Here is a 40,643-nt window from a genome sequence, read left to right as displayed (position 1 = left end):
CATACGCTTTAAATTCACCAAAATATTTCGTGATCGCTGCTGTCAACGAAGTCTTACCATGATCAACATGACCAATCGTACCTATATTAACATGCGGCTTCGTACGTTCAAATTTGCTCTTTGCCATTTTGAGCTCTCCATTTTTTGTCCAAACCAAGGACTAAGTTAAAAATTAATTACGTAACCCAAAATTACGCATATTTCTTTTGAATCTCCAAAGCAACAGCCGAAGGAACAGGCTCGTAATGATCAAACTGCATTGTATACTGAGCACGCCCCTGACTCATCGAACGAAGAGTATTAACATAACCAAACATATTTGCCAAAGGAACCATTGCATTAACTACTGTTGCAATACCACGCGCCTCAGTTCCAGAAATCTGACCTCGACGAGAATTTAAATCACCAATGACATCACCCACATAATCTTCTGGCGTAACAACCTCCACCTTCATAATGGGTTCAAGGAGTTGCGCACCAGCTTTTTTAGCACCATCACGAAAAGCGGCACGAGCAGCAATTTCAAAAGCTAAAACAGAAGAATCGACATCATGATAACCACCATCAATTAAAGTGGCTTTTACACCAAGCATGGGGAAACCAGCAAGAGGACCAGAGCCCATAACACTCTCAATCCCTTTTTGAACACCCGGAATATATTCTTTTGGAACAGCACCACCAACAATTTTCGACTCAAAGACAAAATCATCGCCATCATGAGGCTCAAAAACGATTTTCACACGAGCAAACTGACCAGCACCACCAGACTGTTTTTTATGAGTATAATCAATTTCCGCAATTTTTGTAATCGTCTCGCGATAAGCAACTTGAGGCTGGCCAATATTAGCTTCAACTTTAAACTCACGCCGCATACGATCAACAATAATATCAAGATGGAGCTCACCCATCCCAGCTATAATTGTCTGTCCAGATTCCTCATCCGATTTAACACGAAAAGATGGATCTTCCGCCGCTAAACGGTTGAGCGCAATACCCATTTTCTCCTGATCTGCCTTCGTTTTTGGCTCAATCGCAATCTCAATAACAGGATCAGGGAATTCCATCCGCTCTAAAATAACAGGATTCAAAGGATCACAAAGAGTATCACCCGTCGTTGTCTCCTTAAGGCCGGCGAGGGCAACAATATCACCTGCAAATGCCTCCTCAATATCCTCACGAGAATTTGAATGCATTTGAAGCATACGCCCCAAACGCTCCCTCTTTCTCTTTACTGTATTTTCAAGAGAAATACCCTTCTGAACTTTACCAGAATAAATACGACAAAAAGTCAATGACCCAACAAAAGGATCATTCATAATTTTAAAAGCAAGCATAGAAAGTGGCGCATTATCCGAAGATTCACGTGTCGTCTCAGCCTCAGTCTTAACATCTATACCACTAATCGCTGGAACATCTACTGGAGAAGGAAGATAAGAAACAACAGCATCTAAAAGCGGCTGAATTCCCTTATTTTTAAAAGCAGTACCACAAAAAACTGGATGAAATTGAACTTCTATCGTACCTCTGCGAATAAGAGAGATAAGCTCCTCATTCGTTGGCATCACACCATCTAAATAAGCCTCCGTCGAATCTTCATCAACTTCAACTGCCATCTCAATCAATTTTTCACGGTATTCCTCAGCTTTTTCCTTCAAGTCAGAAGGGATCTCACTTACCACCGCCGCAGCACCGATAGAACCATCCCACCTTAACGCTTTCATTTCAATAAGATCAACAACGCCCTCAAAATCATTTTCAGCACCAATTGGCAACTGCAAAACAAGCGCTTTGGCTCCCAACCGAGAACCAACCATTTCCACACTACGATAAAAATCAGCACCTATTTTATCCATTTTATTAACAAAAACCATACGCGGCACATGATACTTTTCAGCTTGCCGCCAAACAGTCTCCGTCTGAGGTTCTACACCAGCATTCGCATCTAACAATGCTATCGCACCATCAAGAACACGCAAAGAGCGCTCAACCTCGATAGTAAAATCAACGTGCCCAGGTGTATCAATAATATTGAAACGCCGCTTTTTACCATCACGACCTTCCCAAAATGTAGTCGTTGCAGCCGATGTAATCGTAATACCGCGCTCCTGCTCTTGCTCCATCCAATCCATTGTAGAAGCACCATCGTGAGTTTCACCAATTTTATGACTCTTTCCAGTATAAAATAAAATACGCTCAGTCATAGTGGTCTTACCAGCATCAATATGTGCCATAATACCAAAATTACGATAATCCTCAATTTTATATTCGCGAGCCATTATACTTGCCTTAACCTTTAATACCACTTACCAGCGATAGTGCGAAAATGCACGATTGGCCTCAGCCATACGATGAACATCCTCACGCTTCTTCACTGCAGAACCACGATTATTAGCCGCATCTACCAATTCACCAGAAAGACGATCAATCATCGTCGTCTCATTACGCCCACGCGCCGCCGCAATCAGCCAGCGAATAGCAAGAGCCTGACGGCGATCAGGACGAACATCAATGGGAACCTGATAAGTAGCACCACCAACGCGACGCGAACGAACTTCAATATGAGGAGCAACATTCTCCAGTGCCCGATGAAACAAAAGCACAGGGTCAGATTTTACTTTACTCTCCACAACATCAAGCGCACCGTAGACAATACGCTCAGCAACCGATTTTTTACCATCAAACATAATGGCATTCATAAATTTTGTAATGACCAAATCTCCAAATTTAGGATCTGGATTAATTTCACGCTTTTCTGCTCTATGACGACGGGACATGGATCTTGTCTCTCAATATTATTTTGGACGCTTCGCGCCATATTTCGAACGACGCTGTTTACGATTCTTGACACCCTGCGTATCAAGCAACCCTCGAATAATGTGGTAACGAACCCCTGGCAAATCTTTTACACGACCACCCCGAATCATCACAACAGAGTGCTCTTGAAGGTTATGCCCTTCTCCCGGAATATAACCAATTACCTCAAATCCATTTGTCAAACGAACCTTAGCAACTTTACGAAGTGCAGAGTTTGGCTTTTTCGGTGTCGTTGTATAGACACGGGTACAGACACCACGTTTCTGTGGATTCGCCTGAAGAGCAGGAACCTTATTACGCTTAACAGGCACCACACGTGGCTTACGAATCAACTGGTTTACGGTAGGCATGCAACCTTCCTCTTTATATATTCACCTTACCCATTCACTGGGCTTTTCACTTCCATCTACCCTGACATAAATCAGAATAAACACCTAAGCTCATACACAAAATCGGGCATGACTGCAGCAAACAGCTTACCCGACTATAAGCAGAGAAGGCAACAGCCTCTTGCACTGGCATTTGCTTTTATTTCTTCAACAAACCTCGTTAAAAATGACCATCAGGATAAATGCCCAACATTTCAACCACTTTTACACCGGCTGTGATAGCCTCTAATAACGAGAACGAATACATTCGTCAAGAACTAAACATCATAAAATTTATAAAAAATAAATTAACATTGTAATAGCTTAAATTTAGCTCTCACAGAAACTCTTGATAAATTAGATTGCTATAGTAATATCGCATATGAAAGAGCATACAAGGAGGACTCATATGCCACTTCAACGTAGTAACTCATCAAACGACATACGTGATGTCTGACGCAAACATCATGAGAATAGCAACATGGAATGTAGCTGGAATAAAAGCACGACATGAAACATTATATAAGTGGTTACAGCAAAATCAGCCTGATGTAGTCTGTCTACAAGAAATCAAAAGTACCGATGAAAATTTTCCGTACGATGCAATCGAAAACTTAGGCTACCACGTAGAAACGCATGGACAAAAGAGTTTCAATGGCGTTGCGATTCTCTCTAAAAAAACACCTGATGAGGTCACGCGTCAGCTACCAGGAAATAATGATGATAGGCAAGCACGTTACATCGAAGCTGTTTATTCAATAAATAAAAAAACCATCCGTATTGCTTCCCTGTATCTCCCTAACGGTAATCCCATCAATAGCGAAAAATATTTTTATAAAATGGAATGGATGGCAAGATTATACCAACATGCAAAATTGTTGCTGACATATGAAGAACCCCTTGTTTTAGCTGGAGATTATAATGTCATCCCTACTCCATTAGATGCAAAGAATCCTCAAGAATGGAATAATGATGCCTTATTCCTTTTACGAACAAGACAAGCATTCCAACACATTATTAATTTAGGTTTTTATGACGCTATTCGTAGTGCTACAGATAACCCCTCATTTAGCTTTTGGGATTTTCAAGCTGGAGCCTGGCCTAAAAATAACGGCATTCGTATTGATCATCTACTATTATCACCAGAGGCAGTTGATCAACTTATCTGTGCTTATAGTCAAACAGAAGTAAGAGGTTACCCAAAACCGTCAGATCATACGCCCGTTTGGATTGATCTCGATCTTAGTTAAGTAAAGTGTAATACATTAATATTAGAATAATAAAAATCTCACACTTAAAATAAATATGCTATACAGTACAGCATAAATATACAATAATAAGAAAAAATACAAATAAAGGAGGCAATAATGAAAATACAAATAAAGGAGGCAATAATGAAAAAATCATTATTAATATTTATTGCAGCAGCTGTTATAGGACTAGCAAATAATGCACAAGCTCAAAGTAGTACACTTGAAAAAATAAAAAAAACAGGAAAAATTACTTTAGGTGTTCGGGAATCGTCAGGTTTGGCTTATGCTCTTGGTAATGGTAAATATGTGGGTTTCCACACAGAAATGGCAAAACATATCGTTGACGACATTTCAAAAAAAATTGGTAAACCAATTAAAATTGAGTATCTAACTATCACATCACAAAATAGAATTCCTCTACTTCAAAACCATACCTATGATTTTGAGTGTGGCTCAACAACAAATGATGTTGCACGTAGTAAAGAAGCAGCATTTGCTTATACCACCTACGTCGAAGAAGTCCGGATTGCAGTCAAAAAAAGCTCCAACATTAAATCCCTTGATGATTTAAATGGAAAAACGATTGCAACTACCACCGGAACAACATCGGTTCAGCTTCTCCGTAAGAATCAACGTGCAAAAAATATTCACTTTAATGTCGTGAAAGGAAAAGATCACGGAGACAGCTTCTTAATGTTAGAATCCGGCCATGCAGATGCATTCATCATGGATGCTTCAATCCTTGCTGGACATATTGCTAAATCAAAAAATCCGTCAGATTATGTCATTCTTGATCCTGTACTTTCAGTAGAACCTATAGCCTGTATGCTTCGATTAAATGACAAAAGCTTAGAGAAAACAATCAACGACAGCATCATACGTCAAATTCAAGACGGATCACTCGAAAAGCTTTATAATAAATGGTTTATGGAGCCAATTCCGCCTGTAAATGTTGTGGTCAATCTTCCATTATCTAAATTAACAAAATACGCTTGGGAACATCCAAATAATAAGCCTCGCGAAGATTACAAAGAAAATAATTTGTAAAATTTTAAAAACATAACCAAACTCTTTGAAAATTGAGTAAGGTTATGTTTGAGTTTATCTTCTAATAAATTTTAGCATATGTAAGTAAATACGAATAATTTATTACATTATTTGTCAATGACTAAGTTTAGGAAACATTAATTGATGGATTTTTCTTTCCTTTGTACAGATGATCTTAATCAAACATTAATAGCTGGATGCCTTGGAACTCCTGGTATAAGCCATACATACTTAGATGCACTCCTAGAGAGCCTTAAAAATACAGTCATATTATCTATTTCTTCACTAATCTTGGCTGTATTTTTTGGTGTCGTTATAGGAACAATGCGCACTTTACCAAATACCTCGATGATCCATTGCTTATTTCGCACCCTTGGAAGTATTTGGGTGGAAATTATGCGTAATATCCCTTTGCTTATACAAGTATTTTTATGGTACTTTGTTATTCCTCAGATTTATCCACCAGCAATGAATTTTCCACCTATTTTATTAATAACATGTGCCTTAGGGTTCTTTACATCCGCACGTATCGCAGAACAAGTGCGTTCAGGGATTGAATCTATTCCTTCTGGACAGCGCTACGCAGCTATGGCACTGGGATTTACCACTTATCAAAGTTATCGCTATATTATACTACCGCGTGCCATCCGCACAATCATGCCTCCACTTACCTCAGAAGCAATGGGTATTGTAAAAAATTCATCTATCGCATTCGCGGTTTCAATAAACGAACTCATGCAATTCCAATACCAAACCATTGAAGAAGTAAGTCATGTTTATGAGAATTATCTGCTTATTACAATTCTTTACATTCTTATAGCCTTATTCGTATTCACCATTATGACAATAATTGAACGAATATTCAGAATTCCTAATTTTCAAACAGAGAGACGTTAAATATGATAAATTTCACAAATTTTCCGTTTGAATATTATTTTCATTTCAATTTTTTAAACTTCGACTTTTCATTCTTTACTTTTGATATATTTTATTCTTACATTTTATCAGGGTTGCTCTTTAGTATCTTTTTAACTGTCTTTGCCACAATACTGGGGTTTATTTTCGGCACGCTACTAGCAATGATGCGGCTTTCTTCTATCAAATTACTTTCTTTACCTGCAATAATTTACATAACTGCCATGCGCTCTATACCACTTGTTATGGTTATCTTATGGTTTTTTGTGCTTTTACCTCTTGTGACTGGCACATCCATCGGTGCAAATAAATCGGCATTAATTACCTTTACCACATTTGAAACCGCTTATTTTGCTGAAATTATGCGTGCTGGTATAAGTTCAGTTTCACAAGGACAAAAACAGGCAGGACAAGCTCTAGGCATGACATATTGGCAAAATATGTATCTTATAATTCTTCCCCAAGCCTTTAGAGACATGCTACCTGTCTTTTTAACACAAGTCATTATTCTCTTTCAGGATACAACTCTTGTTTATGCAATAAGCGGGAATAGTCTTTTAAATGGTTTTGATATCGTTGCTAACAATTTTGGTGTAAAGCAAGAAGCTTATATCTTAGCAGCTATTTTCTATTTTGTAATTTGTTTTACACTCTCGCAAATAGTTCTGTATATACAGAAAAAAATATCTATCATCCGATAACAGGAAAAAAAATGTCTACTCATATGATTGAAATAAAAAATGTTTCTAACTGGTATGGTGAAATTAATGTTCTAAAAAACTGCACAACTAATATTAATAAAGGAGAAGTTGTTGTAGTTTGCGGACCATCAGGATCAGGGAAGTCAACACTCATTAAAACTATTAACGCCTTAGTCCCTTTTCAAAAAGGTGAAATTTGGATTAATGGAATACCAGTTCATTCAAAAAAAACAAATTTATCTAAACTGCGCAGCCATGTAGGAATGGTATTTCAGAACTTTGAGCTTTTTCCACATTTATCCGTCACGGAAAATTTAACAATTGCACAAATTAAAGTATTAAAGCGCAACAAAAAAGAAGCTCTTGAACGCGGTTTATTATATCTTGAACGAGTTGGACTCATTGAACATAAGGATAAATACCCTACTCAGCTTTCTGGAGGTCAACAACAACGTGTTGCTATTGCGCGCGCCTTGACCATGGATCCACTTGTTATGCTTTTTGACGAGCCCACATCTGCTTTAGATCCTGAAATGGTAGGAGAGGTATTGGATGTCATGATCAGCTTGGCAGAAGAAGGTATGACTATGATTTGCGTAACCCATGAAATGGGATTTGCTCAAAAAGTATCAGAGCGCGTTATTTTTATGGATCAAGGAAAAATTCTTGAGGATTGTTCATCTAAAGATTTTTTTTCTAATCCACAAGCTAGAGCACCACGCACACAAGAGTTTTTATCTAAAATACTCGGTGATTAATCAATAGATTATTATCAATAAGACTGCTTTCATTAAACACTAAGATATAAGAATCAAAAACATGATTTAGAAATATTTAAAAAACGTTACCTCAAATATCTCAAATATTTTTTTAATACCGTTTGAGTTTGATCAGCTGTATATTGCACATCATTCAAGTGCTGCATACAAATAATAACAAAATAAAGTGCATATTTTTACAGGAAACGAATTAAATTTTAGTCTTTTGCTGTTACATAGAAAAAGTCAGATCTCACAGATAACTTGTGGAAGTCTTTTTCATATAATCAGTAAATTTAATCTTAGAAGAAATATAGCTCTCACTCTCTTAATCAAGCTTAATACATTTTCTAATAATATTTGAAAAAAATTTATGCACTATAATTATCATCTAATATATCATCATAGTAAATAAATATAGCTAAGTTGCTGACTTACACTAATATCTTCCATATAAGCTTACACAACAAAAGCTTTTTAAATAGCGTAAAATCTATTTGCCCACTTTTACATCACATTGCAAAATATCCAATAAACTATCAGAAATCTTCTATAAATTACTTACATCTGCTGCATAGAAAAAATAAATAGCACTGACAGCTTCTTCTGTCCGAAGCCTGTTTATCAGTTAAGACTTCCCATTTTTCATTGTTAGATTTGCTACAAATTTCCTTATGTACATTTACAATACATTACTGTTTATCAAAAAAACATTTCTAAATCAGAAACTTAACAACAGCTGAATAACTGAGAACTACCTAACATATCATACCAAAATAGTTTTCAACTTCAATGGGGAGAACACAATCAAAATTGCAATTAAAAAAACCTTTCTAAAGCAATAGATATTTTCTTTTTGGCAGCATGCAATTCTACAATCCTATTGCGTTCAGCCTCAATAATCTCTGGTTTTGCATTTGCTATAAATTTTGGATTATTTAATTTAACTGATATTTTTTCAATATCTTGTTCAATTTTATTCATGTTTTTTATTAAGCGGGCACTCTCAGCTTCTAAATTAATCAACTGCCCCAATGGCAAACAAAAAACTGCTTCTCCTAAAATTATTTGTGCGGATACGGCTGGAACTTTATCAGAAAAACTAATCGTCTCGATGCGTGCTAACTTCTTAATAATAGCATCATAACGCCGTACACGCTCTAGTACAACTTCTCCTCCTCCAACAATAACAAGAGGTGCTAAAGCAGTAGCAGAAATATTCATTTCAAAACGTACAGAGCGAATTTCAGTGATAACTGAAATAAGCCAATTAATATCAAAAGCGGCTTCCTCATCTGCGAACGTTACCTCTGGCCATTTTGTCAATGCCAGCATATCTTCACGCGCCATACCCGGTGTTTCTGTGAGAAGCCATAACTCCTCCGTTATATGAGGCATAAAAGGGTGAAGAAGCTTATAGACTTCATCTAGAATCCAAGCAGTACAGACTTGAGCTTCATTTTTGGCATCTTCATTTGAACCTTGAAATATAGGTTTGAGAAGCTCTAAATACCAATCACAAAATGTATGCCAAATGAAGTGATAAAGTGCATTTGCAGCCTCATTAAACCTATAGTTTTCAATACCTGTTGTCACAGCCGAAACAGTTCTAGATAACTCTGTTAAAATCCAACGGTTGAGCGCGACCTTTGTGTTTTCAGGATTAAAATCAGGGTTGTGCTTAACACCATTCATCCTTGCAAATCGGGTAGCGTTCCATAATTTCGTAGCAAAATTACGATAACCAGCAATACGGGAAGGGTCAAGTTTTACATCACGACCTTGCGCTGCCATAATAGCCAAAGTAAAACGGAGTGAGTCCGCACTATATTGATCAATAAGCTCCAATGGATCAATAATATTTCCCTTTGACTTTGACATCTTCGCACCCTTTTGATCCCTTACAAGAGCGTGCACATAAACAGTTGGAAAGGGCACTTCACCCATAAAGTGAAGCCCCATCATCATCATCCGAGCAACCCAGAAAAAAATAATATCAAACCCAGTAACCGATAAAGATGTAGGATAAAAAGCTGCTAACTCAGTTGTCTTATCTGGCCAACCTAACGTTGAAAAAGGCCAAAGAGCTGATGAAAACCAAGTATCTAAAACATCTTGATCACGCGTTAATTCAACGGTTTTACCATAATGAGACAAAGCCGAATTTAAAGCTTCTTCTTCACTTTTTTCCACAAAAACCGTACCGTCAGGACCATACCAAGCTGGAATCTGATGTCCCCACCATAATTGGCGAGAAATACACCAAGGTTGAATATTTTCCATCCAATTGAAATAGGTTTTTTTCCAACTATCCGGAACAAATTTCGTTTTTCCTTGATGAACAGCCTCTATCGCTGGCTTAGCCAATTCCATCGCATTAACATACCATTGATCTGTCAAGAATGGTTCAATAGGCACCCCACTACGATCCCCATGAGGAACAGTATGTAAATGATCCTCAATGGTTACTAAATAACCATTCTCATTCATCAAAGAAACGATCCGATTGCGTGCAATAAAACGATCAGATTTATCTAAACTTTCTACTAATATTTTTAATTCATCTGATAAAGTTAAACCATCAAAAAACTCTGCATTTTCCCGCAAAAAAATTTCCGCTTTTTGTGTAAAGACATTGATCAAGCGTAAATTGTTGCGCTGCCCAACTTCAAAGTCATTAAAATCATGTGCTGGCGTAATTTTTACAGCACCACTTCCTGCTTCAGGATCAGCATAAGCATCACCAACAATCAGTAATTTACGGCCAATAAGTGGTAAAATAGCATTTTTACCTATAAGATCTTTATAACGATCATCTTTTGGATTAACTGCAATTCCAGTATCACCAAGCATTGTTTCTGGCCGTGTTGTCGCTACCGTTATAAAGGTTGTAGCATCATTGGGATCAAAAACTTTACCTTCAAGTGGATACCTAAAATGCCATAAATGACCTTTGACTTCGTTTTGCTCGACTTCAAGATCAGAAATAGCCGTCAATAATTTAGGATCCCAATTAACTAAACGCTTATCCTTATATATCAGCCCTTGCTTATATAGTGTAACAAAAACCTCAAGAACAGCCTGAGACAAACCCTCGTCCATTGTAAACCGTTCACGTGACCAATCACATGAAACGCCAAGACGCTTTAATTGATTGACGATAACACCACCAGTTTTATGACGCCACTCCCAAACACGCTCAACGAATCTTTCCCTTCCCATTTCTTGACGCGTCGGTTCTCCCTGCTCTGCGAGTTGGCGCTCAACAACCATTTGCGTTGCAATTCCCGCATGATCCGTACCAGGTTGCCATAACACATTTCTTCCACACATTCGTTGAAATCGAACCACAATATCCTGAATTGTTGTGTTAAGTGCGTGTCCCATATGAAGCGAACCAGTAACATTCGGAGGTGGAAGCATAACACAAAAAGTATCAGCATCTGGCCGCCTTGCGCCCATTCCCGCTTTAAAAGCACCTCGAATTTCCCACTTTTCCGCAATTTTCTTTTCTACAGAAGCAGCATTATAGTTTTTTTCTAACATTCTCATCCATTCACCCCTATAATACTGCTAAAAATACAACGTATGATCTAATATTTAATCATACTAACCGCAAACCCCACTCCCGCAAAGTCGCTAATAAAATTTTTACAAAAATAAAATGGAAGATGCAAAAAACAGTGATAAAATTAAAAATTAAGGCAATTTCTTAAGTGCCTTGACGATTTCTTCACGTACAATATTTTCAACCAAAACAGGCAATTTACATTGCAACCATTCTGCTATAGCTGGACGCAAAACATCCTTTGCGACTTTTTCCGCAGAAGAAACACAATACGCAGACAAATCCACACCACCAGCAGCTATATTTTCTGACTGTGCAGCAAATAACTCATCGTTATATTCATTTGTCTTGTGAACGGAACGCTGTTCTTCCGAGGAAGATTTCATATTTTGCATATCTCTGCCCATTGTATTATTTTCTACTTCTGAGTTTTCGCGCACTTGTGAAGAAAAGTTTTGATTCTCAGAAGAAAGACCAATACGATCAGCCAAAGCCTTCATTGCGTCATCAACTGACAAGGTTGCGTCATAAACACCATCTGATTGTACTGCAGAACGATCCGTAGCAGTATTTGCCACAATACCCTCATTTGAAAGGTAATCAGGCTGAACCGTATTTTCTTCAATTATCTCACGGATAGATGTCAAAATCTCATCCATACTTGGCTCACGTAACACGCTTGAACTCTGTACCATACTTTTAAACCTCTCAAAGACGCAACAACAAACAGAATCACTGTTTTAGTGTAAGCAAAAGGATTCTAAGATCAACATACCTCTTTGTCAGGAAAATGGTGCTACACAGAATTTTCTTTATTTTCCAAATAATCCTCTAACCCTATATTCTCCAACATATTCAGCTATTGATTTATCGATTTTTAAAAGATTAAAATTATTGAAAAATAAAAAACCTTCCAAAACTCCTATTGAGCATAGTGAACAGTTTTCAAACCTAAATAATTCGCCGTTAATTTACCAATGGAAGATTGAACACTATAACTCGCGACAATAGCATTGCGCTCTGCCATAGCAAGAGCAATTTGAGCATTAATCAACTGAGTACGAGAATTTAAAACATCTAATGTCGTTGCTTGCCCTACACGATTTTCTTGTACACGGCCTTTGAGAGCAATTTCAGCAGCACGAACACTATCACGATAAGCAATTACAGATGCGCGCGCACCCTCTAACTGAAACCAAGCAGAAGTAAGCGCTTGTCTTGTGCTACTATGAGCTAAATCAAGCTGAAGACGAGCCTGCTCAAGTTGTTCCCTTGACCGACGAATCTCTGCAGACGTACGTCCACCTTCAAAAAAAGGAACACTAACCGATAATCCAATTGACTTAGAAACACCATCTTCCCCAGGACCACTATAAACCCGATTGTAGGATGTCGTTGCAAAAAAATCGACTTTAGGAAGTAAACTCCCTTCTTTCGCTTTAACGTTATAAGAACTAGCATCGACTAAATATTTTGCATAAAGAATTGCTGGATGCTTAGCGATACTAATTTGATAAGCCGCATCAAGATTTATCGGTAAATCTTTTGCTACTGATGGGAACTGTAATTTTTCAGGATTAGAACCAATAACCTGTCGATAAACTGCCTCCGCTGACTTGACATCAGCATATGCCAAACTGAGCTCTGAAACAGCAACAGAACGCGCAGCTTCTGCCTGAGAAAGATCAACACGCCCCCCTTCTCCAACATCAAGTTTTGCCTTATTTGAACGAACTTGCTCTTCAAGAGCAGCCAAATTTTCTCTACGAAGCTTCGCAATACGACGCGCTTGATACACGTTAGCATACGCCGTTACAGTCTCCAAAAACATATTTTGTTCAGCATTACGAAGATATTCACGCTGTGCCTGCAACTTAACCTGAGCTGAAGAAAACGTATTTTGAGTAATAAAACCATCAAATAACCTTTGATTTAATTTTATCCCTATAGAACCAGAAGTATTATAAGATCCTAAAACAGGTTTACTCCTCCCATAATTACCAATTCCTGTAATCTCCGGCAATAACCCCGAGCGCGCAATGATTACATCTTCACCTGATATGCGCACAGCGGCACGCTCACTATTCAACTTAATATTATATATATAAGCTTTAGCAAAAGCATCCATCAATGTCTCAGCATAAACAGACCTTGATATAAAGATATTAGGCATCAGCAACAAAAATACTTGAAACTTTTTGCTTACTTTGAACACAACGGAAACCCCCAAAATAATTATTATCTTTTATCTATAAAAAAGAACATTAAAATACAAAATCAGGCCTTTTTGAAAAATTATGAAGAGATTTTACAGCAAGATTAAAAGCACGGCGCACCGAAATAATCCCATCTTCTTTTACATAAATCTGTGCAATACCAGCATTACCATGGCCTTCAACCGCAATAAGACGCCCACCGTCTTTCATTTGGCCAAAGATATTTCCAGGAATAAAGTCAACAGCACCTTCTATAAAAACCACATCATAAGGCTTCTCAATAGCATACCCCTTCTCTAATGATCCATTAACCACAATAACATTATCACATTGATTACGCGCTAAAATACTGACTGCTTGTTCTGAAAGGTTTCTATTATCCTCTAACGCAATAACAGATCTTGCAAATTTTGAAAGCAACGCCGCACAATAACCACTATTTGCACCAATATCTAAGACACTATCAGATGATTTGATAGCCGCAATTTGTAGGAGTTTTGCCAAAGAAGCAGGCTTCATCAAATAGCGTGCGGGTTCTCCATTTTGGGCTGGATATACAGCAATATCGGTATCAATATAACTCAAAGCCTTCATACCTTCCGGTACAAAATCTTCACGTGGAACCGTTAAAAACGCTTCAAGAACTGATAAATCCGTCACATCTACTGTACGAATTTGATTGTCGACCATTTTGCGGCGAAGCTCTGCAAAATCCGGGATCATAACAAACCTTTTCTCTCACATAACAAAAAACCATACCAAAGTAGCAATAATTAAGATCTTAAATCTTCAGCCATCAGTCTTACAAAAAAATACGTTACAATCAACAATTAGATTTCAATCGCACCGTTTTCACATTCTATATAAAAGTGTTCTCACTAGGGGAAAAGCGATTTATTTAAACGTATCCTCCCCCCCCAAAGCCCTCATTTAATTAGAACTAGCTGGAGGCCTCGCCCGGAATCGAACCGGGATCCAAGGATTTGCAGTCCTCTGCGTAACCATTCTGCCACGAGGCCTCATTAATAAACATAGAACTTGTCAATAAGGGAAGGCAAGACCTCCGTCAAGGTATAGAAATGTCTTATGAACTTTTTATACAATTTTTGACATTTTTTAAAAAAAAGCAATTTTATCCTTTGCAAATCAATATTGCTTTGCTATAGCTTTCGTGGTTAGGTGTTGTGAGCACTGTTCCTCGGTAGCTCAGCGGTAGAGCAACCGGCTGTTAACCGGTTGGTCGCTGGTTCGAATCCGGCCCGGGGAGCCATCTGTGTTTTTACTTAATCTTCCAATCCCTTTTAGAATAGTGATATAATAAAATTTTAGTTTTGTTAAAAAAAGAATCACTCTGATTTCATTGCTACAGTTCAAACGAGCAACAATCGCAAACAGAAAAGACTCCTTTATAATCTGAAATTTTACTCAAGCCGCCTTCTTTACCGACTTGCGAAAACGGATAGGTTTTGCACGTTTTCTCTTTGTTTTTGCTGTTTCGCGTTTTTCATTTGAAGATGGAAAATCCCTACCCTGTGATTGCACAACATCATCCTTGCAACTCAAAAATCGTTTCTGATGTTTAGATTTTTTAAGATGAGATTTCTTATTATTGTCTTTTTCTTCATCATTTGAGACAAATGGCTTTTTTGGAAATGACGCCAATCGTACTGGAACAGCCTCACGCACCAATTTCATACCAATTAATCGCTCTACAGCACGTAACCGCATCCCCTCTACTGCCTCATCAAAAAGTGTAACAGCATCACCAGACGCACCATTGCGTCCTGTACGACCAATCCGATGCACATAATTTTCCGCTTCATCTGGTAAATCATAATTAATAACATGACTTATATCTGGTATATCAATACCACGAGCTGCAATATCTGTTGCAACAAGAATTCGCACCGATCTTTCGCGAAAAGCTTTCAATGCACACTGCCGAGCACTTTGTGATTTATTTCCATGGATCGTTGCAACAGAATACCCTATCTTTTGTAAACTACGTGTTACAGAATCTGCACCGTATTTAGTTCTGGTAAAGATAATAACCGAAGAACAAGCCGGATTTTTTAAAAAATGACCCAAGACATTCTTTTTTTCACGTGTAGCAACACAATATATTTTTTGAGTGATTTCTGTAGCAGTAGTTCCTGAAGAAACAACTTCCACTTTTACGGGATCATCAAGCAGACTATTCGTGAGTGCTATAATTTCTTTTGGCATTGTCGCTGAAAAAAGCGCTGTCTGACGTTCTTTATGCAAAAACTTCACAACTTGTCGTACATCATTAATAAACCCCATATCTAACATGCGATCTGCTTCATCCAGAACAAGAAAACGAGACTGAGAAAGATCAATATACTTTTCACGAATAAGATCTATTAAACGACCTGGCGTTGCTATTAAAACATCTACACCTGCTTGCATACGTTTAATTTGTTTCAGACGCGATACCCCACCAAAAATGAGACATGTTGAAAGGTGCGTCCCTTTTGCAACAATGCGAATTGTTTCATCAATTTGAACAGCAAGTTCACGCGTAGGAGCCAAAATCAAAGCCCGAGCAGTTCTAGGAACACGTTTATCACCCACAGACAAAACTTGGCTCAGAATAGGCAAGCTAAATGCCAAAGTTTTTCCAGAACCTGTCTGCGCAATACCTAAAATATCGCGCCCTTTCAGCATCATTGGTATAGCTTGTTCCTGAATAGGTTTAGGCTTACTAATACCGGCAGCAAGCAAATTTTTAACCAAAAGTGTAGGCAACCCCAATTTTTTAAAAATATTTTCTCTATTTACATCCAAAACGAAATCTTCCCTCAGCAAACAACTCTAAAAAAGTGGTAAGCTAAACTCCTTTATTCTAAAATATGCGAAATAAAAATCTTGATATATCAGATCACCAAATAAAGCTTAGAATAGCGATTTGCACATCCCATCAAATAGAGGACAAAATAAAGGTATAAACCGTATTTTACAAACAGCCGACCGTCCAGCCAAACATCTCCGCTTATACTATGTTCGATTCAAATAAAAAAGCAAGCATTTTGCAAAATATTTACCACATATACAAAATAATGCATTCCTCATTTATTAATTATTGTTTCCTTTGGCAAATGGATCTTACTAAAATCAGGATAAATTTCAAGAAAAACCGAATTTTGTATAGTTTTCTGACCTCCATAAATGAAATACCATTTCATTTTATCAAAAATTGCCAAAGTTTTATATTTGATGATGCGGTCTTTTATCTCAAGTGTAGTTGGAATTAAAGCATAAAACATACCGTTATCAGTTTGTAGATAATCTATATTTGTTTCATCTAAATGATAAGAACCAGCTGGTAAATTTTCACATTGAGCACGCAACCGTTTAAGAAAATTATTGCGTAAATTATCCTCTGTCGTATTCAATCGACGAGCCATTTCCCTATAAATCCGACTGGGCATATAAGCAGATATAGCTGTACAATTTTTATTTTTCATAGCATTATTAACATCAGAAACCAAACTCGAAAGTTCGGCTCTTTGTGCTGCTGTTAATTCAGATGCTAAACTCTGTGCATCAACATAAAAAAATAAAAACAGACTCAACCCAAAATAAAAAATAGGCTTCATTTTTATATCTCTTGTTTTTTCAAAATTATATTCTCTCAGACAACAAAATCAAATAGTGTTTGATCATCAGTAATATCACGATAGCGCCAACCTAATACTTTAAACTTTTTCTCCAATAAAGAAAAGTTATCATATTTTTTTGTTTCAATTGCAATCAGCACAGAGCCAAAACTTCTGGCTGTTTTTTTGAGATATTCAAAGCGTACAATATCGTCATCTGGAGATAATTGAGTAAGAAAACTACGCAGTGCACCAGGATGTTGTGGAAAACTAAAAATAAAATATTTTCTTAACCCCTGAAAACGTAAAGAGCGCTCTTTAATATCTGGTAAACGCTCAAAATCAAAATTACCTCCTGAAACTACAAGAAGAATCTTTTTTCCTTTCAATTCATGAGAGGGTACACTGTTAAGAGCATCAATCGACAAAGCACCAGCTGGTTCAAGAACCATACCTTCAACATTAAGCATTTCAACCATTGTAGAACACACACGATTTTCAGGAACTGTAATGACAGAATCTGGTGAAAATTTCTTTAAAATTGTGTAGTTTAATGCACCAATTTCAGCCACAGCAGCACCATCTACAAATGTATCGATGTTATCAAGTTTTATGCGTTTTCCACTCTTTAAACAAGCTAATAAACTTGCAGCTCCTTGCGGCTCAACAAAATTAAGTTTTGTCTTCCAACCATATTCATGTAAAAGCTTACTAACACCACTGGCCAAACCACCTCCACCTACAGGCAAAATTACCAAATCTGGCTCACTTTCCCCATTGAGTTTTTTCCATTGCGCTGCAGCCTCACATAAAACTGTTGCTTGCCCTGTAATAACGCGAATATCATCAAACGGTGGTGCCATCATACCACCGCTTTCGGCAGCAAAAGACTGTGCAACTGCATAACATTGATCAAATGTATTACCAATTAAACGGATATCAATAAACTCCCTACCAAAGATACGTACCTTATCAATTTTCTGTTGTGGAGTTGTCACAGGCATAAAAATTACACCTTTACGTTTAAAATGGCGGCAAACAAAAGAAACCCCTTGCGCATGATTGCCCGCTGACGCGCAAACAAACGCAACGTTCAGAGATATCTGATCAAGCATTTCAGAAACAAAATTAAATGCGCCGCGAATTTTATATGATCGCACCGGTGTCAAATCTTCGCGTTTCAAATAAATTTCTGCATCATATTTTTGACTAAGAAAGTCATTTTTTTGAAGTGGTGTTTCAGCAAACACATTATGCAAGGCAGTTGTAGCCTCAGTTACGTCTTGGATAAAATTATTCATAGCACCAGTCATTTCCCGCTTATTAATACTGTGCAAGTTTCTTCTAGCTATAAAAACAGTTGTTGTCAGTCAAAAGTTTACACAAGAATGAAAATTGTTTCTTTTATCATTAATCCTTGATTCAATAAAAAATATAGCTTATGAGGAGATCTCTGTCGCGGACGTGATGAAATCGGTAAACATAGCAGACTTAAAATCTGCCGGTCTAAGACCTTGCGGGTTCAAGTCCCGCCGTCCGCACCACCAGAAGTAAAACTTCCCTTATTTTACAAAGATTTAAAAAGTAAACTATCTTTAGTGATGCTGTTATTATCAGGTGGAACTGTAACTATGAATAAAGACTTCTTCTCCAAGAATTTAGACTTTTGATTCTAGATAAAAAAATCATAAGCCTTGTAGCTTTTCTGTTGTAATGCAAATAATACTGCATTTAAATTTTGTATTCGGGTGGATATTGAGCTGTACAATAGTTTATTTCTTCCACATTGTCATAAATAACTAACCAACATGCATTTATATGCTGAGAGAGAATCTTTTATCCTGATTATACTCAACTTTACCAACCTATGACATACATAGCTCTTTTTCTTTTCAAAAGACCGAGGGTTTATGTAAAAGGATATACTCTCATTCTCGCCGTTCCCATTGCAGAAAAATTTGTTTCCGTTTAACACCCCAGGGATACTTGAAAAAGCACCATTTTTTCGTACCATACGATAACAAGGAATGATCAGAACTGAGACTTGTTACACGCAGATGCATTAGCTACCTGCGTGATGCGTTTTTGGCATATCAGTATGCCGTGCTAACTCTTCGTAACAAATTGTTTTACCACATCGCACTTCGCGTAACGCATCCTATAGTTTTTTCTGAAAAACTGTACCACTAATATCTAATGTCATATCATACTGATAATGCCCTATCAATTTAGGCGTTTCCACCATCGCTGTAACGTGCGCTACTTCTTTACTAAATGTATTGTAATTAATATTTTGTTGTATATTAAGAAGATATCTCCTAAATTCCTGTAGTAGTTGTTCAGTAGTATCTCCTAAGGCCATATTACAAATACCCTTATAACACTTTGCAAAAAGAATCTCCTCTTATTGATGTATCTCCCATCATCGCAACAAGTAGATCATCCATGCTTTTGTTTTTAGGCTTCATCACGATATCTTAATATCATATCTTAAAATATGTATAATTAATTCTCTGACAACACTAAAATTCAATACGTAAATAACCCTATCTAATTTTCAAATCAGACCTTTTGAAGTAGAGAAAAGCCCAAGATGATTGAAACACTCAATATTAAGAGTGCAATTTTACTCTAGCGATAAAGAGCATTTCATTCATACTGGGAAAATCTTACTATATAACATCTCGTTACCAAAAAAAATTGAACTAAATCTTTCACAGTTTATAGGATGAAAGAAAACTTCTCTCTTTCCCATACTAATCATTTTTGACCAAGCATACAATTTTTGAAACTCTTGAGTAAATCGATCGGGAGCTTAATACATATCATGAGTAGCAGTAACGAGGTAAATATAACTTTTTTAGCTATCAGGTAAAATTTACTCTTAATGTAAACAAGGTATAAACTATTCGAAAAATACTATCTATCGCTTTGATGAAAACATACAAAATCAAAAATTAACAAAAATAATCAATACGATCTATTACACACAGCAAGAATCACTTTCAAACTTTAGTAAGTATGATCATTTCTTACAGCATTTTTTCTGCATTCGTAAATTCCGTATGCTTTTCAGTACTCCTTTTGACCATATTTTCACCTACAAAAACATTTCTCTTGCTTGTTATGCTTTCAAAGTACTTCTTTATAAACTTTAACTAATTACTGTAATATATTGCTTATAAAAAATAAATTATCACTCAATCAGCACAAGAAATACGTTCATTTGCTACACATCCACTCAGCAAGATCAACTTGCACATCAGCATCACTTTTTTAATTAATTTTATTTTCTACTTCAAGCAGTGTTGATGCTACTTCTAAAGCTTAATTTTTTTCTTTTGTTTCTCGGTACTCTTTCCAAAGATCAAAAGCTTCCGCTAAAGCTATAAAAAACAGCAAAGCTGCTATAATGGATCCAAAATTTTTCTTTATCCACCAGACCATAAGTATTACTTAGAAAATCTTTAGCGACAAACCCAATGCCAGAAAAAGCATTTATAACCATAATGGCTGCTGAGCCCATCGAATAGTATCATTAACCTGCAAGGCCAAAAAGTATGGCTCAGGATCTGAATAATCAATCTGAGAAATAATCACTTTCTTTCCAGGCTACTCACATTCAATGAAATACTTACATACCTGCGTTCCCTTTTCATTCTTTCCAACCGTGGAAGACTCTTTGGCCATATCTAAGGTGATATATTCCATGCAACTATATCCCCATTGGTTTCTCCATCACATACGTTGTGGAACAAAAAAGTTTTTCCTTTTTCCAAATTTATTTTGCTTTTTACCCAGGTAAAAAACTTTTCTTTCCAGAAATATGTACAATATTACGCACGTTTACTGTTTGAACAATTTCCCGATCAATAATTTATTTTGTAATTTCTATAATGATCTGCATTTCATTAAACTCAACTTTTAAAATAAGTTTTTGGACTGTATTACCTAAAAAATGAGAAAGAATAGCCTCTAAAATTTCAAATATTATAGACGTTGGTTTCTGCTATCAAATCACCAAGACCTGATCTGAAACCATAAAAAGTCTATAATCAATCCTTTCTTCCATAAACTTAGAAAGCATCACATCACATAGAAACTATCCAAAACTTCCAACAAGTAAGAAGCCATTACGTTTTACTTTTTCAATGACAGTAAATGCTTCAATTATAAGTGAGGCATGAAAATTAGAAACCTTGCCAATTACCCTCTTCATGTTTTTTTATGATCATCCATATTGATTTTATAATCTCTCCAGATCGAAGATATACCTGATCAACATCGAATAAACACCAATTCAAATGAGAATCTTTGAAGCTAAATTTGATGCAACTGAATTATTTAACAATCGATAAAACTCAGACGTTTCTTTCCATGGCACTGCTAGAATATTTTAAAATTTTGACTATATCTTCCGAATAAAGCTTTTTACTTTGGTATCAATTATATAGCAAAATCTATACTGTGCGCTGCTGCATATCTTATAGCAATATTCAAAACGAGACAAAACTTTGCCTGCTATTTCATCTTTTCTAAATTAGGAGACATACAATTCTTTTATATCAACCTAACTTAATTCATTATGTTATATTCCCAGATTTAGAAAATATGCAGCTAAGAGTTGTGTCATCTTCTTGCAGTTATTTATTCATCTTTCAATTCACTCTTTTTCGCTTCAAAAGAACTAAAGACAACTCTCGTAAGGAAACACCATCACCAGTCTGTAGTAATTTTTTCTCTAATTGGATCAATTCCTTAAGTTCAAAAATTTAAAGCAAGCCATAGCCTTAAGCCTTTCTTTTTTAAAGACACAACATCACAAAAACTTACACCCATTTCACAGCATCTTTTATCAAGATTAATCCCAAAATCCAACGCCCTTGCTCTGATACCACTGATAATTCATAAACTGCTCTATCAGCCTATTTACTTTAGACACACTTTTACTGCTAAAACAGATAGCCTAGTTACGTATTCTTACTCTTAAAACCGTCTTTAAATCGTTCTTGAAACTCTTTAATCTGATACTAAAACAACATATAAAAGACAGACAGCACTACTCTCTAATATTGTGGAGAACTCTAAGGAAAAAACAAATAGGTGCGGCTATCCGCACCATTATAAAAAATTTTCTAACCACAAAATCTCAAACTACAATCGGTAGAGCTATCATTTTATTGCTAGAGTGCTATCGTGATATACGCGACTATAATAAAATTTACAAATCACAGTTTCCTTGAACTAAGGCTTTAGTTTTCCCCACGATTCAAATTGTAAAGTGAGAATTTTAATATTACTCTTCTCACTTCATCAAAAATTTAAAATTAATAACTCCCGCTCCACCACAAAAGTTATAATACCAAAATAAAAATAAAGGCTCCATAAAAATGGAACCTCTGAGAATTTTCTTGCGAAAACTAAAATTTGTAAGCTACACCAACGCGAAAATCATTAGTTTTATAATCAAGCTCAATCGCGTCTCCAAACTTCTTCTTACCAAAGTCTGAATGACGATATTCCGCACGCGCAATAACATGATCGGTTATTGCAAAATCGACACCACCCCCAAGAGTATAACCAATCATGGTTTGTTTATCATCAAGTTTCGCATTAAAAACCTCCGCTCCGGTAACCGATACAGATAAGATATCTTGAAAATGTCCATAAGCAACACCTCCAGAGACATAAGGCATAACACAACCAGCAGCAAAGCCGACACGCACCCTTGTAGCACCAGTCCATTGTTGTTTTAAAGTATGTTTAAAGGTTATATGATCTTCTTCTGCTTCTCTTTGATTTTCCCTCAACAACTGAAAAGCTCTATTTTCCTCATTTTCCTTGACAAAGATAGTTTTTGTACCTTTTCGTTCAGACAAAATGACATCCGTATCAACCCCTAGAATAAAATTATTGCCAAGATCGACATTGGCTCCTGCATAAAAGCCACCTATAAAACCAGAAAGTTCAGGCAGATATTTTTTTTCAATTGAAATCCATTTTTTATGCTTATCTCTTTCATTAGGCGCGAGAGGAATATCACTATCAGGAGCAGTTGCAGAAATTTTACTCGAAAAAGCACCGATTTGTCCCCCAAAATAGAAACCTGTCCAAGAAAAAGTAGAAGGAGCAATAACTGGTGAAACCATGTGTTCTGATTGATAAGGAACTCTCACATCTGCTGCCTGTGCAACAGAAGATGAAACCATAGCAAAAACCGACACTGCCATTAGATATTTTGTATTCATAAAATTATACCTCAATGCTAGCATTTAAACAAAGTAAAAATATTGCACAAAACACTGTAAATTTTATGGCAAAATGAGATAGTATTATAATTATTAAAAAATAAATTTTAATCACTTTTAAGCTTTCACCTGCCAGCAATATTTTAAAATTTTAAACTTCATTAACAACATTTTAGTGTGTTTTTTTTGAAACAATTAGATTAAAATACATTGTTATCGAAATTATCACACCAAGTATAAAGCAAATTAGTTAAAATCATACCTACATAAGCCACTCCAGCAATACAGTAATATCAATTTTATAGATTGTTATTTAAAAAACACTAAATAAATATAATACTCGCTATTTCAATGACAATATTATAATTTTATAAATATTTAAACGTTACCTTATTTAAAAAATACTTTATCATTATTTATTTCTATATTATCATCTGCTTTTATTGCAAAATGATCCTTATTGGGAAAATTAATAAAACAACCTTTGTTACAAACTGTAACTGATTCATTAGTATTTACAGAAAGATTCGAAAGTGTACTTCCTTCAATAATAATAAGCGACTGCATCTTTAGATCAATATTTTTCACAGTTGCTGCAAAAGCCACCGTAGTAAAAACATCCAAAAACGTAAAAGCGACCAGCACACAAACATATTTCAGCATTACAAAATCCCTTCTTCAGAAAAGCGTTTATATAGTGAAAAGCGCAGAGCGTTAGCTATGTTAGAAGTAGAAGTAATGTTTGGAACACAAATAGCCAAAATAAATGAAAACTTTTTACTATCAAACGCAGTAAAATTTACCTGCGGTGCAGGGTTTTTTAGAACCCCCTCTGTCATAGAGGCAATCTCCAGTAAAATGTCAACAATGCGCTCTGGAGCAATATGGGATGAAACTGCAATAGGAACTTCAATCCGCCCCATTTTATTACGCCGTGTCCAATTAATTACATTATTATTAATAAGACTTGAATTAGGAATGATAACTGTCTTGCCTTGAAATGTTTCTAGCTCAGTTGCCCTCACATTAATACGTTTAACAATACCACCTACTGATCCAGACTCTACATAATCGCCCAACTGAAATGGTCTTCCAATCAAAATAATAAGACCTGATACAAAATTTTGAACAATATTTTGCAAACCAAAACCTATACCAAGAGAAAGTCCACCGGCAATGAGCGCAAAATTCCTAAGATCCAACCCTGCAGTTGATAACCCTACCAAAGCAGACAAAACGATACCGCCATAATTTATAACCGTTTTGATAGAATTACACATACCAGAATCAAATTCTCCACGCACCAACACCACATCATCCAACCAACTGACAAATCTGCGGATGCAGAAAAAGCATGCAGCAAAAATAAAGATTCCTGTTACAATAGAAATTAAGGAAATAGATATATTTCCAATTTGAAAACCTGTAACCAACTGCCATAATATTGCTCTCAAATCAGAATACGAAAATCCCAACTGTATAAGCAGAGGCATTGTACAAAATATAATAACAAAAAAATTGAAAAAAATACTAATAACAATTCCCAATTTATCCATGGTTTTATTTTCTAAATGCAACCATTGCATTAGTGCATGACCAATGCTTGTTTTCATAAATTGACCTTTAGCTCCAATAGCTTTAGCAGCTTGCACCCCTAAATACATTAAAACAAAACATGCAACACCAATCACAATTTGCTTCATAATAAAACGTGCTAAGCCAACATATCCGCCCAAATCTATGACAATGAGTAGTAATCCCAAAGCCACAAGGGGAATACGTATATACAATGGCCAAAATAACGGCTTTCTTTTTGCGCCTCGCAAACGCCTACGTCCAAATTGCAATGGAACAAATGAGATTGCAAACAACAACATTGCTACAAAGAAAGCAGCAATAAAACTTTTAACAATTGTCAAAGATAGAGAAGCTAAAACAACTTGATAAATACTATCAAGAATGGAATCAAAAGCTAACACTCCGCCTAAAAGAGTAAACAAAGTTACCAATTGATTTGCCACTGACGATGAAACATTTAAAAGACGTACATCTTCCATCTTCGATGATAAAAGAACAGCTGCTAAGCGATTAATAAAAAAAACCAAAATGATTTGATGCCCAACCGTATAAAATACTGTTGCGAGTTTTTTTGAATCTAAGCTAAAACTGTGGAATAAAAAAAGAACGAGATAAATACAAACAACGCATATAAGCGAAGGTAATAGAATTGAAATAAAAGCGATTAATAAACGCTGTAAATAAGATATTTCCTCATTACTCTTAATAACACGCGAGTATATATGCGTAAAAAATTTACGAGAAAAATAAGAAAGCCCAAGAGCCACAAGAATCGGAATCAAAAAAGAAAGAAAAAAATGTAAGAGCTTAAAATAAAATACAAATTTCCACCAAGAACTAAACAGAACAATAAAATCAGATGCAGATTCTTTGGTTTTTTCAACAAAGTGTTTGACCATTGGTATTGAAAATTCAAACCTATGTGTCAATGTACGTTTTAAAAATTCTCTTGACTGAAAAGCAGCCATTTCGGCTATTCTATTTGCAGCTAAAAACACTTCTTCAAACCGAAGCACTGTATCATTGATTGTGGCTTTTTGTCTTATCAGACTATCGCGCTCTTCACTTTGACCTTGCAATTTTTTTGCTTCATCATTAGGTTCTGTCAACGATCCTAAAAGTACATTAATGTCATTGAGAGGAGCACGCAAAACAAATGCCGCTTCAAGAGCATGCTTACTGATGTCTCGTGCTCGTAACCGCAGATCTGCCAAAGCACTGGCTTCTTCTGATTTACTTTCAAAGTCCTTTTTTAAAGTTTCTGTATCTTGTTCAAGAGTTTTAATAATTAACAGTTGTTGCTGAATAATTTCATCAATTGAATGGTTAACGATCGGCTGTCCGATTATAGCATTTTGTGATACAAAATTCCCCCATGCACAAGAGTTGAATACAAATATAAATCCGAAAATAAAGAAAAAAATGTGTAAAGCTTTTTTAAAAAATAAATACATATCTGCCTTAAATGAAAGTACGAGGAACCACCCTCTTTAAAATATGCAATCAGGCAAATATTTCCAACTTTTGTAGAATAATCTTATAAAAGCTTTTCCTTATCCTATACTATTGATAAGAACAATGATAATAATAAGAGCTAAAATCAATTAAAACAAAAAGGCGCTTGGCATGTTTTTTTTGTACCGATACCATAAAAACAGAAATTTTTTCTCTTTTACGGCTTGGTTTCTTTTGTATGGCTTTGGTATATTATTAACAAGTACTCTAGAAACACAAACTTATTTGATCAAGCAAGCATATGTCAGCAATATAATCACAACCAATGTACTTGATCAAAAAAATAAAAGTAATGACGTGAATATTACGACATCTATAAACAAGAACTTTTTAACCCTTTATATAGGCTGTGCTTCGGTTATCAATATTTTCAAAAATACTTTGAATCTATCTTTAATAACTGCAGTCACTCTGAGTGAACAGCTACGCAATTATCAAGCGCCATATTTTACAAGTAAACGTGCTCCTCCTATTGCTTGAAGTATAAACCCATTATCCTATATTATCTCTGCCTTTAACTTTAATAATCATTAGATTGCCTATTAGCGGAATATATCATGCGTACACCTGGTTGGCTAACTACCCTTTATTGTTTTATCCTTTTAAGCAGCATATATGTTGCCTTGCCTAATTTATTTTCGCAAGAACAGATTAATAACTCAAAAATTTTACCTAACACCCGTGTAACACTCGGATTAGACCTCCAAGGAGGCTCTTCTCTCCTGCTCGAGATTGATACTAAAACATTAAAGCGCGATCAACTACACACACTTTTAGGCAATGTACGTCATACACTACGTCAAAAACAAATCCGTACGTCAAGTGTTCGTATCACTGAAGATAACATAGTTGTTATTCTTTCTGATTTAACACAAAGCGAAAAAGCTATCTCGGCTTTAAAGGAATTAATTACCCCTATATATAGTGGTTTTGGTACGAAAACCAATGACATCGCTATCAGTACACATAATGAAGTTATCCGTGTAGCATTAACAGAAGCTAGTACTAAAGATCGTATCAACAATGCTATTGAACAAAGTTTAGAAATTATCCGACGCCGGATAGATCAGGTCGGTGTTACTGAACCAATCATCCAAAAGGTGGGAACCGATCGTATCATGGTGCAATTGCCTGGCCTACAAGACCCAAAGCAACTGCGCGACCTTTTAGGAACTACAGCTAAGATGACTTTTCATCTTGTGCCCACAAATATAGATATCAATCATCCACCCGCAAATGTTTCAATTCTCCCTGGATACACCGATGAAAAACAGCTCTATGCAATTTATAACCAAGTTGCTTTAGACGGCAACGCTCTTAAAGATGCACGTGCAGGTTTCGACCCTCAAATGCCAGGACGCCCCATCATATCGTTTACTATGAATTCTACTGGCTCAAAGATATTTGCAGAAATAACACGGAAAAACATCAACCGCCCTTTCGCAATTGTTCTTGATAATAAGGTTTTAACCGCGCCTGTTATTAATGGTGTCATTCCTAACGGACAAGGTCAAATTACAGGTAATTTTGATCCAAAAGAAGCATCAACCCTAGCTGCTCTCCTCCGAGCCGGTGCTCTACCTGCTCCATTAACCATAATTGAAGAGAGGACAGTCGGTCCAAATCTTGGTGCTGATGCCATTCAAATGGGACTTTACACAGGGGTTATAGGTTTTATTCTTGTTGCAGGTTTTATTCTTGCTTTATATGGAACTTGGGGCATTATTGCAAATCTAGCACTAACTTTACACACTATTTTAATATTTTCCGCTCTAAGTATTCTCGGTGCTACGCTTACATTGCCAGGCATTGCTGGTATTATTTTAGGCATAGGTATCTCAGTAGATGCTAATATTTTGATTAACGAACGTATACGAGAAGAAAGCAGAAAAAATATCAGCGCCTTCGCCGCCTTAGATCGTGGATTTAAACAGGCTTTTTCAACCATTATTGATGCAAATGTTACCGCAATTATTGCAACTATTTTACTTTTCTGGTTTGGCACTGGTCCTGTTCGCGGGTTTGCTGTGACAATGTTGCTTGGGATTATCATCTCTATGTTCACAAACATTGCCATTGTGCGCATCATGATGATTTGGGTTGTTCGTAAATGGAAAATTAAAACTTTACATTTTCACTCTATTTTTAACGTTATCTCACAAAATACAAATTTTTGCTTTATGAAAACTCGCTTTATCGGTATAGGAGTCTCAATTATTTTATCACTTGCTTCTGTTTTTCTGTTCTTTAAGCCTGGTTTAAATTTCGGAATTGATTTCGTTGGTGGTAGCCAAATGAGGATTACTACACAATCACCAGCTAATTTAGCAACTTTGCGCCCAAAGCTTTCTGCCCTCAATATTGGTGAAGTTACACTACAAAATATTGACAATGCACACACCATTTTGATCCACATTCAAAAACAAAGTGGCGGTGAAGAACAACAAGCCATCTCCATTGATAAAGTTAAAACGGCCGTACAAAATGTTTATCCAAACGCTACATTTGATCAAATAGAAGTTGTTGGTCCTAAAATATCAGGTGAACTTGCCACAGCTGCTTTTACCGCTGTTATTTTAGCAACAATTGCCATGTCACTTTACATATGGATACGCTTCGAATGGTTTTTTGCAGTCGGAGCAATTGTAACACTCATTTTAGACACCACGAAAATGATCGGTTTTTTTGCTTTATTTCAACTTGATTTTAACTTAACTGCCATTGCGGCTCTTTTAACAATTGTTGGTTATTCAATAAATGATAAAGTTGTTGTCTATGATCGAATGCGCGAGAATATGCGCCTTTATAAAAAAAAGCCACTGCGAGAATTGATCGACTTCTCAATTAATCAAGTTCTTATACGCTGTATTTTTACATCAACCACTACAGTTTTGGCTATGTTGCCTATGGCAATATGGGGTGGAAATGCTGTCCATAATTTTGCATTACCTATGGTCTTTGGAATTATTATTGCAACGTCATCCTCAATTTTTATTGCCTCTCCTATTTTACTACTGCTCGGCAATTGGCAAAATAAACAAAATACTCAGATAGAAAAGCCAAACTAAAATGAAAACACTACGCTAATTCATATGGTGCACCATTTTCGTTTTGCGTCAAAGACATTATATCTATTAAGTAATTCGTTTTTTTGAAAAGAGACATAAATAATGCTGCACGATACACCACTTATTACAACGATTGTTGCGGGTTTATGTTTAGCATTTCTTTTTGGGATGATAGCCAATCGTTTGCGCATCTCACCGCTAGTAGGCTACTTGTTAGCTGGTGTTATTGTGGGACCTAATACAGGTGGAATTAAAATAGATTCTGTTATTATCAACCAACTAGCTGAAATTGGTATAATTTTGCTGATGTTCGGTGTTGGGTTACATTTTTCATTAAAAGACCTTTTATCTGTTAAAGCTATTGCTATCCCTGCTGCCATTGCACAGATGGCATTTTCTACTTTTTTAGGTTTTCTCCTTGGCCTAGTCATGGGATGGGGCTTCAGCGGTGGACTAATCTTCGGTTTAGCTTTATCAACAGCAAGTACTGTTATCCTCTTACGCGCTTTGCAAGAACGCCATCTTATTGAAACAGAAAAAGGACGTATTGCTGTTGGTTGGTTGATTATTGAAGATTTAGCTATGGTTCTTATACTTGTTCTCATACCATCACTGGCAAATATTCTTGGCAATACAAAAAAAGAAGCGGTTGATCCTATTGTTCAATGGTTAAATTTAAACATCGAAGAAATTTTTATTCTGACTATCCTAAAAGTTATTATATTTATTGCCCTCATGCTCATCATCGGGCGACGCGTTATTCCGTGGCTATTAAAAATGAGTGCACAATCGGGATCACGAGAATTATTCCGTCTTAGTGTTTTCACTATCGCACTAGGAGTAGCCTTCGGAGCCGCTCATTTATTTGGTGTTTCTCTTTCTCTTGGAGCCTTTTTTGCAGGTATGATTATGAGTGAATCAGAATTAAGCCATCGTGCAGCGGAAGAATCTTTACCTCTGAGAGATGCCTTTTCTGTTCTCTTTTTTGTTTCTGTAGGCATGCTATTTGATCCAGGAAAAATATTCACTAATTTTTTTCCTCTTTTAGCAACACTATTAATTATCATATTAGGAAAATCTTGTATTTCCTTTTTCATTATTAAAGCTTTCCGCTATTCTAATGGGACAGCTTTGACAATTTCTGCCAGCCTTGCCCAAATAGGAGAATTTTCTTTTATACTTGCAGGCTTAAGTTCAAGTTTTGGACTCTTAAACCACAACGCACATGAATTAATTCTTGGAGGTGCAATCCTTTCTATTTTGCTCAATCCTCTTGTTTTTATTGCTTGTGACAAAATTAAAAAGCATTTAGAAAGTCTTCCTGCAAATTCACGGGATAAACAGACGATCATGGATATCGATCCACAAGATTATGATAAAGAGTTTTTACCAATTACCTCAAAAACCAATCATATTGTGGTTATTGGTTACGGGCGCGTTGGTAAATATGTTGCATTATCTTTAATGAACAGAAATGAGCCTGTAGTGGTAGTGGAAGAATCAAAACGCCTTTCAGACAAAGCTAGTACAAATGGGATAGAAACGATTTGTGGTAATATCATTGAACAAGAAATAATGAATGCAGCAAATATTAATAATGCACGAAACATTGTTATTACAATGCATAATAGCATTGAAGCGGCAAAATGCTTAACAAATATACGTAATATTAACAAGGATATCCCAATAATTACCCACGCAATATCTGATGCAGAAACAGCATATCTAATTGAGATAGGAGCAAGTATTGTAGTAATTGATGATGAAGAAATTGCCAATGGTGTTATTGAGCATATAACTGAGCAACGATCTTCACTTAATACGCAGAAGCACGCATTAAACTTACAAAAAACACAAATGGAAATAAAAAGCGGGTAAAAGTATGAAAATAAAGCAATTTATATGGCCATTTATCGGTATTATAGCAATGTTGATATCCATCCGCATTCTTTATACAAAGCTGTCTGCTATTTCTTTTAGTGATATATCGGAACGCCTAAGCAATGTAAATGCACAATACTGGTTGTTAGCTTGTTTGTGCTCTCTTGTAGCTTATGCTGCTCTTGCTGGATATGATCGAATTGCTCTACAGCATCTCGGTCATAAGATTTCTTGGTTTTTTATTGCTATATGTTCATTTACCACATACGCACTTTCGCACAATATTGGTGCTTCAGTTTTTTCCGGTGCAGTTGTGCGTTATCGTGCTTACAAAATGAAAGGATTAAACGGAACAGAAATCGCGGTATTGGTAGGCTTTTGCTCCTTTACTTTTATAATAGGCACAACCCTACTTTCTGGTATCGTTTTACTGCTTCAACCAGAAATTATTACCCTTATTCATAAAGATCTTCCCATATGGCTTGGAACAACAGTTGGTGCAATTTTGCTTTTCTGTATTGCACTCTATACTTTTGGCAGCTGGCTTCAATTGAAGCCCTTGCACATAGGAAAAAAAATTCAGCTTTGTTATCCACGACTAAAAATAGTCATTCAACAGCTTTTCATTAGCCCTTTAGAACTTTTAGGAGCAGCGGGAATCATATATGCCGTGCTCCCATACAACTCAAATACCTGTTTTATTACTGTACTTGGTGTTTTCCTTGCATCTTTCACTGTAACTCTCCTCTCTAATGCTCCTGCAGGAGGAGTTGGCGTTCTTGAAGCTCTATTCATAACAGGCATGCCCGATGTAGATCCAGCTGATGTCATTGCAGCACTCATTGTTTTTAGAATGCTTTATTTGATCATACCATTCATCATCTCGTTATTCGTTGTAGCAATTTTTGAATTTCAACAATATCGGAAACGAACACAAAAAATATCGTCTCAATAAAAAAATTTACATTCTATTTTTGTGCACACATAAATAACGATGGCCGTAAAAATTTTACTCCACTTAAAATATCAACGTATCATTGGTATTATTGCGTTTTTTTAGTATAAAAATATTGAATTACATCTATATTTCAAATAAATATTACTAAAATACTATAAAAATATAAAACGACTTATTTTTATAATCTATCATTAGATATTATACTTTTAATATTAAGATTTTTTATTATTTTTCTTATAAAACTACAAGAGATAACTTTATACAATCTACATACCTCAACGTGCATAAAGGAGAAGTAAAATTACCGTTTTAAAAATTTATGGCCATTTTACATAATGACTATGTATCGTTTTTTCTTAAAAGCCCTCCTCGCCGATCATCGATTAATGTCTCTTTCGACTCATAATCACTGCACACTTTAAAGCTTTAAGTATAGATATAATCAAGCAGCCAATCTTTATAAATTTTAGATATTTTATAAAAACAACGGTTGGTTGCTACACTTCTTCACTTATCAAAATGATGAATGTTTTCCTGTAACACAACTCGAGAAATGAGGATTTTAGATATATTTCGACGATCCATCTCTATAACTTTGAAGCGTAAACCATCAGCTTCAAAGCTTTCACCTTCATTTGGCAAGTAGCCAAAACGCCAAAGCATAAATCCGGCCAAAGTAGTATAACGATCAGCTTCATCAACAAGATTACGCTCAAGATAGCCACTTAAACGACGGATATCAGCATATCCTTCAACGAGAAAGCTTCCGTCTTCAAGCTTTTCTGCCACCACAGGCTCTTCATCACCATCAGGAAAATCACCCGCAATAGCTTCAAGAATATCCGTCGGTGTTGCAACGCCTTCAAAAGATCCATGCTCATCAACGATAATTGCAAGTTGAATCGAAGAACGCCGAAATTGTTCCATCAATCGTAAAACGCTTGTATTTTCATGAACAACAAGAGGTTCACGCATAGCCTTTTTCCAATTAATCTTTTTTCCTTCAGCCAAATTTAAAAGAAGATCTTTGGTCAAAGCAACGCCAACAAATTCATCCACTTTTTCACGCGCAAGAATTAAACGGCTATGTTTAACCTGTTGTAGTTCTTCATGCATTTCATTCTCATCCCCATTTAAATCCAGCCACTCAATTTCATTACGTGGTGACATAATAGAACGAACAGGGCGATCAGCCAAATCAAGAACACCACGAATCATTTCTTTTTCTTCTGGCCGAAAAATCTCTGAAGCTGCCGTTTGTTCAACAATAACATCTACAGTTTCACCAAGATTACCATCCTTTTTTCCTCCTCCTAAAAGCCTTAAAACAGCATCAGCTGTTCGATTACGTAGATCATTTGTTGTAATCATCTTTTCACGGTTACGACGTCCAATTTGATTAAAAGCTTCAATAAGAACAGAAAAACCAATGGCAGCATACAAATACCCTTTTGGAATATGAAAACCAAACCCTTCAACAATTAGAGTAAATCCAATCATCATTAAAAAGCCAAGACAAAGGATCACAATAGTAGGATGACGATTAATAAAACGCATAAGTGCAGCAGATCCATACATCATCACACCCATAGCAGCCACCACTGCTATGTACATAACTGCTGCCTGCTCTTTAGCAATCATACCCGTTGCAGTAATAATACTATCAAGGGAAAACACTGCATCAAGAACAACAATTTGAACAATTACCTGCCAAAAGACAGCATAAGTAACGTTCGTTTCACTTTTATTCATTGTTCCTTCTAACCGTTCATGTAACTCTAGGGTTCCTTTTGCCAGCAAAAAAGCTCCACCACCAATCAAAATGATGCTATGCCAGCTAAACACAAAAGATGAGATGGAAAAAATCACTGTATCGAGATTCATTACCCATCCAATAATTGTAAGAAGAAAAAGACGCATAGCTAATGCTAAGGTTAAACCTGTTAAGCGTGCTCGATCACGTAAGTGCAGCGGCAATTTTTCCGCTAAAATTGCGATAAAAACAAGGTTATCAATTCCTAAAACAATTTCTAGAAAAATTAGCGTTAGCAAACCAAACCATGCATGGGGATCAACGATCCATTCCATCATAGTTCACCCTTGAAAAATTTGTATGCGCGCATCTGACAAAAGAAATTCATAAGCTTTCATTCGCACAATTGATCAATGACATTAAATGTAAACAGATTGACTTCAAAAGAAGAAAACAGCAAAACATCACTTAAGCGCACACGATTATCGATAAAAATAAAGCGAAACAATAGATTTATAAAGCAGAACACCACTTCATCCCGCCTACAACCCCAAGAAGGTTTTTCTGAATTTTGCTCGGGCATTACGCTCGACAATCCTCCAACTCCAATTTCACATACCAATGAAACATCTATTTATAGAAATTCCTATAATGGTTCTATTTTTGCATAATATCAAGAAGTAGATATTATATTGTAACTGGATAACTAGTCTAGCATAAACTTGACAATTTTATATAAAAAACTGTTTTATATAAAAAACAACAAAAAACCATCTAGACATCCCTTCCTAGGAACGTTATAGAACCGCTCATTCTCATCTTTTGAGAAGCAGTGGGTGATTAGCTCAGTCGGTAGAGCAGCTGACTCTTAATCAGCGGGTCGTGGGTTCGATTCCCTCATCACCCACCAATAGAATCAGTAGGTTAGCGTATTTTCTTCAATAATTAAGAAAATGTTTTAGTTGCGCAGCATCCTATAAGGCATAAAAAACGAGATTACTGAAAATCCTACAAAGTTGGATTTTATAGTGTATTTTAGTAGGCATCGTTTTCCAACAACATGTATAAACGTTAAAAAATGAGATCAGATATGATAAAAAACATCTGTTCTGTTTCCTTTGTTATTTTTTTTCATTTCCATCGGAATACATGCACGCACCATAGCATTCCACCCATTACAATGCCTTTTTTGTAACTGTAATCATAAAAAGTGTAAAATTTTACACCCAGTTTTACTATGAAATATGCTTTATTAATTTACACTATAATGTATCATAAAAGTTATTTTATGGATGCAGTCATTGCCATGGCCAATCCAAAAAGATGGGTCAAGTAAGTCTATCATAGATGCAGATTTCTATGCTGTTTTCCAAAAATTAACAACGAATACACCGTAAATAAATATTTCGATTTATCTTACATTTCAAAAATTTCTCACTCCATTTATACGTGAAGAAAAGTGAACTATGATAAACTTTTAATGGTAAATGGATACATTTTATTATCTCATCACATTTTTTCTGTCTACACATCATTGATCTGTTGTTTCATGGGAAGTGTACATCAATTCCTTCTCAAAACTTTGCAAACGCTTGTAAATCGACATCAGTTCTACAAGTGTTGTCCACGAATTAATAAGATACTGAAAAGCACTCCTTACTTGCTCAAACACATTAATTATTTGTGTCATTAACCCCAGTGTAATGGCACCAGTAACAATAGACGGCAACAACAGTAGAATTCCAATAATATTATCGATCTGCAAATATAGCATTCGCGCAATGTTGAAATAGGCATAATGCCAATACAATTGAAAATAATTAACGCGTACTTCGTTAAATAGCTCTTTGACTGTTGGCGGTGACGCACGTTTGGCATCATCCTCTCCATAAACAAGCTCTTTACGGTATGCTGCCTCAGCGCGCTGATTTTTAAAATGTAAACCTGGCAGCTTTATCCCCATTATAGCTAACAAACCAGTTCCCGCTATTGACCAAATAAGAGCAGCTATCACTAACCCGTAAGGCACGTGACCAATAATAGGAAGTTCTGGAACATGTACGGAAAGATGTATTAATATTGGTAAAAAAGCAATAAGTGTTATGATAGCTTTGATAAGACCAACACCTAGGCTTTCCATTGTGGAAACAAAACGCATGGTATCTTCCTGAACGCGTTGAGCCGCACCCTCAATATGACGCAAATATGACCAATTATTCGTGTAATAATCACTCATTGCTGTACGCCAACGAAAAACATAGTGACTAACAAAAAAATTATTAAGCACTCCAACTACCACAGCAACCAATGCAATGCCCAGAAAAACAACAATTTCATGATAAAATTGTGCAATGCTTACAGAATTTGGCTTACTCAATGCAGTCTGGATCAAATCATAAAAAGGAGCATACCAAGCATTGATAGTAACACCTACATCCACTAAAAACCATGCTACAAAAATGATTAGTGCTGATCCTAGAATGGACCATCGTTGCCACTTATGTGGGTGAAAAATAAACCAATACAGAGCAAAGACTCCTACACAAAACGCATAATAGGCATAAAAAATAAGGTAGCTTCCAGACCAAAACCGTGCTATGCTGATAGGAGGTGTTTTTGATACATTAAACCATTCCGCAAGATAAAAACTGCCACCTACCTGCCAAACGATAATTGCGATAAGCCCCCATATAGCCACAGAGAAAAAATATCCTGATTTTGGAAAAAACGAATTGAACATAATGCGTTCCTGACAAATTAGTTATCTCATTGATTAATTGTGCTAAATCAGCACTGATCTGCAAAGTTCGTAATATGATTTATCCTTACAGGAATCTCTTTTCACAAACAATGCTCTCTAGACAATATGTGGACAAATGTACAAGCAATTTCACTCTTAAATTAAACTACAGTGTTCTAAAATGTGTTTAATTCAAACCACCATGAGACATCATAATTAAGAACAATAGAACCTAAAAAATAGTGAACTTCTGCCGTATTTAGCTGTAGCAAGTTAAGCTCTACTCATAAGTAATTTTAAAAAATAATCTTACTTTTATTGTTAGCAGGAATCACGCAGTTTTATAGGAAAAAAATGTTCTATAAATAAATCGATATGCATATGATAATGAAGATTAAAAAATTTCCACAGTGTACACCAAAACTGTGTGGAACATTTTCTTATGATCTCCTTCTAATGAATTTCATAAACCACCCTGAAACCATATATTTTCAAAGCATTTTTTGCCACCTTAAATACAGATGAAATACGCATTTACGTTTTATTACTATTTTCAGCATGATGCACGATTTCAAATGAATTCAACCGCTAGGAAAAGTGAATACAACATCATCAGCAGAAGACCTAAAAACCAATCTTCAAAAACAAACTTTTATTCCATCCATCATGAAAGTCGTCTACACGGTCTCGTATGTACACACGTTTTTTATCAAAAATGATATCGTTGTAAAAGATGAAAATATAGATCTCTAATTTAAGTACAATATCCAGAATAAAACCATGAAACAATCTCAACAGCTTCTCTCTTCATAACTTTATGAAGCATAATATTATACTATTAGCTAATACAATCTAATTTATCGTATTATTTTAATCATCACAACAGCTTTAACTGATATATTTATTAATACCACCAGCATCCGCAACTACTTTATTTTCTTATATAAAAAGCTTACATTGTACCATCAATATACATTTATATTTATGGAGAGCTGCATACAAATATAAATTATTTTAAAGTTTCAACAACAGCTGCTTGTAAATCATGTTAGCAATCATTTCTTGAAAGTGTCTAAATTTTCAGCAGGGATCATTTACTTTTTCCTATTTTCAGATATCTTTTTTAAAACTAACCAAGCTGCATATTCCCTTAAGGATGCATCCAGAAACGGTTGTGTATACGAAAAAGTAATGTGATCCTCCTCATAACCTTTAATATGCACAGCCATTGTAGCACGACCAAGACTTTCCTTCTGTTTTTTTAATATTTCCAAACAAGGAGATAAGCTGACCTCAGCTTCAATCTGTCGTATATTTTTTGTACTTTTTTCTATTGGTTGCAAATATTCTAAAAGAATCGGATCATTCGTCAACCAACAAACCGTTGCCTGCCTTGCTAATTGTTCGCAAGCAGTAGTAATCTCTGTACCAACCAAGTATGGACGAAAGTGATTTTCAAATTCTTCGATTAAATGCTGTGCCAAAGGTACCGATGACTTTCCAACCAATTGCACGAGAACATAAGGACTTCTCCATAAAAAATGCCGTTCAAACGGTTCATTTTCAAAATGACAATCAACCCAACTAGCAATTTTGCTTTCGCCAATCCCAATCAAAGTCCACGTATATTGAGCACGTGACACTGTAGAATGATCTGCCTCCTCTAAATAATTCTCTAAAAGTGAAAGAGCTTGTATAGGTGGACCAGGCAAAACAACAAGGGAACTTCCATCACAAGAAAGGTAAAAACCAGGTGCTGTACCAGTAGGATTATCAAGTACTTTTGCCATCTCAGGAAATAACGCTTGACGAGCATTATTGGTATCTGGAGTAACACCTAACCGTTGCAATTGACCTTTTATCGTTTGCCAAACAGCATCATTATGAACCAATGGCTGTTGCACGGCTTGAGAAACTGCATCACGTGTTTTATCATCTGATGTCGGTCCTAACCCGCCACTGATAATGATAAGATCTTCTTGCCCAAGACAAGCAATTATAGTCTTACTAATTTTCTGTAACTGATCAGCACAAACAAAGTGGCGTGTTACTTGAATATTCCTTTTTTCCAAACTTTGACTCAAATCCTGCAAATTCGTATTCAAATATTGTCCTGAAAGCAATTCATCACCAACAGTAATAACTGCAGCGCGACAAACAGAAACAGGGCTCATAAAAGAATTGAGAACAGCCTCAGCCATCTGGCGTGTGGTCGCTAAACCTCCTAGATCATTAGTAACAGTATCTCCAGCACAAATGACCTGATCAACACTATCAAATAATTGTTGCGCTGCATCCTTAAAACCTAAATAGTCTAAGAGTAAAGCCGCGCTATAAAGCGTGGCAGAAGGGTTTGCTTTATTTTGTCCAGCAATACGCAGTGCACTGCCATGAACAGAGCCAAAACAAGCAATTTTATTTCCTACATTTGCACTGGGAGCAAGCTCCAGTCCCCCCATCACCCCAGCGGCAAGATTGGAGAGAATATCGCCAAACATATTTTCAGCAACAATTACCCCAAAATATTCTGGCTTAGTTGTAATCCATAAAGCAACGGCATCAACATTATGAATATCTGCTTTTATTTCTGGATAATTTTTAGCAACTTTCTCAAAAATTTTTTGAGCAAATTGATCACTTTCCCACGTGATATTAAGTTTATCAGCAAAAGTAACTCTCCTAAAATTATGTGCACGTGCATAAGAAAAAGAATACTCAAATAATCGTTCTAAACCAAAACGTGTCTGTAAAGGTACAGTCCATGCATCTTCATCAAGGCCATATTTTTCTAAATTGGAATGTTGTAACCATATCGCTGTTTCAGAATCCTCATCGCGAAAATCTAATCCCGCATAGAGACCTTCGGTATTTTCTTTGATAACACAAAAATTAAACGGTCTTTTCGAACCAACGATATATCTTATAGGTCGTATATGAGCAAATAAACCTAATCTTTGGCGAAGTTGAACCACAGGAGAAATATATGTAAGCTTACTTGTCCTTAAATGCGGTGCAAGCTCTTTTAAAGCTGCTTCTTTTCCCTTACTAATCACACTACCAAGTAAAATAGCATCACTTTCAGCAATTTTTTGCCAAGTTTCTTGAGGAACCGGATCCCCTTTTTGTTTCCAACACTCCCAACCAATGTCACCATAAACAAATTCGATCGGCAACTTAAATTGCTCTAAAACCATCAGTGCAGCATCACAGACCTCCGATCCTATCCCATCACCAGGCAATACGAGAACTTTCTTTTTCATAATTCATCGATCCATTTATTAATGATTACTTTCGCAAGAGAAAAATTACCATTCTATAGGAACATACCAGCTATTAGGAATAATCTTATATTCATGATTTAACACTGAATTCGTGTTTAATTAGCCATAGCTGCAAGTTAAGATTTTTTCCAACTAAAATTAAAATTTTACCACCATATTTAATAATATCGCTCCTTGCATCCGTATCTTAAAAGTAAGCAAAAAGTTCCTTTATCTCAGACTGGCATTGCAGGTACAAGAATAACACTCTGCAAGTTCATATCATTACCATCTCCTGCATATTTGTTTTAAAGCTTAGATGATAGCCACATTTCTCTTATATCTCAAAACGAGAGAATTTCTAGACAAACATAATATTGAA

At 36.0% G+C, this 40,643-nt stretch carries 27 protein-coding genes and 4 tRNA genes; 11 read left to right on the top strand and 20 right to left on the bottom strand.

Features of this window, described 5'->3' with window-relative positions; all coding sequences use genetic code 11:
• The 4 genes from WCP78_RS05865 to rpsL all read right to left on the bottom strand — a co-directional run.
• The coding region (locus tag WCP78_RS05865) for a GTP-binding protein (RefSeq protein ID WP_234924853.1) at window positions 1-127 on the bottom strand (127 nt) is incomplete at its 3' end.
• A 64-nt stretch (window positions 128-191) separates the two neighbouring features.
• The gene (gene fusA / locus WCP78_RS05860) at window positions 192-2,276 is read right to left on the bottom strand and encodes an elongation factor G (RefSeq protein ID WP_336279565.1); all 2,085 of its coding nucleotides are present in this window, start codon (window positions 2,274-2,276) and stop codon (window positions 192-194) included.
• Between the two features lie 27 nt (window positions 2,277-2,303).
• A complete protein-coding gene (gene rpsG / locus WCP78_RS05855) occupies window positions 2,304-2,774 on the bottom strand; it encodes a 30S ribosomal protein S7 (protein ID WP_336279564.1) in 471 nt (156 codons plus the stop codon).
• 18 nt (window positions 2,775-2,792) lie between these two features.
• Window positions 2,793-3,164, bottom strand: a complete 372-nt coding sequence (gene rpsL / locus WCP78_RS05850; protein WP_004855749.1) for a 30S ribosomal protein S12 — start codon at window positions 3,162-3,164, stop codon at window positions 2,793-2,795.
• A 485-nt stretch (window positions 3,165-3,649) separates the two neighbouring features.
• On the opposite strand from rpsL, the gene xth reads away from it, so the two are divergent.
• From xth to WCP78_RS05825, 5 genes are all read left to right on the top strand, one after another.
• Window positions 3,650-4,432, top strand: a complete 783-nt coding sequence (gene xth, locus WCP78_RS05845; RefSeq protein ID WP_336279576.1) for an exodeoxyribonuclease III — start codon at window positions 3,650-3,652, stop codon at window positions 4,430-4,432.
• A 144-nt stretch (window positions 4,433-4,576) separates the two neighbouring features.
• The gene (locus WCP78_RS05840) at window positions 4,577-5,482 is read left to right on the top strand and encodes a transporter substrate-binding domain-containing protein (RefSeq protein WP_336279563.1); all 906 of its coding nucleotides are present in this window, start codon (window positions 4,577-4,579) and stop codon (window positions 5,480-5,482) included.
• A 144-nt stretch (window positions 5,483-5,626) separates the two neighbouring features.
• Window positions 5,627-6,379: an amino acid ABC transporter permease gene (locus WCP78_RS05835; protein ID WP_336279562.1), complete on the top strand. Its 753-nt coding sequence runs from the start codon at window positions 5,627-5,629 to the stop codon at window positions 6,377-6,379.
• 2 nt (window positions 6,380-6,381) lie between these two features.
• Window positions 6,382-7,098: an amino acid ABC transporter permease gene (locus WCP78_RS05830; RefSeq protein WP_336279561.1), complete on the top strand. Its 717-nt coding sequence runs from the start codon at window positions 6,382-6,384 to the stop codon at window positions 7,096-7,098.
• Between the two features lie 11 nt (window positions 7,099-7,109).
• The gene (locus tag WCP78_RS05825) at window positions 7,110-7,856 is read left to right on the top strand and encodes an amino acid ABC transporter ATP-binding protein (protein ID WP_336279560.1); all 747 of its coding nucleotides are present in this window, start codon (window positions 7,110-7,112) and stop codon (window positions 7,854-7,856) included.
• A gap of 819 nt (window positions 7,857-8,675) precedes the next feature.
• On the opposite strand, the gene WCP78_RS05820 is transcribed toward WCP78_RS05825, so the two are convergent.
• From WCP78_RS05820 to WCP78_RS05800, 5 genes are all read right to left on the bottom strand, one after another.
• Window positions 8,676-11,402: a valine--tRNA ligase gene (locus WCP78_RS05820; protein ID WP_336279559.1), complete on the bottom strand. Its 2,727-nt coding sequence runs from the start codon at window positions 11,400-11,402 to the stop codon at window positions 8,676-8,678.
• Between the two features lie 153 nt (window positions 11,403-11,555).
• Window positions 11,556-12,119 carry a DUF2497 domain-containing protein gene (locus WCP78_RS05815; protein ID WP_336279558.1) on the bottom strand — a complete coding sequence of 188 codons (564 nt, stop codon included), beginning with the start codon at window positions 12,117-12,119 and terminating at the stop codon, window positions 11,556-11,558.
• A gap of 227 nt (window positions 12,120-12,346) precedes the next feature.
• The gene (locus WCP78_RS05810; protein ID WP_336279575.1) at window positions 12,347-13,663 is read right to left on the bottom strand and encodes a TolC family outer membrane protein; all 1,317 of its coding nucleotides are present in this window, start codon (window positions 13,661-13,663) and stop codon (window positions 12,347-12,349) included.
• A 25-nt stretch (window positions 13,664-13,688) separates the two neighbouring features.
• Complete coding sequence (locus WCP78_RS05805) at window positions 13,689-14,363, bottom strand: protein-L-isoaspartate O-methyltransferase family protein (RefSeq protein WP_336279557.1); 675 nt, start codon at window positions 14,361-14,363, stop codon at window positions 13,689-13,691.
• A gap of 222 nt (window positions 14,364-14,585) precedes the next feature.
• Window positions 14,586-14,659 (bottom strand) — tRNA-Cys (locus WCP78_RS05800).
• A gap of 176 nt (window positions 14,660-14,835) precedes the next feature.
• Between WCP78_RS05800 and WCP78_RS05795 the strand changes: the two genes are divergently transcribed.
• Window positions 14,836-14,910: transfer RNA gene (locus WCP78_RS05795), tRNA-Asn, on the top strand.
• A gap of 155 nt (window positions 14,911-15,065) precedes the next feature.
• On the opposite strand, the gene WCP78_RS05790 is transcribed toward WCP78_RS05795, so the two are convergent.
• The 3 genes from WCP78_RS05790 to ilvA all read right to left on the bottom strand — a co-directional run bounded on the left by WCP78_RS05790 (window position 15,066) and on the right by ilvA (window position 18,561).
• Entirely contained in the window at window positions 15,066-16,448 is a 1,383-nt protein-coding gene (locus tag WCP78_RS05790) for a DEAD/DEAH box helicase (protein WP_336279556.1), read from the bottom strand.
• Window positions 16,449-16,729: 281 nt separating this feature from the next.
• On the bottom strand, window positions 16,730-17,260 hold the full coding sequence (locus WCP78_RS05785; protein WP_336279555.1) for a hypothetical protein: 531 nt from the start codon (window positions 17,258-17,260) through the stop codon (window positions 16,730-16,732).
• Window positions 17,261-17,295: 35 nt separating this feature from the next.
• Window positions 17,296-18,561 (bottom strand): threonine ammonia-lyase IlvA, encoded by a 1,266-nt coding sequence (gene ilvA, locus WCP78_RS05780; protein WP_336279554.1) that lies wholly within the window; start codon window positions 18,559-18,561, stop codon window positions 17,296-17,298.
• A gap of 157 nt (window positions 18,562-18,718) precedes the next feature.
• Here ilvA and WCP78_RS05775 point away from each other — a divergent pair.
• Window positions 18,719-18,804, top strand: a tRNA-Leu gene (locus tag WCP78_RS05775).
• A 614-nt stretch (window positions 18,805-19,418) separates the two neighbouring features.
• Here WCP78_RS05775 and WCP78_RS05770 read toward each other — a convergent pair.
• The 4 genes from WCP78_RS05770 to WCP78_RS05750 form a co-directional block, all read right to left on the bottom strand.
• Window positions 19,419-19,622, bottom strand: a complete 204-nt coding sequence (locus WCP78_RS05770; protein WP_336279553.1) for a hypothetical protein — start codon at window positions 19,620-19,622, stop codon at window positions 19,419-19,421.
• Between the two features lie 3,058 nt (window positions 19,623-22,680).
• Window positions 22,681-23,508, bottom strand: coding sequence for an outer membrane protein (locus tag WCP78_RS05760; protein WP_336279552.1), 828 nt, complete (start codon window positions 23,506-23,508; stop codon window positions 22,681-22,683).
• Window positions 23,509-23,898: 390 nt separating this feature from the next.
• Entirely contained in the window at window positions 23,899-24,171 is a 273-nt protein-coding gene (locus WCP78_RS05755; RefSeq protein ID WP_336279551.1) for a hypothetical protein, read from the bottom strand.
• Window positions 24,171-26,540 carry a mechanosensitive ion channel family protein gene (locus tag WCP78_RS05750; protein ID WP_336279550.1) on the bottom strand — a complete coding sequence of 790 codons (2,370 nt, stop codon included), beginning with the start codon at window positions 26,538-26,540 and terminating at the stop codon, window positions 24,171-24,173. Before WCP78_RS05750 ends, WCP78_RS05755 begins: the two co-directional genes overlap by 1 nt.
• 618 nt (window positions 26,541-27,158) lie before the next feature.
• Between WCP78_RS05750 and secD the strand changes: the two genes are divergently transcribed.
• The 3 genes from secD (at window position 27,159) to WCP78_RS05735 (ending at window position 32,505) form a co-directional block, all read left to right on the top strand.
• Window positions 27,159-29,669, top strand: coding sequence for a protein translocase subunit SecD (gene secD, locus WCP78_RS05745; protein ID WP_336279549.1), 2,511 nt, complete (start codon window positions 27,159-27,161; stop codon window positions 29,667-29,669).
• A gap of 102 nt (window positions 29,670-29,771) precedes the next feature.
• Window positions 29,772-31,547, top strand: coding sequence for a cation:proton antiporter domain-containing protein (locus WCP78_RS05740; RefSeq protein ID WP_336279548.1), 1,776 nt, complete (start codon window positions 29,772-29,774; stop codon window positions 31,545-31,547).
• Window positions 31,548-31,551: 4 nt separating this feature from the next.
• Window positions 31,552-32,505 carry a lysylphosphatidylglycerol synthase transmembrane domain-containing protein gene (locus WCP78_RS05735; RefSeq protein ID WP_336279547.1) on the top strand — a complete coding sequence of 318 codons (954 nt, stop codon included), beginning with the start codon at window positions 31,552-31,554 and terminating at the stop codon, window positions 32,503-32,505.
• Between the two features lie 510 nt (window positions 32,506-33,015).
• On the opposite strand, the gene WCP78_RS05730 is transcribed toward WCP78_RS05735, so the two are convergent.
• The gene (locus WCP78_RS05730) at window positions 33,016-34,599 is read right to left on the bottom strand and encodes a TerC family protein (RefSeq protein WP_336279546.1); all 1,584 of its coding nucleotides are present in this window, start codon (window positions 34,597-34,599) and stop codon (window positions 33,016-33,018) included.
• A 56-nt stretch (window positions 34,600-34,655) separates the two neighbouring features.
• Window positions 34,656-34,844, bottom strand: a complete 189-nt coding sequence (locus WCP78_RS05725) for a hypothetical protein (RefSeq protein WP_336279545.1) — start codon at window positions 34,842-34,844, stop codon at window positions 34,656-34,658.
• A gap of 251 nt (window positions 34,845-35,095) precedes the next feature.
• Here WCP78_RS05725 and WCP78_RS05720 point away from each other — a divergent pair.
• Window positions 35,096-35,171 (top strand) — tRNA-Lys (locus tag WCP78_RS05720).
• 621 nt (window positions 35,172-35,792) lie between these two features.
• Here WCP78_RS05720 and sbmA read toward each other — a convergent pair.
• Together sbmA and WCP78_RS05710 are read right to left on the bottom strand one after the other, a co-directional pair.
• Window positions 35,793-37,001: a peptide antibiotic transporter SbmA gene (gene sbmA, locus WCP78_RS05715; RefSeq protein WP_336279544.1), complete on the bottom strand. Its 1,209-nt coding sequence runs from the start codon at window positions 36,999-37,001 to the stop codon at window positions 35,793-35,795.
• A 1,094-nt stretch (window positions 37,002-38,095) separates the two neighbouring features.
• Entirely contained in the window at window positions 38,096-40,261 is a 2,166-nt protein-coding gene (locus tag WCP78_RS05710) for an isocitrate/isopropylmalate family dehydrogenase (protein WP_336279543.1), read from the bottom strand.
• Window positions 40,262-40,643 lie beyond the last annotated feature (382 nt).

Origin of the sequence: Bartonella occidentalis, from assembly GCF_037070875.1 — a bacterium.
Classification (GTDB): Bacteria; Pseudomonadota; Alphaproteobacteria; order Rhizobiales; family Rhizobiaceae; genus Bartonella.
Note: the sequence above shows the minus strand (reverse complement) of the source record. Positions and strands in the feature narration are given on the sequence as shown.

What these genes read in the sequence shown, in the direction of transcription:
- fusA (WP_336279565.1), bottom strand. Translation starts at nt 2,276, where the DNA reads ATGGCTCGCGAATATAAAATTGAGGATTATCGTAATTTTGGTATTATG.
- rpsG (WP_336279564.1), bottom strand. Translation starts at nt 2,774, where the DNA reads ATGTCCCGTCGTCATAGAGCAGAAAAGCGTGAAATTAATCCAGATCCT.
- rpsL (WP_004855749.1), bottom strand. Translation starts at nt 3,164, where the DNA reads ATGCCTACCGTAAACCAGTTGATTCGTAAGCCACGTGTGGTGCCTGTT.
- xth (WP_336279576.1), top strand. Translation starts at nt 3,650, where the DNA reads ATGAGAATAGCAACATGGAATGTAGCTGGAATAAAAGCACGACATGAA.
- WCP78_RS05840 (WP_336279563.1), top strand. Translation starts at nt 4,577, where the DNA reads ATGAAAAAATCATTATTAATATTTATTGCAGCAGCTGTTATAGGACTA.
- WCP78_RS05835 (WP_336279562.1), top strand. Translation starts at nt 5,627, where the DNA reads ATGGATTTTTCTTTCCTTTGTACAGATGATCTTAATCAAACATTAATA.
- WCP78_RS05830 (WP_336279561.1), top strand. Translation starts at nt 6,382, where the DNA reads ATGATAAATTTCACAAATTTTCCGTTTGAATATTATTTTCATTTCAAT.
- WCP78_RS05825 (WP_336279560.1), top strand. Translation starts at nt 7,110, where the DNA reads ATGTCTACTCATATGATTGAAATAAAAAATGTTTCTAACTGGTATGGT.
- WCP78_RS05820 (WP_336279559.1), bottom strand. Translation starts at nt 11,402, where the DNA reads ATGTTAGAAAAAAACTATAATGCTGCTTCTGTAGAAAAGAAAATTGCG.
- WCP78_RS05815 (WP_336279558.1), bottom strand. Translation starts at nt 12,119, where the DNA reads ATGGTACAGAGTTCAAGCGTGTTACGTGAGCCAAGTATGGATGAGATT.
- WCP78_RS05805 (WP_336279557.1), bottom strand. Translation starts at nt 14,363, where the DNA reads ATGATCCCGGATTTTGCAGAGCTTCGCCGCAAAATGGTCGACAATCAA.
- WCP78_RS05785 (WP_336279555.1), bottom strand. Translation starts at nt 17,260, where the DNA reads ATGAAGCCTATTTTTTATTTTGGGTTGAGTCTGTTTTTATTTTTTTAT.
- ilvA (WP_336279554.1), bottom strand. Translation starts at nt 18,561, where the DNA reads ATGAATAATTTTATCCAAGACGTAACTGAGGCTACAACTGCCTTGCAT.
- WCP78_RS05770 (WP_336279553.1), bottom strand. Translation starts at nt 19,622, where the DNA reads ATGGCCTTAGGAGATACTACTGAACAACTACTACAGGAATTTAGGAGA.
- WCP78_RS05760 (WP_336279552.1), bottom strand. Translation starts at nt 23,508, where the DNA reads ATGAATACAAAATATCTAATGGCAGTGTCGGTTTTTGCTATGGTTTCA.
- WCP78_RS05755 (WP_336279551.1), bottom strand. Translation starts at nt 24,171, where the DNA reads ATGCTGAAATATGTTTGTGTGCTGGTCGCTTTTACGTTTTTGGATGTT.
- WCP78_RS05750 (WP_336279550.1), bottom strand. Translation starts at nt 26,540, where the DNA reads ATGTATTTATTTTTTAAAAAAGCTTTACACATTTTTTTCTTTATTTTC.
- secD (WP_336279549.1), top strand. Translation starts at nt 27,159, where the DNA reads ATGCGTACACCTGGTTGGCTAACTACCCTTTATTGTTTTATCCTTTTA.
- WCP78_RS05740 (WP_336279548.1), top strand. Translation starts at nt 29,772, where the DNA reads ATGCTGCACGATACACCACTTATTACAACGATTGTTGCGGGTTTATGT.
- WCP78_RS05735 (WP_336279547.1), top strand. Translation starts at nt 31,552, where the DNA reads ATGAAAATAAAGCAATTTATATGGCCATTTATCGGTATTATAGCAATG.
- WCP78_RS05730 (WP_336279546.1), bottom strand. Translation starts at nt 34,599, where the DNA reads ATGATGGAATGGATCGTTGATCCCCATGCATGGTTTGGTTTGCTAACG.
- WCP78_RS05725 (WP_336279545.1), bottom strand. Translation starts at nt 34,844, where the DNA reads ATGCCCGAGCAAAATTCAGAAAAACCTTCTTGGGGTTGTAGGCGGGAT.
- sbmA (WP_336279544.1), bottom strand. Translation starts at nt 37,001, where the DNA reads ATGTTCAATTCGTTTTTTCCAAAATCAGGATATTTTTTCTCTGTGGCT.
- WCP78_RS05710 (WP_336279543.1), bottom strand. Translation starts at nt 40,261, where the DNA reads ATGAAAAAGAAAGTTCTCGTATTGCCTGGTGATGGGATAGGATCGGAG.